We start from the raw sequence: 57,671 nt of genomic DNA on the forward strand, positions 1-57,671 counted from the left end.
ATCGGCGTCCGCACTGCTCTCCCAGTGCACGGTCACCATCCACTCGCCGTCGGCCGAGCGAGCGGTGCTGCGCGAGCGGAAACCCTTGCGCAGCGACATGTAGCTGTCCTCCACCTGTCGGTTGCGGCGCAGGAACTCCTCGTCGGAAATGCCGTCAGCCAGGTGGAACCGGATGGTCTCCACGGTCTGCATCGCAGACTCCTTCACGTGGTCAGGGGGTTCTCCTACTTTCGTCTTCGACGCCAGCCACGGCGGCGAACACGCGGTCCGGGTCGTACTGCCGCTTGACGTTCCGGAGCCGGTCCAGGCTGGCGCCGTGCGCGAGGCGCACCCGCTCGTGCTCGTCCGTGCCGAGCAGGTTCGGGTAGCCGCCGGGCAGCGCGTGCGGCGCGAGCGCGGAGGACAGCGCACGCACCCACTCGCGGTGGATGTCGCGGGGATCGTCGGCGGGCCAGCTGGCGATGATCTCCACCTGCCGGTGTTCGGTGCGCATCGCCCACGCGGTGGCCTCGGCCGGCACCCGGCAGGCGGCGCCGTGGAAGTGGTGCACCGCGACCGCCGAGTACGGCGACGACACCTCGGCGAACGCGGCGACGAGCAGGTCCGTCGCGTCGTCGGACAGCTGCCCCGGGAGCCACCGGCTGTCGGCGCAGGCCTGCCGATCGTCGGCGACGTTGCCGTCCACCAGCCCGAGGACGTCCGGCAGGGTCAGCTGTCCGATCTGGACGGCCAGCGGCTCGCCGAGCGAGGCCACCGCTCCCACGTGCGCCTCACCGTCGGCCGGGTCGCCGCACCAGATGGGCAGCAGCGCCAGCACCTGGCCCATCGGGCTGGTGAACAAGCACGCGATCACGTTCAGCTCGTCGGGGGCGGCGGCGGTCAGCTCGCGGTAGCCACGCAGCACCGAGGGCGCCGCGTCGAGCCCGAACATGACGGCACCGCCGAGCACCGTCCGGAGCGGGTGCAGCTGGTAGCAGAGCTCGGTGACCACGCCGAAGTTGCCGCCGCCGCCACGCAACGCCCAGAACAGGTCCGGGTGCTCGTCGGCCCGCGCGGTGACCGCGGTGCCGTCGGCGAGCACCACGCGCGCGGCGAGCAGGTTGTCCGATGCCAGGCCGTGTCGCCCGATCAGGTGGCCGTAGCCGCCGCCGAGGGTCAGGCCGGCGACACCCACGTGGCTGACGGTGCCGAGAACCGCGGCGAAGCCGTGTGGTGCCACCGCGGCCGACACGTCCCCGGCCCGCGCGCCGCCCCGCACGACACCGATCGCGCCGTGCGTCGTGCCGTCGCGGATCGTCACGCCGCGCATGGCGGACAGGTCGACCACGACCCCGCCGTCGCGCACGGACCGTCCGGCCCAGTCGTGCCCGCCGGCCCGCACCGACAGCGGCAGGCCGTTGTCCCGCGCGAACCGCACCGCGGTGACCACGTCACCCTCGTCCACGCAGCGCACGACGACCAGCGGTGTGCGGTCCACCCCGCGGTTCCACACCCGCCGGGCGGTGTCGTAGTCGCCGTCGCCGGCACACACGACCGGTCCCCGGACGGCCGCGCGAAGCTCGGCGGTCGGCGGTGTCGTGACGGTCATCGGTCCTCGCCTTCCTCGACGCCCGCGATCCGGAAGACCGACCGCAGCGGCACGTCGACCCAGGTGGGGCGGTTGCGGGTCTCGTAGATCACCTCGTACACCGCCTTGTCCAGCTCGTAGGCGGTGAGCAGCGCCGACTGCGCGCGCGGGTCGGTGCCGGCCGCGGTCGCGTAGCCACGCAGGAACGCGTTGCGCATCCGGTCGGTCCAGCGTGCCGCGATCCGCGCCTCCTTGCCGGTGGGCGAATGGCCGCCCGCCCTCAGCTCGTGCGCGGCGGCGTAGTCGAACGAACGGAGCATCCCGGCGACGTCGCGCAACGGCGAGTGCGGCGCGGTCCGCTCGGCCAGGCTGGCGGACGGCTCACCCTCGAAGTCGATCACCAGCCAGCGGGTCGGGGTGTGCAGTACCTGCCCGAGGTGCAGGTCACCGTGCACGCGCTGGAGCAGGGTCTGCTCTGGGCGGCTGCCGGTCACCGCGGCGAAGGCCGCACGCAGCCGTGACCGCGCCGGGCTCAGCTCGGGAACCTCCTTGACCGCGGCTTCCAACCGGGCGAGGAACCCTTCGCGGAGCCGCTGTACGTCCACAGCGGACATACGGCGGGCCCCGAGCACGGCGGCGAGACCGGTGTGCATCCCGGCCACCGCCGCACCGAGTCTGAGACATTCGCCAGCAAAATCGCCACTTTCTGCGACATGGCCTCGCTCCGCTCGGCGTTCGCGGGCCTGTTCCCGGCGTCTTCCCTCCTGCGCGCGCAGATCCCTGGGCTCCTTCGTCGCGCAGGGATCTCCGTGCTCGTCAGTCCAGACGCCGGCGGCCCGCTCAGGCCCCGTGAGCAAGTTGCGCACGTCCTGGCAGGCCAGCTCCCAGCCGTCCACCGCGTTGGACGCGAACGAGTGCAGCGTGGCCAGTGTGACCGGCGCACCCGCCAACTCGGCCTCGATGGCGCCGAGCAGCGGGGCGATGTTCGTGCTGCCGGCCTGGCTGAGCGCGCGGTGCAGCTCGAGGTCCGGGTTGATCCCGGTGACCAGGCGGCGGAAGAGCTTCATCACGTACCGGTCGGCGAACACGATCGACGTGTTGGACTGCTCGACGCCCGCCGGCCGGCTCGGCATGCCTCGGCGCGCCGCGAACGCGTGCTCGCCGCCCGGTTCCAGTCCGAACCGGATGTCGTGGCGCTCGTGGTTGCGGGCGATGAGTCGCAACAGTGCCGAGTTCAGGTCGTGGTCGGCTGGGGCGTCGTACACCGCGACGCCGTCGTCCGTGTCGATCAGCGCCGGTTCGAGCTCGGTGGGTAGAACGCGCCGGAAGCCGAGCGGCACCTGGTAGAGGTGGCACTCGTCGGCGTAGTGCACGGCGACGATGGTGAGCAGCCCGCGCGCACCGTCCTTTTCGAACTCGTCGGCGAACTCGACGGCACGCACGACCTCGATCCGGCGGATCTCCCGGCCTTTGCCGCCGTACCAACGCTGTTCGGGAAGCCACGCGGCGAGCGCGGCGGCCATCCGTTCGGTGCGCGGGAACGTGTCCGCGTTCGTCGCCGGGGTCATCGCGTGCCCCCGGCCTGCTCGATGGAGAGCCAGTAGAAACCGTGCCGTGCCATGGTGAGCCGGTATGGCTCGGTGCCGACGACGCCGAACGGCACGCCGCCGGTCAGCTCGACCAACGTGCCCCCGGCGTGGTCGGCGAGGTCGAGGTCGACCGGTTGCGGGCGAGCGGAAAGGTTGTGCACGCAGAGGATCACGTCGCCACCGTCCGGATAGGTGCGTAAGTACGCGAGCACACTGGGGTTCGACGAGCCGAGCTCGGTGAACTCGCCGAGCCCGAACGCCGGGTGCTCGCGGCGGATCCGCAACATCCGGCGGGTCCAGTGCAGCAGCGAGGAGGCGCTCTTCGTCTGCGCCTCGACGTTGACGCCCTGGTACCCGTGGGCCTGGTTCATGATCACCGGTAGGTAGAGCCGCCCGGGGTCGCACTGGGAGAAGCCGGCGTTGCGGTCCGGGGACCACTGCATGGGGGTGCGGACGGCGTCGCGGTCGCCGAGCCAGATGTTGTCGCCCATGCCGATCTCGTCGCCGTAGTACAGCACCGGTGAGCCGGGCAGGGAGAGGAGCAGTGCGGTGAAGAGCTCGACCAGTCCACGGTCGTTGTCCAGCAACGGGGCGAGGCGGCGGCGGATGCCGATGTTCGCCTTCATCCTCGGGTCTTTCGCGTACTCGGCGTACATGTAGTCGCGTTCCTCGTCGGTCACCATCTCGAGCGTCAGCTCGTCGTGGTTGCGCAGGAAGATGCCCCACTGGCAACCGTTCGGGATCCGCGGAGTCTGCGCCAGGATCTCGGAGATGGGGAACCGCGACTCGCGCCGCACGGCCATGAAGATCCGTGGCATCAACGGGAAGTGGAACGCCATGTGGCACTCGTCCCCGCCCGTCGAGGCGTCGCCGAAGTAGTGCACCACGTCCGACGGCCACTGGTTGGCCTCCGCCAGCAGCACCCGGCCCGGGTACTCGTCGTCGACGACCTTGCGGCAGCGCTTCAGGAACTCGTGCGTCTCGGGAAGGTTCTCGCAGTTCGTCCCTTCCCGTTCGAACAGGTAGGGCACCGCGTCCAGGCGGAAGCCGTCGACGCCGAGGTCCAGCCAGAACCGCAACACGTCGAGAATCGCGTCCACGACGGCCGGGTTGTCGTAGTTGAGGTCCGGCTGGTGGGAGAAGAACCGGTGCCAGTAGAACTGGCCACGCGCCGGATCATAGGTCCAGTTGGACGTCTCGGTGTCCACGAAGATGATCCGCGCGTCGCGGTAGCGCTCGTCGCCGTCGCTCCAGACGTAGAAGTCGCCATAGGGCCCGTCGGGGTCCGAGCGGGACGCCTGGAACCAGGGGTGGGCGTCCGAGGTGTGGTTGAGCACCAGGTCCGACACCACCCGCAGCCCGCGCCGGTGGGCCTCGTCGACGAGCCGCACGAAGTCGTCGACCGTGCCGAACTCGGGGAGGACGGCCTGGAAGTCGGAGATGTCGTAGCCGCCGTCGCGCAGGGGTGAGGCGTAGAACGGGGGCAGCCAGAGGCAGTCGATGCCGAGCCACTGCAGGTAGTCGAGCTTGTCGGCCAGCCCGAGGAGGTCACCGGTGCCGTCGCCGTCGGCGTCGTAGAACGCCCGCACCAGCACCTCGTAGAAAACCGCGCGCTTGAACCACTCCACGGAAGCCAGCGTGACGGCCGCGTGGCGGCCGCAGCCAGGCAATCGCGCAGACTGTTGGAACTCCCCGCGAAGGTCACGAAGTGACCTCAGATGAGTTGACTGAACCGCTGGCAGACGGGGGAATGTGCGTCATGGACGCTCCGCAGCTCGCCGCGTTCGTCGCCGTGGTCGACATCGGGAGCTTCACCCGAGCGGCGGCGCGACTGAAGGTGTCCCAGCCCACGGTGACCACGCGTGTCCAGGCACTCGAGCAGAGCGTGGGCGCCACGCTGCTGGAACGCCTGCCGCGCGGGATCAGGCTGACCCCGGCCGGCGAGGAGCTGCTGCCGTACGCCAGGGAGATCATCGCGCTGACCGAACGCGCCAGGGAGGCCGTCAGCTCCGGCGGGCAGCCACACGGCCGGGTCGAGGTCGGCACGGTCGAGAGCCTGACGAACTACCGGCTGCTGCCGCTGATCGAGTACCTGTACCTGCGCTACCCCAAGGTGCAGGTGTCGATGCGCTCGTCCGCGTGCGGCGAGACCATCGCGAAGGTACGTGAGGGCAGGCTGGACTGCGCGTTCTTCGTGGACTCCACCGGCGGCCGGGAGGACCTGGACACCAGGGTCCTGTGCCCGGAACCCCTGGTCCTCGTCGGCGGCCCAGGCAGCCAACTCACCGGCCGCGCCACCGTGTCCGACGGCGACCTGCTCCACGCCACACTGATCCGCGCGGACAACGGCGCGAACTACCACACCCGGTTCGAGCGGATCATCGGTCTGGACGTGGTGGAGGAGCGCCCGCGAATCCTGGAGCTGGACTCGATCGCCGCCGCCAAACAGAGTGTGGCCAACGGCCTCGGCGTCGCCCTGCTCCCCACCATCGCCGTGCGCCGCGAACTCGCCACCGGCGAACTGTGCCGAGTGAACTGGAAACCACCCTTCGAGGTGTACACACAGGTGGCATGGCGCCGCACCGGACGGTCCGCCGCCGTACGCGCCCTGGTGGATGCCGCCACCCAGGTCATCGAGGAACAATCCTCGGTCGCGTAACGGCGCGCGGCTACGGCCCGTCCCTCGCTGGGACGGGCCGTAGCTCTGTCTGGTGGAACGCGTTGGTTCAGATGAGCAGGATGCCGCCGTCGACGTCCAGGACCGCACCCGTGACGAAGGGGGCGGTCATCAGGAAGGTCGCCGCGCCGCCCTGGTCCGCCGGAGTGCCGACCCGGCGGGCGGGGGCGGTCCTGGCGAACTCGCTGAAGATCGCCTCGCGGTCGGCGTCGGGGACCGAGGACCACATCTCGGTGTCGGTGAGGCCGGGGCGCAGGGCGTTGACCCGCAGCGGAGCCAGTTCGACGGCGAGAGCCCTGGTCAGGGCCTCCACCGCGGCGAAGGCGACCGAGATCGTGGCCCGGCCGGCGACCGGGCGCACCGCCATGCCACCGGTGTTGAACAGGATCGACCGCTCCGCCGGCGACGCGCCGGGCCCGTCGATCATGAGCCGGGCGCCGGCACGGGCGGCCCGCCACGACCCCCACAACTTGCCGTCGACCACGCCGCGGGCATCCTCGACGTCCGTGTCGAGGAAGGCCCCGCCGCCCGATCCGGGGGTCGCGGTGATGACCAGGTGGTCGAGCCGCTCCAACTGGCCGAACAACGCGTTCACGGACTCGTCGTCGGTCAGGTCGCAGACGAAGGCCCTCGGCGGTACGGCGTCGGGGATGCCGTCGGTCACCTGTTTGACCGCGTCGTCGAGCCGATCGGCCGAGCGGGAGGTCACCACCACCGACGCGCCGAGGGCCGCCGCCGAGCGGGCGACCCCCTTCCCCATGCCGCTGCTGCCGCCGATGACGACGACGGTGGTGCCGTGCAACGACGGCGTAGCCACACTCATGTGTTTCCTTCAGCCTCAGGAGGAGTGGTTGTAGTGGTAGTCGATGTTCTCCGGGCCGCCCGCGACGAACTCGGTGACCACCTTCGGGGCGGCGTGGATGTTGACCATGCGGGCTCGCCCGGGCCCGAGGTTGCTGAAGGCGTGTGGCGTGTCGGCTGGCACGACACAGATGTCGTCGGTGCCCGCGTCGACGGTCTCGCCGTCCGCCTCGATGCGGACCGAACCCTCGACGATGATGAAGATCTCCTCGTAGGGGTGCTTGTGCCTGCGTGGGCCCAGGTCCGCCGGGACGTCGACGATGAAGGCGGACGTCGAGACGCCGTGGTCGCTTCCGTCGAACACGTACGCGCCGACCTCGCCGTTGATCACGACCGTGGACAGCGTGTTCTTCTTGATCACCTGCATGGTGGCTCCGGGCGTTCGTAGTGTTCTGCGGTCAGATGGACTTGAGGAAGCCGCCGTCGATGACGAACTCGGCGCCGTTGACGTTGTCGGCCTTGCGCGACACGAGGAAGGTCACCAAAGAGGCCACCTGGTCGACCGTGGTGTGCGTGCCCGTCGAACTACCCAGTAGTTCTGGCGCGCCGTCGATGATCTCTTCCTTCGTCTTGCCCGACTGCGCGGCGATGACGTCCGCGATGCCGCCGGAACCCGTCCAGGCGTCGGTCATCACCGGTCCACAAGAGACGGTGTTCACCCGTACACCCTGCGGACCGAACTCCTCCGACAGCGCCTTGCCGAGGTTGAGCAGGCCGGCTTTGGCCGCGGAGTAGTCGACCACCATGGGCAGCGGCTGGTGGGCGTTGGTGCTGCACAGGCTGACCACGGAGCCTCGCCGCTCGACGATGCTGGGCAGTGCGGCCCGGGTGGTGCGCACGGTGGCGAGCAGGTTCATGGTGAGCCCGTCGAGCCAGTCCTGGTCGCTGACCGAGAGAAAACCGGTCCTGGTGTGCGGGAAGCCGAGGTTGTTGACGAGGATGTCGATCCCGCCCAACTCGGCCAGGGCGAAGTCGATGAACTCGCCCGGCCCGGCCGGCTCGGCCAGGTCGACGCTCAGCACGTGTGGCGTGACCTCCTTGAGCTCGTCGGTCACCCGCCTCGCCCCGGCCGCGACCCGAACCCCTTCCGCGGTGAGAACCCTGGCGATCTCCAGGCCGATACCACGGCTCGCGCCGGTGATGACAGCGGTCTTCCCGGTGAGTCCGAACTCCATCGAGTGCCCCTTCCGGTAGCGATATGGGGGTCGACTCGACGGTAACGACGGTTCTGAGGTGCCCGCATCTCCACGTATCCAAATACCGACTACTAAGTCATATCCCAGTGGTCGGGCCGGTCGGCCGCCCTCATCTGTCGGGTTGGTTGTCCGGGTACCTGGTCAGCAGTAGGCGGGAGACGTGGACGGCCGAGGAGTCCGGGTCGTCGCGGTCGATGACGACCTCGACCGGCAGCGGGTGGGTGGGCGGGACGGTCGTCGGGCCGTGGGCACCGACGCCGGGGACGACGAGCAGGTCACCCGGGCGCAGGCTGGACAGCCGCACCTCGTGGGCCCAGCTTTCCGCGAAAGGACCCACCAGGACGGAGTCGACCAGGTCTCCGCGTGGTGTCAGCGGGGTCGCGGCGGCGAACGAGTCAGGGGCGTCGACGCCGAACTCCAGGACCACGATCTCCTTGTCGCGGAAGGGCTTGGTGTCCATGACGGCGGTGATCAGGGTGCCCGCGCTGCCGACCAGGTACCGGCCGGCCTCGAACTCCAGCCGTGGCGGGGCGGCGCCCGCCGGGACCTCGCGGTCGATGGCCGCGGTCAGCCGCTCGCGGAGGCCGGGGACCGGTGTCGAGCCGCCGAAGTGTAGTACGTCCACGCAGCCGCCGTACGTCGCGATTGTCCAGGCCAGTTCGCCTACCGCGAGCACCCACCCGTCCACATCGGACAGCTCGGACGCCTGGGCGTACAGGCCGGACAGCTGTGCGTTGGCGCCGCCGGTGAACCTGGCCGGGTCCGCGTTCACCCAGGCGGACGGCACGCCGACGGCGGTAGGGCCCCCGCCGTTGATGCGCAACAGGAAGCTCACCGACACCCCGTGCGCGGCGGCCCGGTGGTCCAGCTTCTTCACCCCGGCCGGCGAGTCCGCCACGAAACGCCGAACGCCCTTCTGCAGTGCCCAGTCGATGTCCCGGCCGCTCCGTCCTGTGTAGAGCACGTCGGCCGCTGGCCAACCGGTGGTGAGCGCGGTGTCCAGCTCCGATGGTGTGCACACCTCTGGCAACGCTCCCCCGGCCCGGATCTCTCGCAGTAGCTCGGGATGTGCGTTCGTGCCCAGCGCGTGGAAGAGGCCGCTCCTCGGCGGCAGCGCGGCTCGCAGCCGCAGGCGGTTGGCCCGGACCTCGGCGAGATCGTAGACGTAGGCCGGGGAACCCACCTTGTCCACGATGGACGCGAGGTCGGTCACGACTCGGGTTTCCGCCCGAGGAACGACAGTGTGCCGTCGGGTGCCCACATGACCCGGTCGCCGGTGCGGAAGCGGCGCGCGTTCGGGCCGCCGTACGGGTCGGGCACGAACCGTGCCGAGGTGCGCTCGTCGTCGCCGACGTAGCCGTCGGCCGGGCAGCGCCCGCCGAGCACCAGCTCACCGGGCACACCGGGCGGGGCCAGGTGACCGAAGCAGTCGATCACCTGCGCCGTCACACCGGTGATCGGCCTGCCGAGCGGCACGTGCCCGCCGGCGTCCGCCTGCGACGGCCGGTGGGTGACCGCGGTCTGGGTCTCCGGCGTGCCGTACATGATCACCAACCGGACATCAGGGTGGGCGGCCAGGAACTTCTCGACCGGCGCGTCGGCGGCGAGCGGGCCGCCGGACAGGCACAGGTGGGTCAGCGCGCCCAGATCGGCGTCGACGAGCGCCGGCAGCTCCGACGCCGGCAGGTGCAGGTGGGTCACGTCGCGCCCGTCGCCGGCCACCACGGTGCCGCCGGCCACCAGGACCGGCACGATCTCCTGGAAGGACAGCGGCTCGCGCCGCAGCACCCGCGAGTCCCGGCCCAGGTCCAGCGCCGCGACCTGCCACGCGGTGAGGTTGAACAACGGCCCCTCCCCCATGTCCACCACGGTGCCGTCGGCGGTGAACTCCACGTACCCGCCGCTGCCGGATGGCCGGTACGGCTCCTGCGGCTCGACCGGGCCGAGCAGTTCGTCCGGGGTGACCACGAGGACGCCGGGCACGGGCTCGTCGCCGATCACCAGCACGCAGTTCACGTCCGCGAGCCGCTCGGCCGGCACGTCCGCCGTGAGCGGCAGGTACCGCGCGCCGACCCGCAGCACCGCGAGCATCGCGATCACCGTCTCGGTGAGCGTGGTCGTGGCCAGCCCGACCACCTGGCGTGGGCGCACACCATGGCTACGCAGACCGGCGGCCACGGCTCGCACGATGGAGGCGAGCTGCCGGTAGCTGGTCCGGCTGCCGCCCTCCTCGATCGCGACCCGGTCCGCACAGATGTCCGCGGTGCGCCGCACCCAACCGTCCAGACCGCCGACCGGCGGCCGGCGCCAGTGGCCGTCACCACCGCGCGACGGACGGTCCGGCGCGTCGGTGAACAGGTCCGCGATCGGGCTCCTCGGCTCGGCCACCGCCCGCAGCACGGCTTCCCGCACGGACCCGGCGAACCCTTCGGCCACCGGCTCGGGCACCAGCGCGAGATCGTGCTCCAGCGCGAACATCCAGCAACCCGAGACGAGTGAGACGTCCAGGGACACTTCGGACATACCGCCCCACACGGGCAGTGTGGCGGTGAACCCCGCCCCCGCCGGCACCGCGGCGATCTCGGCCAGAACGTCGGAGAACGCCGCGTCCGCCGTGATTTCCACGTTCAGCGGCAGGGTGCCGGCCGCGTGCCGGACACCCAGCACGACGGTCGACTCGCCCGTGTGCCGGGCGACAGCCGCGGTGGTGCACGCGGCGAAGAACGCGGGCGGGGTGACCGCCAGCGTCGCACAGGCGTGGTCAACCGCGGCGGATTCCGCTTCACTGAGCGGGATCCGCCGGCGTGTCGCCACGCGGTCCGTCTCCGGTGGACGGTCGGAGTGCGGGTGACGCACCGTGGCCGGCGCCTGACTCGGCGATCCGGACCGCGGCTCCGCGTGCCGATCATCCCACTCGGTAGCCCTCGGGATGGTCATCGTCACCGATGGTATTCGCGATTACCACCACACCGTCAAGGAAACCGCGGCCGGAGGTGATCGCCGTACGCTATGGCCACATCGGTCCGGGAAAACGTTGTCCCGTCAGCCAGCCGGCAGTCGAACGGTGAAGCGGGTGTCACCGGGGATCGAGCATACGCTGATGGTGCCGCGGTGCCGAACGGTCACGATGCCGTGGGACAGATGCAGGCCGAGCCCGGTGCCCTTGCCGATGTCCTTGGTGGTGAAGAACGGCTGGAACAGGTACTCGAGCGCGTCGGCGGGCACACCGCAGCCGTCGTCGCGGATCTCCACGACCGCGTAGCCGTCCTCCAGCCGCGTGCTGACGCGCAGCACGCCCCGGCCGTTCATCGCGTCGACGGCGTTGTCGACCAGGTTCGACCACACCTGGTTCAGCTCGCTCGGGTACGCGCTGACCGGTGGCACGTCCGGCGAGTACGCGCGGCACACCCGGATCTCGGTGAGCTTGTTGGCGTGCATCGCGAGGGTCGCCTCGATGCCCTCGGTCAGGTCGACCGCGCGCTCCGGCGCCCGGTTCAGGTTCGTGTAGGACTTGGTGTCCCGCACCAGCATCGCGATGCGCCCGCTCGCCTCACCGATGTCGGCGACCAGTGCGTCCGCCTGAAGCGAGTACGCGAGCGAGCCGATCGCCGCGGGCAGCGCGCAGTTGCGCACGTGGCCGGCGAGCTCGGTGACCTCCTCGGGCTCCACGCCGTTCTCGGCGAGGATCGGGCCGAGCTGGTCGGCCTGCGGCACGCCGTGGTCGGCGAGCACGTCGGTGATCTCGTCCGCGGCGTCGACCGCGTCGAACGGATCCGGTGTGGTGGCCCGCGTCCGCACGCGGGCGGTCAACTCCTTGAGATGGGCGCACTCCTGCTCGGTGGCCAGCCGTCCCCACCCCTCCGCCGACGACGCCAGCTCGGCCACCGACTCACGCAGTTCGGTGGCCGCGCGCACGACCGCGGCGGCCGGGTTGTTCAGCTCGTGCGCCAGCCCGGCGGCGAGGGTGCCGAGCCCGTCGAGCATCGCCCGCCGGCTGGCCTGCACCTCGTAGGACTTGATGCGCCAGGCCAGGACCGGCAGCATCACCCGGCACACCTGCGGACAGCGGCCGATCATCTCCACGAACGTGTCCCGGTCGTAGGCGAGCAGCTCGGTGTGGCCGACGGCGGCCCCACGCGCGACGTACCCGCCGCCGGCGAGCATCGGCAGCTCGCCCGTGAACTGGTGCGCGGCGGTCGGCTTGTCCGGTTCCGTCCCCGGCAGTGCCGTCGCCCGCGCCGCCGCGTCCGCGGTGTGCCGGGCCACGACCTCGACCCGGTCCTCGAACGTCTTGGTGATCAGCAGCTCGCCGGACAGCAGCACGTAGAAGTGCTCCGCGAGCTGGCCGTCCTCGAACAGCGGCTCGCCGTCGGCGAGGGTCACCGGCTCGCCGACGCTGGCGAGCCAGTGCAGTTGCTCGTCGTCCAGACCGGCGAACAGCTCGATGCGCCGCAGCCGGTCGACCAGGTCCTCAGGCATAGGGCCGCAACAACAGCTCGTCGGGCCGGTCGTGGAGCTCCTGTCCCAGCCGGTAGGCGTAGGCGATGGAGGACATCGTCACGTGGTGGTGCCAGCCGCGGAACGACCTGCCCTCGAAGTGCCGGAGACCGACGTCGTCGTGCATCCGGCCAAGGTGGTCCCCCGCGCGGGCGGACAGCTTCACGAGGTCGATCAGCTGCGGCAGCCGGGCCACGTTCAGGTTGGTCAGCCAGGTGGCACGCGGCCGGCTGCGACCGACCGTCCACTGCACGAGCAGGTGCCGCGGCGGGCGGTGCCGGTGCCGGTGCACGGCGGTGCCGACGAGCCGCGGCGTCTCGACCTCACCGGGCACCGGCGACGCGACGAACCTGGTGGTCGCGGCCCGTGCCTCGGTCCTGGTCTGCCAGTTCAGCGTGCTGGCCGCCGGACGGACCGCGAGCAGTGCCAGCTCGCCGACCGACGGCACGCGGCCGCCAGGCGCCCTCGGCCGCGCAGGGCGTGCCGGCAGGTGTGGCGCGACCTGCACCAGGTAGCGCAGCCCCCGGTCTTCCAGGCCACGCAACAACAACTCCACGTCGCCCTGGTCGGAGGCGTCCACGAGCACGGGCGCCGGCGCGAGGTCCCAGCCCACGGTCATCTCGTCCACGGCGTCGAGCAGGTAGGACCAGTACGGGCGGTGCCGTTGCGCCGTCGGCACATGGGCGCGTTCGCGGCGCGGCTCGTCGGTGTCCCAGCAGCGCGGCAGCAGGAGCCGCCAGTTCACCGGACAGCTGGCCGAGTCACCGGCGAGCTGCACCGTGAGTCCCAGCTGGCAGTTCAGGATCCGGCCGGCGGACGGCGCGTACTGCTTGGCCACGCCAACCGAGCTGGCCCCGTTCTTGGGGAACACCGCCTCGGACACCACCCACGCCTTGGGCACGACCAGTCCGGTCACGTACTCCGCCAGGTTGCGACGAACCGGCTCCCACTGCCAGGTGCTCTGGTTGACGAACTGCTGCAGGCACTGGTCTGCCCGCCAGCCGACCACGTAGTCCGAGATGCGCCGGATGGACTTGCGCCCAGGAACGGTGATGAGCCCTCGGATGTAGACCTCTCCCCACCGCCGTTGGTCGGATCTGGTCAACGGGGATAACCGCTCGCGGCAGAACCCCGACAGGTCGGGTGCGACATCGGTCGTGAACATCGGGTCGAGTTCGATGGTCATCGTTGCTGTCCCCCATACTTCCGCGCGAGCGGCCGTTCCTGGCGCGGAGCGCCGCCGGCCCTCGTCGTGAACACGTCGACCATGCCCAGCTCCATCCGCTTGTGGCTCGAGTTGACGTACTTCCACCATGGGCGGTGCCGCGCGGGTTACCCAGAAGCTGGTTATGGGGGTACTGGAAGTACCAGGGTCACAAATCTCACTCTGCGTTCGATAATCAATTACCGAATGAGACGGAATGGCCCGAACGAGAAGCCTGACCGAATGCACACAGCTCAGCCCGATGGGCCGAATGGACCCACTTCATGAACTTCCTGAACTTCCTGAGAATCATCGCGGGAGTCGCGGCGACGACAAACTGTCCTAACGCCACAACTGTCTCGTGATCAGCGCCGGAGCGCAACCCGAAGTGGCCGGATGCGCGAAATTAACCGTTCTGGACGAACACTTTGTCAGTTACCCGTTGACCTGGCGATTCACCATTGTTGATCGTGGCATGAGGCTATCGAGGAGGTGGCGGCATGCCATGGAGTTTCGTCGGCAGGAGCGAGCAGCTGGACCGCATCGGTCGGGCGCTCGCCGAGGCTTGTCCCGCGCCGGTGGTGGTGCTCGGCGCGCCGGGCATGGGCCGTACGAGCTTGTTGGCCGAGGCGCTCGTGTCCGCCGACGCCGACGCCGTACTCGCCGTCGAGCCGTGTGGCACAGAACCCTATTCCGCGCTCGCCCGACTGTTACCGGAGGGGTTCGCCGCCAACGCGTCACTGCGCACCGGGATCGCCGACGCTGCGGCGACGTTGGCCGGCCAGTGGGTCGGACACCCGCCGGTGCTGGTGGTCGACGACGCGCACCATGTCGATTTCGCGAGTATGCAGGTACTTCGTGAACTACACCGCACGTACGGCGCGCCACTTCTGCTCACCGCGGCGAGCACGTGTGCGTTGCCGGCCGGGCCGGACCCGCTGGACTGCATCCGTTACGAGCCGGGCACCTGCACGATGCGGCTGCACCCGCTGTCCACCGACGAGGTGACCGTCATCCTCTCGGACGTGTTCGGTGGGCCGGTCCACCCGACCACCGCCGCGGCACTGCACGCGGCCACCGGCGGCAACCCGACCTTCCTGCGTGACCTCGTCGAGCGTGGCCGGCTGACCGAGCAGGTCGTCCGCGAGGACGAGATGTACCAGCTCAAACCCGGCCGGCCAGCTGGCGCGGTCGCCCCGCTCGGCCCGTCCTGGCCCGGCGCGACGCAGCTCACCGACGCGGTGGGACAGGCGTGGCGGGAGCTGGCCCTCGACCGCGCCGACGAGCTGTGCCTGCTGGCCTCGTGGCACGGCCTGACCGACGCGATCGCGACGACCTGGGCCGGCGTGCTGCTCCTGCGTGGTCGCCCCGCGGAGGGGCTGCGCCTGCTCGACGCACACCCGACGCCCGACCCCGACGACCCGTCCCGGTACACGATCACACGCGCGCTGCTGGTCGGCCTGGGGCTGCGCCGCGTGGCCGAGGCGGAGGCCATGCTCACCGCCGCGGCCAACGCCGACCCCCGCTACCGCGAACGGCTGCTCGCGTGCCGCGCCTGGCTCCTGGCCGCCACGGGCGCCCCCAAACAGGCCGCCGCCGCCCTGGAGACAGCCGACCCGTGCGTCGACCGCGACGCCGCCGTGTTCATCCACGCCGCGAGTGCCGCCGTCGCGCTGGCCGGTGGAAAACCGGGCCAGGTGGTGTCAAACCTGCGGCGCGCACTGGCCGCGGTCGAGGGCCGGTGCACCGGACTACCGTGGTTCCCGCCCTACCTCACCGCGTGCCTGATCGACGGCCTACTGCTCGCCGGACGCATCAACGAGGCGACAGCGGCGGCCGGGGACTTCCACGCCGGCCAACGAGGCTGCGGCTGGAACGTCGCCGTCGCGATGGACACGCTGATCACGGCCCGCCCAAGCGTCGAGCCGATACCCACCGACACGCCACAGCAGGATTCCGCCCGCCACAGCGGAATCGCAGGTAAATAGTGCGTTACAAACCATTGGTGCGCTGATTGAATCAGCCCAATATCGTGGAGGATGCCGATCTACCCGAAACGAACGGACTGACCTGTCACGCCGAAAGTTCCGGCCGCGCTCCGGGTCACCTTCCGGGCTCCGCTTTGCCAACTCGACGACGCACCCGCTTCGCGGGCCGGGCACTTCGCGCTCGGCCCGCGAATGGCGTGTTTGTGTTGTCCCAAGGGTGCCCTTGAAGACGCTGAACCTCGATCCACCGATGATCTTGTCGGAATATCGCACCTCCCGAGAGTGGTGGGCCTGGTCAGGCGCTTCGCGGGCGTCGGGCGCCGCGCGCCCGACGCGCACCCGCTGAGTCCCGAAAGACGCGTTCGGGGCATCGCCGATGTCGCGAAAGACGCGCTGATGACGTTCACTGTCCCGAAAGGGTCTTTCGGCACAGTGCCGGTGGCACAGGCACTGGGCTTCCCCCCGCCGGCTCCACAGAACCACGTGCGGGCAGCATGATCATCGGTGGATCTTGGCTGAACGTCCCGGGGGCGCTCTTCAGGGCATCCGGGAGCAGGCATGCGAAACGCCTGGTTGCCGGCGGGCGAAGCCCGTCGGCAACCAGGCGCTGTCAGGGCCCTGGGGCCAGTGCTCAGCCGGGGACGCGGCGTAGTGCGAGCATCGTGATGTCGTCGAACTGTTCCGCCGCGCCGACGTGTGTGTGCAGGGCGGTGTCGACGTCGGTGAGGAGGTCGTCGGCTGAGCGGGATGAGCGGGACAGCACGTCGAGCAGGCGGTCCATGCCGAACAGCGAGCCGTCGACGGCGCGGGCCTCGACCACGCCGTCGGTGTAGAGGAGCAGGGTGTCTCCTGGTTCCATGGCGATGTGTCCGAGCGCGTAGGCGCTGTGCGACATCATGCCGACGGCCGGGCCGGTCGGGGCGAGCAGTGTGTGGCCGCCCCGGGCGCGCATGAGTACGGCCGGGTTGTGGCCGCCGTTGATGTACAGCAACGCCCCGGACCGCGGGTCGAGCACGCCGAAGATGAGTGTCGCGAAGTAGCCCTGGCGCAGGTGGTTGCGTGCCAGGTACCGGTTCGTCGACACGACCGCCTGCACGAGTGGGCCCGCGCCGACCGACAGCAGGGGCGGCAGCGCCGAGCCCACCTCGACAGTGGTCACGACACTCATCTTGGAGTCGCCCTCGACCAGGCTCCATGCGCCCGTGTGTTCGGCCGTGTGCCGTAGGAGTGTCCGGATCAGTGCCATGAACAGTGCGGCGCCGACGCCCTTGTCGCAGACGTCGGCCACCACGAAGCCCAGCCGGCGACCGTCGACCAGTTCGAAGCCGTCGTAGAAGTCGCCGGCCACCTGCCTCGCGGGACGAAAGCGGGATGCCAGGTCCCATCCGTTCGGTGTTGGCATGTGTTCTGGCAGGAAGCCTTCCTGGATCTCGTGCGCGATGCGCAGGTCCTGTTCCATCTCCCGCATGCTGGCCTCGGCCGCCATGTCCTCCACGGCGTTGACCAGCTGGTTGCGTTGCCAGCAGGACGACATCCTGCTGCGCAGCAGGGCGGGTCGGAACGGCGGCTGCACGTAGTCGAACCCGCCGCGCACGCACGCCTCCAGCGCGTCGAGGTCTCCGTCCTCCGGGAACACGATCGCCGTCGGTGGGTGTTCCCCCAGTGAGAACCGCCTGGCCAGCATCGCCACCCGTTGCAGGCCGAGCGACGCCGACATCAGCAGCAGGTCCGGGGCGGCACCGGGATCGTGCCCCTGCGCCAGCTGTGTCTCGGTCAGTGCGCGCACCGCGAAACCGCCGTCGGCGAGGGCGGAGGTGAGTTGCGCGTCGCCGGCCGGCGTGTCAGTCACCACCAACGCGCTGGTCTTCCCCATCAATCCCCTCCATCGCCTCCGGCACGACGCCGGATCAGCAGTTTGTTGCGGTTACGACCACCCACGTACTCGTGCTCGAATCGGTCCACACTGGACAGCGCGAGGAACAGGCCGAAGCCGCCCGACGGCCCGACATCCGGGTCCGCGGTCAGCCGCGGGTCCGGATCGTGCTCGGTCGGGTCGAACTCCGGCGACCGGTCCGTGAGGCGCAGCCACACCCATTCGTCGTCAAGGCCGGCGTCGATGAGGATCTCGCCGTCTCCGTCGCCGTACCCGTGGGTGGCGACGTTGACGGCGATCTCCTCAGCGGCCAGCCGTAACCGGTAGGCCTGCGCGGAATCGAGCCCCGCCGCGGCCGCCAGCCGCCCTACCAAGGCGGAGAGGGCGGCCGACAGGTTCTCGATTCCGCGCAGGCTTACGCGGTCTGCGATCACGGTCCGACCGCGTCCTGCATCACTATGCTGCGGTCGAAACCGGTCAACCTGATCGTCTCCGCCACCTCCGGCCGGGTGCCGACCAGCACGATCTCCGTGTCACGACCCATCTTCTGGTGCGCGAACACCAGGCAGCGCAGGCCGGCCGACGACAGGTAGGTGAGGTCCTCGGCCAGCAGCACCAGCCGAGTCGGGTTCTTGTCGGCCGCGTCGATGATCAGCTCGTTGAGCTCGTGCGCCGACCGGGAGTCCACCTCGCCGACCAACCGGATCGTCACCACGCCGTCCTCGACGTGCAGCTTTCCTTGGAAACTCACGGTTCTACACTCCTTCGGTGTTGGTCGGCGAGCAGCACGACCACGGCCCGGGGTCCGATGTGGATCCGGGACTGGTCGGGCAGCCGCCACTCCGAGCCCAGGTCGGCCACGTCGCCGGGCGGTTCGGCGTTCGTGTCCGCGAACATGTGCCAGGCGAGGTGGTCCGGCAGTTCGGGCAGCTCGAGCTCGTGTCCCTCCCAGTGCGAGTTCGCCGCCACGTACACGCAGTCCTCGCGTCCGTCCACTTCGGTGTAGAACATCGCGGCGATCAGCCGGCAGAACGGCGCCCAGTCCGGCGTCCAGGCATGCACGCCGTGCCAGCTCACGTCCGGGAACAGCTGGTCGTGCGCGCTGCCGGTGACATGCCGGGTGCGGCGCAGCGCGGCGTGCGCGCGGCGGAACGCGATCACCCGGCTGGTGAAGCGCACCAGGTCGGCGTTGGCGTTCACCAGGTCCCAGTCGAACCAGGACAGGTCGCTGTCATGACAGTAGGCGTTGTTGTTGCCCCGCTGGGTACGCCCGGCCTCGTCCCCGGCGAGCAGCATCGGCACGCCGTGGCTCATCAACAACAGCAGCAGGGCGTTGCGCACCATGCGGTCGCGCAGCCCGTTCACCAACGGGTCGTCGGTCGGGCCCTCGTGCCCGCAGTTCCACGAGTTGTTGTTGTTGTCGCCGTCGGCGTTGCCCTCGCCGTTGGCGTCGTTGTGCTTCTCGTTGTAGGAGAACAGGTCCCGCAGGGTGAAGCCGTCGTGCGCGGTGACGAAGTTGACCGAGGCGATCGGCCCGCGCCGCTGGTAGAGGTCGGGTGAGCCGACTAGGCGCGCGGCCATCTCGCCGGACGTGCCCGACTCGCCCTTCAGGAACTTGCGCACGATGTCGCGGTACCGGCCGTTCCACTCCGACCAGCGGCAGTAGTCGGGGAAGCTGCCGACCTGGTAGAGGCCGCCCGCGTCCCACGCCTCGGCGATCAGCTTCGTGTTGCGCAGCACGGGGTCGTTCGCCAACGTCTCCAGCAGCGGTGGGTTGGGCAACGGCGTGCCGTCCGGGGCCCGGCCGAGGATGGCGGCCAGGTCGAACCGGAAACCGTCCACATGGTACTCGGACACCCAGTGACGCAGGCAGTCCAGCACGAACCCGCGCACCACGGGGTGGTTGCAGTTGAGCGTGTTCCCGGTGCCGCTGAAGTTGTAGTAGTAACCCTCCGGGGTCAGCATGTAGTAGACCTTGTTGTCCAGGCCCCGGAACGAGATCGTCGGTCCGAGCTCGTTGCCCTCCGCGGTGTGGTTGAACACCACGTCGAGGATCACCTCGATGCCGGCCTCGTGCAGCCGCTTGACGAGGTTCTTGAACTCGTCGGCCTGGCTGCCGTGCCGCGCGGTCGCCGCGTACGCCGCCTTGGGCGCGAAGAACCCGACCGTGCTGTAACCCCAGTAATTGCAGAGCATCTCGTCGCCGGACGGCGCGGGATGGGCGCCCTCGGTCTCGTCGAACTCGAACACCGGCATCAGCTCGACGCAGTTGACGCCGAGCTCCGCCAGGTACGGGATCTTCTCCACCAGCCCCGCATAGGTGCCCGGCCAGCGCACCCCGGACGACGGGCTGCGGGTGAACCCGCGCACGTGCGTCTCGTAGATCACGAGGTCGGCCAGCGGCAGGTTCAGCGGCCGGTCGCCGTCCCAGTCGAAGTCGGCGAGCGCCACCCTGGACCGCCACCCGTAGCTGTCCTCGCGCGGCGTGCCGAACACCTCCCGGCCGCCGAGCGCGGTGGCGTAGGGGTCGACGAGGATCTTCTCGCGGTCGAACCGGTCGCCCTGCTCCGGGCGAAACGGGCCGTCGGCGCGGAAGCCGTACTCGATCTCCTCAGCCGCCAGCCCGAACACGGTCATCGAGTACACCGTGCCCGTACGGAAAGACTCGGGGAACGGCAGCTCGGCGAACGGTTCCTCGGCGCCACGCTGGAACAGCACGAGCGTCATGTCGGTGGCGCCGGCGGAGTACACCGAGAAGTTGATCCCACCGGGGACCGGGGTCGCCCCGAATGGCAGCGGTCGGCCGGGCCGCACGTCGTGCCCGGCGATCCGCTCCGTCGGGTAGCCGTCGATCCGCGTCAGGTCACCGGCGGGTGCGGCGTTCATGCCGTCTCCTCGTTCGCTCCGTGGCGCCGGTACGCTCCGCAGGCTCCGCTCCACCGGCGCCATCCGCGGACTCCGAGCCGGCCTGACTGTTGATGATTCGCTCCGCAAGCTCCGCTCATTCGCCCACCGCTCGTTCACCCAACGCCGCCACCCCGTCCTCGACGGTGCTCGTGACCGTGAAGAAGTCGAGGAACCCGGTCGCCGCCATCACCTCGGTCACGTCCTCGGTCATGCCGGCGAGCGCCAACCGCACCCCGCTCGCGCGCACCTGCCGGTAGAGCAGCAGCAGCACCCGTAACCCGGCGCTGGACATGTATGTGGTCCGGCTCAGGTCGATCAGCACTCTGCCCTCGCCCGGTACCAGCTCACCGAGCCGCTCCCGGACGTCACTCGCGGTACTGCTGTCCAGCTCGCCGTCCAGCGCGACCACCGTGACCCCGCCTCGCATGTACTTCTCGATCTCCATCACGGCACTCCTATGCTTATGCTGCGGGGTCCACAGGGGACAGATGAGCGCGCACCGTGATGTGCGACTCGGTGTCGGGCAGCTTCACGGTCATCGCCTCGGCGTCGAACGCCGGGTAGGGCGAGCCGTCGATCTCGACCCAGTCCAACCGCACCCGGCCGGGCGGCAGTGCGTCGGGCGCGGTGCGCAGCACCCGGTCCGACTCTGGCCGCGGCTTGAACCACAGGGTCAGCGGTTCGCCGGAGATCAGCAGTCGCTGGTACACGGTGGCCAGGTAGCACAGCTCGGACGAGTGGTACATGCTCATCGAGTGGCTGCCCTTGAGCCGCTCGGTGCCGAGCAGGTACGGCATGCCGTTGGCCAGGACGTTGAAGTACACGCCGCCCTCGTCGTGGTCGAGGAAGAAGCTGTTGTAGAACGAGGACGCCTCCCTGGCGTGCTTCACGTAGTCCTGGTCGCCGGTGTTGCCGGCCAGGATGAGGTAGGCCAGGATCGCCTGTTCCTGCTGCCACCACGCCTTGCGGTCGTGCCAGACGTACCGGTAGTTCTCCTGGCCTTCCGCGAGCGTGCGCTCGACCACGTCGTACCAGCCGCCGCGCTGCCGGTCGCTGCCGACGTCCGGCATGGACCTGGCGAGGTGCTCGGCGAGCTCCACATAGCTCGCCTTGGGCCGGATCGCGTTCATCCGCATGAGGTTCCACGCGATCTTGAGGTTGTGCCCCACGACGGCGCGGTTCTCCTGCCAGCCCCACGACCGGTCCGGCGACCAGTCCGCGAAGAACCGTTCCTGGACGAACGGGCTGTCCGAGTCCGGGAAACGCGCGACGATCGTGTCGAACGTGTCCTCCAGCATGTCGGCGTGCCGCTGCTCGCCGGTGGCCAGGAACAGGTTGATCAGGTACGCGGGCGCGTGGTCCCCGACCGAGTTCCAGTTCTTGCGGGCCTTGTTGTGCCGCAACGAGTCCTGGTGCGGGCTGAGCAGCACCGGGTCGATGTGGGAGAAGTAGCCGCCGCCTTCCGGGTCGCGGAAGAACTTGTGGAACAGCCGCAGTGTCGCGTCGATGTCGGCGGCGATGCGGCGGTCACCGGTGACCCGGTAGGTCTGTGTCGGGCCGGCCAGCGCGTAGATCTGCTCGTAGGCCGGGATCGCCTCGTAGTCGTCACCGAACTCGGAGGTGAACAGCTTGCGCTCGGAGCCGTTGTTCACGTCGATCCCGTGGTACCAGTACACGACGTCCTCGTCGCGGTCGACGAAGCGCATGTGGTCACGCAGGTACTCGGTGCCGCGCTCGGCCACGTCGAGGAAGTCCTCGTCGCCGGTGAGCATGTACGCCGACGCCATCCCGTACACCAGCCGGGAGATCGTGTCGGTCTCCTGCACGTGCTGGTCGGTCTTGTCGCCGCCCAGCCGGATGATCGTGCGGTAGTCGGTGAAGTCGACCGGCGCCGAGCCGAACTGCGCGCGGCGGTAGAACCGGGCGATCTCACCGAGCTGTGCCGACCACCAGTGGGGCTCCTCGAAGTTGTAGTCGTCGTTCTTCCTGCCGAGGAACAGCAACCGCTTGGCCTCGAACGAGAACTCGCCGCGCTCCGGGTAGAACACGCCGTAGGCGTACAGGTGCCGGCCCGGGACGAGCAGCGAGGACAGCTGCGCGGTCGCGTCGACGTACGGCTGACCGAGGTTGCGCAGGAACTCCGCCGACGTGGTCGAGGTGAGCGCGAGCCGCAGCGGGCGGCCGTCGCTGGTGTTCACGTCGATGAGCTTGCGGTCGGCGTCGTAGCCGGTGACGTAGCCCGCCACGAGGTCGGAGAAAGTGAAGTCCGGGTTCATATTCAGGCTCCCCTGACGAGTTTGTCCACGAAGGACCGGCGCGCATGGGTCCTCGCCGCCACCATGTCGATCAAGGTGCGGGCGAACAGGTTGCAGTGATCGGCACTGCGGCCGGTGACGAGGTCGCCGTCCACCACCACGTCCTGGTCGGTGTAGATCGCGCCCATGTTGCGCGCGTCGCCGATCAGGTTGTTGTGGCAGGTGACCCGCCGGCCGCGGACGACCTCGGGGATCGGCGCGACGAGCCACATGCCGTGGCAGATGATCCCCTTCAGGATGTTGGGGTTGTCGAACGCGCGACGCAGCAGCCGCACCGCGGGTGGGAGCTGGTCGACGTGCTCGGTGTACCGCAGCCGGTCGGACACCATCCCGGACGGGACGATCAGCGCGTCGAGCGAGTCGAGCTCGGCGTCGTCGATCGCCTCGAGGTCACCGTCCACCGTGTACGGCAGGCGGTACTCGTGGCCGGTGAAGGTCATCGAAGGCTGACCCCACAGCCGCGTGATCAGCCGCAGCCGCACGCTTTCCTCAGCGAACCGGCGCAGGTAGTACCACAGTTCCGGCTCGACGTAGTCGCTCTCCATCAGCACGGCGATGTTCCGGCCGGCCAGCCGGCCGCCGTCGCGGAGATAGGTGTTCACGGCGGTTCCCCTCGGAAGTCAGGACGTGACCAGGTCGATCAGGAACGGACCGTCGTGGTCGAGCATCGCGCGGACGCCCGCCTCCACCTCGGCGGCCTTCTCGACCCGCAGGGCGGGCACGCTCAGCGACCGGGCCAGCTCGACGAACCCGAGCGGTGGCTCGGACAGGTCGAACGAGCTGGGGTAGCCGTGCGCCGGGATGTCCCGCTCCGCCCAGTACTGGTCGATGTTGAAGTCGAGCAGGCGGTAGCGGCTGTTGTTGCAGATGACGAACTTCGCGTTCACCCCGTACTTCGCGGCCGTCCACAGTGCCTGGATCGTGTACATGCTGCCGCCGTCGCCGGTGAACCCGACCACGGTCGACCGCGGCCGTGCCATCGCTGCCCCGATGGCGCCGGGGATGCCGACGCCCAGCGAGCCGCCTCGGGTGACGAAGTAGCTGCCCGGCACGCGGGGCGGCAGGTACTTCTGCAGTCCCGGGGACGCGGTCAGTGCCTCGTCGAACACCACGAGGTCAGGCCCCGCCTGGTCGGCGAGCTCGGCGGAGAACCGCTCGATCATCGGCGCGTCGTCGGCGAGCTCGGGGCGCCGCCACGGCTCGCCACGGTCGAAGCTCCGGTCGGGCAGCCGCGCGGCGAGGCCGGCGAGCGAGACCCTCGGGTCGGCGACCAAGCCGATGTCGACCGGGAAGTTCTTCGCGATCTCGTAGTCGTCCAGGTCGATGTGGACGACCTTCGCCCCGGCCATCGGGTTGTCGAGCAGCGGGAACACCTCGGGGAACAGGTAGGTGCCCACGACCAGCACGGCGTCCGCGTCGGCGACCGCCTGCGCGCTCACCTGGCCGAACATGTGCCCGAGATCGCGCCGCCACAGCGGGTGTGTGGTGTCCATGATCTGTTCGGACGAGTTCACGCCCCACACGGGCGCGCCGAGCCGTTCCGCCACGCGGGTGAGCTCCACCTGCGCCTCGGCCACCGCGACCCCGTCACCCGCCAGGATGACCGGGTGCTGTGCGTCGAGCAGCAGCCGTGCCGCCTCGTCGAGGTCCGCCGAGGACGGGGCCACCTCGCGGCTCGGCAGGCTCGTCGGCACCGCGGGCTCGGTGGTCTCGGCGTCCAGTATGTCCATCGGCAGCTCGACGAACACCGGCCCGCGTGGTGGTGTCATCGCCATCTTCACCGCACGCCGCAACACCCGAAGCAACGAGCCGGGGTCGGTGACCCTGGTCGCGTACTTGGTCACCGGACGGGCCATCGCCACCAGGTCGGCGGCCATCTGCCCGTCCATCGCGTCGTAGCGCACGCCGGAGCTGCCGGCGATCACGACGAGCGGCGAGTGACCACGCTTGGCCTGGTACATCATGCCGATCCCGTTGCCGAGCCCGACACCGGTGTGCAGCTGGACCAGTGCGGGGGCGGCGGCGGCCCGGCAGTACCCGTCGGCGATGCCCAACGCGACGGTCTCCTGGAGGGTCAGCACGTACCGGAAGCCCGGCAGCTCCTCCAGGATGTCGAGGAAACCCTGCTCCACGGTGCCGGGGTTGCCGAACATCGTGGTCATGTCGTCCGCCGCGAACTGCTCGAAGATCGCGACCTTGCCCGGTCGTGAGTTCATTCGCTACTCCACTACCAACCGTATCGACGCAGGCCGGATTCCAGGACCTCGACCAGCTTCTGGCCGCCGGTGAAGGAGTCCGGAGTGGACCGTGCGGTCACGAACGGGTAGTCGACGATCACCGAGACCACTCGGCCGACGTTGCCGTGGTAACGGCCGTCCGGCCCTGTCGCGTCGCGCAGGATGTACTCCAGCGGGTACGGCGGCGGGCCCATGTTGAAGTCGACACCGACGAACCCCGTGCCGTCCTTGTAGTCGTACTCCTTGCAGTGCCCGGTGACGTGCTTGCCCCAGATGATGCTCTTGCGGTCGTCCCAGTCACGCGCGAACGCCAGACAGCCGACGCCGTAGCACTCGGCCAGGATCGGCTTGTCCGCACGCACGAACGCGAGGATCAGGTCGTGCACCCTGCCGTTGTTGACGAGGTCCGCGATCGGGCCGCTGCCGCCGACGATGGTCATCGCGTCGTAGGCCTCGATGTCGGCGTCGATCTGGGTGAGGTCGCGGTAGTACGCCTCGAGCTTGCGCAGCGGGTCGGGATCGGCCAGGTACGGCCGCTCCGGGATCCACCCCTCCAGGCTCAGCGGGTTGTCCAGGCGGGCCGACTCGTCCAGCTCACGGGCGGCGACGGCTACTTCCGGAGTGGTCACCGACCGACCGAGCGGCGGGTCGATGTAGCCAGGGTCCAGGCTCGGCGGCAGTGCGACCGGCCTTTTACCGGTGGGTGTGGCGAACACCGTCTGGTAGCCAGCCTCGTCGAATGTGACCACCGGACCGAGCAGTTCCTCCCCCCAATAACCGAATTCGGAGAGGATCACCAGTATCCTTTTCGACATTTCTTCTCCTCAGCGTTCAGCACGCCAGAAAACGGTGCCGCACCAGCGAGTGAACCGGCCGCCCACCGACGAGCTCAAGAACCGGGTGGCTACTCCAACAAGTCCGCATCCTCGGTCCCGGACTACGTCAGGTGAACCACCAACTCGTGCGCCGAGCAGAGCACACTTCATGGGTTGAGAGCCGACAGGAGACACCCATGCCTTCGCAGCGCCGCCCAGCCCTGCTCGCCGTCGACGACGACCCGCACGTGCTCCGCGCAGTCCGGCGAGACCTGAACCACGCATACGCCGACCGGTACCGGATCCTCGCCGCCACCTCGGCGGCGGACGGCCTGCGGATCCTCGACCGGCTCGAAGAGCGACGCGAGGAGCCCGCGCTGCTGCTCGTGGACCAGCGGATGCCGGAGATGAACGGCATCGAGTTCATGGCCGAGTCGCTGCCCCGGTTCCCCGACGCGCGCCGGGTGCTGCTGACCGGTTACGCGGACACCGCCGTGGCGATCGACGGGATCAACCAGGTGCACCTGCACCACTACCTGGTCAAGCCGTGGGAGCCGCCGACCGAGCGCCTCTACCCCGTGCTCGACGAGCTGCTCGAGGAGTGGCAGGCCAGCTACCAGCCGCCCTACGAAGGGCTCCAGGTCATCGGGCACCGGTTCTCGCCGGCCACCCACCAGGTGCGCGACTTCCTCACCAGGCTGCTGCAGCCGTTCCGGTTCGTCGACGTGTCCGTGCAGCCCGAACTCGCCGGCGACGACGAGCTGCCGGTCGTGGAGCTGCCGGACGGTACCCGGCTGTCGCGGCCAAGCAACACCGACCTGATGGCCGCACTCGGGCTGCGGATCGAGGTGTCCCGGCCGCACTACGACGTGGTGATCGTGGGCGGCGGGCCGACCGGGCTCGCCGCCGCCGTCTACGGCGCGTCCGAGGGACTGTCCACTTTGCTCGTCGACGAGAACGTCCCCGGCGGGCAGGCCGGCACGTCCAGCCGGATCGAGAACTACCTCGGCTTCCCGGCCGGGGTGAGCGGTGCCGAGCTGACCAAACGCGCGGTCGCGCAGGCCCGCCGGTTCGGCGCGGAGCTGCTCGCGCCGATGGCCGCGATCTCGCTGCGCAAGGCGGGCCGCGCGCACCTCATCGGGCTGTCCGACGGCAGGGAGATCAGCGCCGGCAGCGTGTTGTTGGCGACCGGCCTGTCCTACCACCGGCTGGACGCGCCCAACGCGGAACGCTTCGAGGGCGCCGGAATCTACTACGGGTCGACCAACTCGGAGTCCGCGCTGTGCGCCGACCGGCACGTGCTGGTCGTGGGTGGCGCGAACTCCGCCGGGCAGGCGGCACTGCACTTCGCCAAGAACGCCACGCGGGTCACGATGATCGTGCGGGCCAACGCGCTCGGCGCCCGCATGTCGCAGTACCTCGTCGACGAGATCGAGCGCACACCCAACATCGAGGTGCGCACGAACACCCGGCTCCTTGCCGTGGACGGGGAGACGCACCTGGAGCGCGTCACCTTGCTGGACGGGGATTCCGGCGTGCACACCACGTTGCCGGTGGAGTACGTGTTCAGCTTCATCGGCGCCAGGCCGCACACGGACTGGCTGTCCGGTGTGGTGCACCGCGACGACAACGGTTTCCTCATCACCGGCCCGACGCTGCGCACGGTGCCGGAGGTCGGCTGGGACCTGTCGCGCGAGCCGATGCTGTTGGAGACGAGCGTGCCCGGCGTGTTCGCGGCGGGAGACGTGCGTGCCCAGTCGGTGAAGCGAATCGCCTCCGGTGTCGGTGAGGGAGCACTCGCCGTGTCGCTCGTCCACCAGTACGTGGCCGGCGCCTGATGAACTTCACGGAATAACGCCAAGCGCCCGTCCCGGCCTTGTTGTCGGGTTCGACATCGTGACGTAATCGGCTGTGCCGGCTCCGCGGCGCCGAAACAGAAATCCGAGAGGAACGGCTGGCGATGGGCACTGAGCGTACTCGGCAGGTAGTACGGAAATGTTTCTCCGATCTCGAGACCGGTGATCTGGAGGGCGTGCTTTCCGCGCTGTCACCGGATGTCGAATTCGACCTGCCGGTCGACGAGTGGAACCGAGTGATCCCCTATCTCGGCCGGCACGTGGGTGTGGCGGGCGTCCGGGACATGTTCGGCGAATGGGTGGGAACCGCCGAACTGCACGAGTTCGGCGTGCGGGAGCTGGTCGCCGACGGCGACACCGCGTTCGTGGTGGTCTACTCGCGCGCCGCACACGCCAGGACCGGGGCGGAGTTCGCCGTCGAGTACACCCACCGGCTGGTGGTGGACGACGACGGGCGGATCGCGAGCTGGAAGTGCTCGTTCGACCCGAACAGCGCGGTGGCCGCGTTCAACGCCGACCGCGAGGAGCGGCTGGTCGCCGCGACCTGGGCCGGTGACACGGCGCAGGTCAGCGAGCTCATCGGGTTCGGCGGCAACGTCAACCACCGTGACCCGGGCTCCGGCCTGACCCCGGTGATGATCGCCGCAGGACGGGCGGACGCCGCCACGGTCCGGGTGCTGGTCGACGCGGGCGCCGATGTGTTCACAGTGGACAGTCAGGCCGGAGCGACCGCACTGCACAAGGCATGTCAGGGTGGCAACCTCGAGGTGGTCCAGACGTTGGTGGAGGCGGGCGCGTTCGTCGACGCCATGTCGACGACGACCGGGCACACCCCGCTGATGGACGCCCTCTGGTTCAAGTTCCCGGAGATCGCCAAGTACCTGCTCGACAGCGGCGCCGGGCTCAACCTGTCCACGCACTACGGCTTCTCGCTGCAGGAGCACTTCGCCTACGAGCTCAACGTCAACACCATCGGCAAGGACCGGCTGCTGCTCGCCGAGCAGTACCTCAACGCGCGCAAGGCAAGCGACGCGCAGCAGATCGAGGACCAGAAGCTCATGGCGGCCGTCAACGCGGGTGATGTCGCGGAGGCACGCAGGCTGATCCTCGACGGCGCGCGGATCGACGAGCGGTTCCCGATCGTCAACGGCTTCAACGACGCGCACACCCCGCTGCTGGTGGCCTCCCGTGACGGGCACACCGAGATCGCCAGACTCCTGCTGGAGGCCGGCGCCGACGTGAACGCCACCGAGCCGACGTTCGGCGCGGTGCCGCTGCACAAGGCCGTCTACAACGGACACGCCGACCTGACCCGGCTCATCTCAACGTGGCCGGGCGTCGACCTGAACTTCCAGGGCGCCACCAACGGCTACACCCCGCTGCACGACTCGCTGTGGCACGGGTACGAGGAATGCGCCGGGATCATGCTCGACGCCGGCGCCTCGCTCGACCTCGTCGGGCACGACGGCAAGACCCCGCTCGACCTCGCGACCGAGGTGTTCGGCGCGGACCACCCGCTGACCGAACGGATCCGTGTCAACAGCAAGAAGGGCTGAACCGATGTTGTTCTACGTCCAGATGAAATGGAACCACGAGGGCCGGATCTCGCTCGACGAGCTGTGGGAGGTCGAGCAGGAGGAGGCCGTGCACGCGCAGGAGACCCTGGATTCCGGGTTCTGCGTCGGCATCTGGAAGGTCGCCGCGCAGAAGCGCGTGATCGCGATCATCGACTCACCGGACGCCGAGGAACTGGACCGCACCGCACTCGGCCGGCTCCCGATGCGGGAATACCTGGAGTTCGAGGAGGTCTGGCCGCTGCGCGACTACCTCGGCTTCGCCGACGACGTGAAGAAGCGCTACAAGGTCTGATACTTCGAGAGTGGGATGGCCAATGATTCACCAGCTCATCTTCGCCGCGCCTAAGCCGGGCATGACCGAGCAGGAGTTCCAGCGGTACTGGGTGGAGGTGCACGCGGTCAACTACGCGAGCAAGATCCGGCAGATCCGCAAGTACCTCATCGACACGAGAATCCCGTTCGAGGGTGCGGACGAACCACCAAAGTGGAGCGGGGTCGCCGAGATCTGGCTGGCCAACGACGAGGAGCAGCTGGCCTCCCTGCAGAGCGAGGAGTTCCTGCAGGGCGCCCGACTCGACGAGCCGAACTGGGCGGCGTTCTGGCAGACCGTCGTACTGGACACCGACGCACACGAGCTGCGCGCCGGCCCGGAGCTCACCGCCGACCCAACCTGGGTCAAGCTGATCGTCCTGGTCAAGCGTCGGGAAGGGTTGCCCCTGCAGGACTTCCGCGACCGCAGCCTGAACGAGCACGCCGAGACCATGCTCGCCGTACCGGGCCTGCGCCGCTACCTGCAGTGCCACACCCGCGACGGCTACTACGGCATCGGCGAGGCCGTACTGGACGCGGCATACCAGCTGTGGTTCGACGACGTGGACGCCATGCGAGCCGCACTGGAGTCCCCGGAGTTCAAGGACGCCGAAGCGGACCTGAAGACCTTCGTCGAACCGCGCTACATCCACCGCATGGCAACCGAAGAGCACTGGATCATCGGCCCACAGCCACGGTAAGCCCCGGCCGCTCAGTGGAGCGGCCGTACCCGTGGAGCGGCCGTGCCGGCCCCCGCTTGTGGTGGCCACGTGTTGAAGGACGCCTTCCTCGCTCCCACCGAGAGGAAGGCGTCCTTCATCGCACCCGGCCACTCACCGATGATCTCGTCGAGTCTTCGCGCTTGCGAGGGTGGCGCCGGTCAAGCCCGCGGGTGCCTTGGAAGGCGAAGTTGCCGTGCGGCGCGGCCAGCATGATCATCGGTGGATCTGGGTCGAGCGTCCCGAAGGGCACCCATGGGACACCAACTGCGAGGGTCGGGCCCGCCCGGGATGCCCTGAGTACCCTCGGGACGTTCAGCCTGAATCCGCTGATGATCTTGCTACCCCGCGAAGGCTCGTGAACAACGCGGGAGCGAGCTTCGCCCGCTCCGCGGGCCGGGCGCGCAGCGCCGGCCCGGAAGCCCAGCGCAAGCGACGAGTCCGCGCCCCGAAAGACGCTTTCCAGTCGTTGAACGTCATCAGCGCGTCTTTCGAGACATCGGCGATGCCCCGGCCCCCGCAGCGGGGCCGCCCGCTCACTCGGCCACGCGTGTCCTTCCGGGCATCACCTTCACGTCGTTGATCGTTTCCGGTGATCAGGTTGAGATGTGGTCATCGGTAACGGTTTCTGGGGCTTCGCGACTCAGGGTGCGAATGCGGCGGCCCGGTCGAAGGAGTAGGGACGTGGTGGGCTTCTTGCTCGGGGTGGTTCGTTGGATCGTGGTTCCGGCCGTCATGTTGATCGGTCTGGTGCTGGCGTTGGTCATCGCGCGTAATGCCGCGAAGGAGTCGGTGGCGCGGGTCGGGGCGTGGGCTGGACTGCTGGCGGGGCTCGTCGCCGGCTCGGCTTTCGCGATCACGCAGGCCGCCGCCGGGGCGCAGGAGCAGGCGACGGGGTTCCGGTTCAACGTGCTGTCGGTGGTCCTGGGTCTGGTGATCGGGTTCGGGCTGCCCTACCTGTTCCTCATGCTCGCCAAGGAGCCGCGGCTGGTGGGGCTCGGCACGCTGGTCCTGTCGTCCGCCAGTTCGCTCGGCCTGCTCAACTACCTGTTCTCTGGCGCGGTGCGCGACTTCATCATGCTGATGTCGATGAGCATGCTGTTCGGCCTGCTCATCTTCTTCGTGGTGAACCCGCACCGGTTCCCGGAGCTGAAGGTGCCGCTCGTCAGGGCGACGAACCCGCGCTAGGCAGCCCGCTCTGGCGCACCAGTGCCACGATCCCGCCGAGGAGCAGCACCGCCGCGGGGGCCAGCAAGCTCATCGTGCCGAACGGGAACACCACCATCGCGACCAGCACCACACCGGCCACGGCCGCGAGTAGTCGGCTGCGCTCGAACCGGGCCAGGGCGAGCAGACCGAAGGTGATGATCACCGGTTCGATGAGTCCCGGCGACCAGGCGCCCAGCACCAAGCCGACGCCGATCACCAGGCTCACCACGCTGATCATCGCCGCCGCGCGTCGCCACGGGCCGGGCCGGAGGTACGCCCATGCCCCGGCCAGCGCGCCGAGGCCCAGGAGCGGTAGCCCGACCGACGTGAGCAGGCTCGCCGGGTCCGGCGTCGTGCCGGCCATCCCGGCGGCGAAATACGCGACCGGCACGCTGAGGACACCAACAACCGCCAGCGTCACGTACGTGCGCACCGAGCCGCCCGCCCGCCGGGCACGCCAGCCGTACCAGGCCGCCGTCGCGACCAGCGTCGCGATGACCAGCAGGGCCCACGACGTGTCCCGCACCGGGAACTGACTCTGGTCGAAGACCACCATGATGGCGGTATAGCTCTGCTGCACGCTTTCGAACTCCTGCGTCGGCTCGTAGGCGAACCAGCCGAAGTCCTCTCGAACCTGCACACTGTCCCAGCCGAGCAGCACGAGCAGGCCAAAACCCAACAACACCAACGGAAACCAGTAGCCGTACCGGCCCCCGACCGCGGCTTGATCACCCATTCGGACGAGGCTACCGCACCATGGGGCGACGACACCGGCCGCCGGTCATCCCTTGCCAGGCGGGCAGGTCCACCGGGCCAGACCACCGGTGGCGTCCCGAATCGCGCGGGCGGTCCGGATGTTCCATTCCGGGTCGAGCGCGGTGAGGTAGGTGCCCTGGTAGTCGAAGACGACCTCGCGGTCCGAAAGCTGGAACAGGCCCCAGTTCCGCGATCCGTCGGCATGGGTCATCACCCACAACGGGTCGAGGTCGGTGAGGCACCGCACCAGGGCGGCGACACGGTCGGCATCCTCGGGGAAGACTTCACGCAGCCGGCGCTCGACCTGGTCGGTCGACCAGGTTTCGATCCTCGTGGCACCCGTTCGAAGGGCGCGGAGCGTTCGCTCGTCCATGACGCCGGTGGTCACCAGCCCGGCGTGGAGCTGGAAGATGCTCACCTTCATCTTGGTGTACGGCCCGTACACACCGTCCACGGGCATCGTCAGCCCGGCTCGGACCAGCAACGACTGGACCGTCACCACGCAGTCGCCCGTGTCTCCCATCCTCAACACGGCCGTGCATCGACCCTCGGCCGGCGGGGAGGCCGCCCGCAGACCGGGTGTCGACGTGGTGAGGCCGACCAGCAGGAAGCACGCGAGCAGCGCGACGGCGATCCCGCGTCGTGATTGGCGCCTCGCCGGCTCGTGATAGCCCTGCTCGGGGATGGCGTGGTGCGGCGCGGTCGCGAGCCGGTGCCGTGCCGCGAGCCAGCCCTCGACCTCCTCCGGCCCTCGGCCGCAGGCCCGCAGGAAAGCGCTGACCACAGCCGCTCGAGGCAGCGTCGTCCGAGTGAGGGCGGACGACAGCGTCGCGATCGGCAGCACGTCCCCGTTCGCCTCGGCCTTCCTGGCGAGCTGCCGGTAGGTCAGCCCTGACTCGCCTTTCACCGACCTCAGCTGCTCGACGAACTCCTGGCTCGTGCGTGCTCGGGCAGGTCGCCAGCTCGCGAGCACCACCGTCATCTCGTCCGGCGGAACGGCGCGGGCCCGCAGGCACGCGGTCACGAAGGCGTCGACGAACTCTGGCCGTGGCCGAGTGCGACGCCGCAGCACGTCCGACGTCGCGGCGACGGGCAGTGCGTCGCCCACCTCGCCGTCTCCCCTGGTAACAGTCCCGCCCAGTGCCCGCAGCCGCCGCGGGCCCGGCCGGCCCGCCCACCGGTGCAACCGCTCCAGTGCCCCGAAGAGATCAGCCGAGTCCGACGGAAAATACGGCAACTCCCCCATGGAGACCGAGTTTATAGCTCGGGCAAGGCCGCCGACGCCGACGACGGTAGACCGCGGTCGCTACTCGCACACCGCCGTCTCGACCGCCTCCCGCAGGTCGGCCGGGTCACCGTTGCCCTGCCTCCCGTTGGCCACGGCGAACGCCGAGCGGCCGTCCCGCGTGGCCGCGGTGAACGTGTCGAAGCCCAGGATGTTGCCACCATGTCCCCAGGCCACTCCGCCGCACGGGAGTGGGTACTCGCGGATCCCGAGCCCGTAGTCCCCACCCTGCGCGGGGACCGTCGTGCGCATCTCGGCCAGCAGGTCGCGGCGCAGCACCTTGCCGGACAGCAGCGCACGCACGAACGTGGTCAGGTCGGGACCGGTGGAGATCAGCGATCCGGCGGCGCCGGGGAGGCTGGGCTCCAGTTCGGTGATGTCGGTGAGCGGCTGGCCAGGGAACGCGAAGTAGCCACGCGGGTGTGGCCCCGGGATCGACTTGTCGCCCGGCCGTGGGTAGCTGGTCTGGTGCAGGCCGAGCGGCTGGATGAGACGGTCGGTGATCTCCGTGCCGATGTCGTTGCCCGTCACGGCTTCCACCAGCATGCCGAGCACGACGTAGCCGGTGTTCGAGTACGCCCAGTCGGTGCCGGGCGCGAACAGCGGTGGGTGGCTCAACCCGAGCGCGACCAGTTCCTCCGGCCGCCACGGGTGGTTGTTCGCGTTCGGGTCGGCCAGCACGTCCTCGACGTAGTCGGCCATGCCGCTGGTGTGCCGCAACAGCTGCCGCACGGTGATCGCGTCGCCGTCGTAGCCGTTGCCCTGGACCAGCCCCGGCAGGTACCGCTCGATCGGCGCGTCCAGCGACACCTTGTGCTCGCCCACCAGTTGCAGCACCACGGCGGCGACGAACATCTTGGTGTTGCTGGCCACCCGCACCCGGTCCCACGGGCGGATCGGCCGGTCGGCGCCCAGCTCGCCCGTGCCACTGTGGACAGTCCACCGCGAACGCCGGTCCTGCGCGTACACCATGGCGCCGGGCACTCCCGCCGCGACGTATTCATCCACAATGGACTGAACCTCGGTGTGCGCCGGCCGCGCGGCGGCCGGTGCCGCGGTCACGCAGACCGCACCCACCGCGAGCGCGACCGAGCCGGCCACCAGCCGCGTGGATTTCCTTGCCATCATCGAGAACCCCCTGTTCGGACGAACTTCGACGCTACGGGCAAGATCCGGCACGCGACCATCCGGCGAACCCCAGAAGCCGTACTACGGCTGGCCCTACCCCGGCTCAGGCCCGTGCACCGCCGTCGACCTTGAGGACAGCGCCGGTCACGTAGGAGGCACGGTCGCTGAGCAGCCACGCTGCGGCCTGGGCGATCTCGTCCGGGTCGGCCATCCGACGCAGTGGCGTCAGCGTCGTGAGTCGCTCAACGAGACCAGGCGAATTCTCCTGCCAGGTACGGATCATCTCGGTCGCCGTGCCCCCTGGGGCGATCGCGTTGACGCGGATGCCTTCCGGGCCGTAGGTGACGGCGGCGGACTCGGTCAGGCTGTTGAGCGCCCGCTTCATCGCGCCGTAGGCGGGCAGTTCGGGGTTGGCCATGAGGCTGCCGATGCTGGAGTTGTTGACGATCGCACCCGTGCCGGCCGTGGCCCGGATGGCGGCGATCTCGGCGGACATGGCCAGCCACTGCCCCTTGAGGTTCACCGCGTAGACCTGGTCGAAGTCGGCCTCCGCCATCTGGTCCAGCGGGCCGGGTCGCTGGATCGTCGCGCCGTTGTTGAATGCCACGTCGAGCCGGCCGAACCGGTCCACGGCGCGGTCGACAGCGGCACGCACGCTGGCCCCGTCAGCCAGATCGCACACCACGTAGTCGGCGGTGCCACCAGCAGCGCGAACCTCCTCGGTCACGGCCTTCAGCTGGTCCTCCGTGCGGGCCGCGAGCAGCACCCGGGCGCCCTCCCTGGCGAACAATCGCGCGGCCGCGGCGCCGATACCGCGCCCGGCGCCGGTGATGAAGGCGACCTTGCCGGCCAGCAGGCCGCCCGCCTCACTTGTACGGTCGTCCGTATTGTTTGTGGCCGTCGTGTTGTCCATGACCTCGAGGCTGCCCTCGGCCGACGAGCGCAACCAGACATTGGCGGTACCTGGCTAGCCGCGGCGGAAGCCGGACAATGGTGGTGTGGACAGGAACGAACTGGCAGCTTTCCTGCGCAGCAGGCGTGAGCGGATCACCCCGGCTGACGTGGGCCTTCCCGCCGGGACACGTCGCCGCACGCCGGGGCTGCGCCGCGACGAGGTGGCGCAGCTGACGTTCATCTCGACCGAGTACTACACCCGGCTGGAGCAGGGCCGCGCCCCACGTCCGTCGCGGGAGGTGTTGGCCGGTCTCGCCAGAGCACTGCGCCTGTCGGACGCCGAGCGTGACCACCTCCACCACCTCGCCGGGGCGCCACCGGGGCCGCCGCCCGGGCCATCGCGCGAGGTTCGGCAGAGCATCCTCGACCTGCTCCAGCGGCTGCCGCAGGCGGCCGCGATCGTGACGTCCGCGCTGCTCGAGGTGATCGCCTGGAACGACCTCGCGGCGGCACTCATGGAGGACTTCTCGGCCGTGCCGCGCCGCGACCGCAACCTCGTGCGCCGCGTCTTCCTCGGGCCACACCCGGGAGGTCGCAGGCTGTTCGGGGTCTCGGACGCGGACGAGTTCGCCAGCACCTCGACCCGGCGCCTGCGTGCCACCGCCGCCCGCTACCCCGACGATCCCGAGCTGACCGAACTGGTGGCCGAACTCCGCGCCGGGAGCGAGGAGTTCGCGCGGCTGTGGGACTCCCACGACGTCGCCGGCCAGCACCCGATGCGCAAGTCCTTCCAGCACCCGCTGGTCGGTCTGGTGACCGTGAACTGCGACGTCCTCGACATCACCGACCGGGACCAGCAGGTCGTGATCTACACGGCCGACCCCGGCTCGCCGTCGGAGGAGGCGCTGCGGCTGCTGTCGGTCATCGGCACACAGCGGATGACCCCGACCCGCTGAGTCATTTCGAGAACGCGCCGACCCACAGGGACACGACAGCGCCGAGGAACAGGAGCGCCACGGCGACGGTCGCGCCGGAGGCGCCGGAGGCGCCGGCCAGGACGGCCGCGATCGCCATCCCACCGATGACGACGGCGGCCACGGCACCGAACCGGACCAGCTTCTTCGGGCCTTCTTCGAGCAGGTGGGTCGAGCCGGTGGCCATCGCCCACAGCCCGAACCCGAAGGCGATCGCCATCAGCTGTCCCGGCCCGTTGATCTGGCCGTACACGGCACAGGCCACCGCCGCGGCGAGGAACGCCGCGAAGGTGTAGGTGGCCAGTTTGGCGTCGCGGCTCAGCAGGTTGCGGTCACGGCCGAGCAGCAGCACGCAGTTCATCAGCGGCTCGAGCGTCCAGCTCAGGAGCGCCAGCGCCGCCACCACGATGATCAGGACCTGCGCCCACAGCTGGTCCTCGGCCGGCCGCAGTACTCGCGTGAGGACGAGCGGCGCCACCAGCACCGCGATACGGGCGACCTTGGGCAGGGAGTCCAGCCACAGGCTGAACCGCAGCAGCCAGCCGTACAGGGGGTTTCGTGTCTTGAGCGCGAGGGACAGCCCGTCGCGGCTGTGTACGTCGGTGGGGTCCAGTCGGAGCGCGGCACGGTGGGCGCGCACGGCGGATCTGCCACCGCCCCTGTGCAGGGCGATCACCCCGCGGATGCGGTGTGCCTCCGCGTTCTCCGGGTCGAGGCGCAGCGCTTCGTCCACCGCGGCGTCCGCCTCGTCGTACCTGGCCAGCTGGCACAGAACGGCCGCACGCACCGTCGCGGCCGTCGAGTTCGCCGGGTCCAGCGCGGTGGCCCGCTCGACGCTCGCCAACGCGTCCTGGTACAGCTCCTGTGCCACCAGGACACCCGCTTCCTGCAGGTGCAACCCGGCGGCCTCCGGCGCGAGTGCGAGCCCTCGCCGGACCGCGGTGAGTGCTTCGGGGAACCGCTTGAGCCCGATCAGTGCCGCGGTGCGAACGGAGTACGCCGGCACGAGCTCCGGGTCGGACGCGAGTGCGGAACGGCTGGTGTCCTCGGCCGCTTCGTGCTGGTCCTGCTCCAGCAACGCCTCCGCGAGCAGCGTGAGCAGGGGCGCGCTGTCGGGTTCCGCCGCCAGTGCCTCACGTATGTGCTTCTCGGCTTCCTTGGCCCGGCCGAGGTCGAGCAACGCCCTGCCGCGCTGCGTGGCCGTCCGCACAACCTCGTTCATCGACCCCAACCTCCGCCGCCCCAGTTCGGGCATACCGTAGGGGCGCCGAGATAGTTGGTCAACAAAGTAAAGACAGTCGGGTACCGTGCGGCCCGTGACGCATGATCCGGTGATCGACGCGCTGCTCGACACGCTCGCCGCCAACCCCGACAACCACCCGGTACGGCTGCACGTCGCGCAGTTGCTACTCGACGCGGGCCGGTCGGCGGAGGCACTCACCCACGCGATCACCGTGCTCGCCGCCGAACCGGACAACATCACCGCGCTCCGGCTCGCGGCGGCCGCCGCCCGCGCGGAAGGCGACGAGACCAAGGCGGTCTCCTACACCAGGCTGGCGGACGCGCTCGACTCCCCGCCTCCGATGCGTGCCCCCGCGGTCCCCGACACGGCGGACGAGCTTTTCCAGCAGTGGACGGACACCGAGGCGGTCGCCGAGTTCGGCAGCATCGGCGCCGCCGGGGTAACCCTCGCCGACGTCGGTGGTCTCGAGGACGTCAAGAAGCGGTTGCACCTGTCGTTCCTGTCGCCGCTGCGCAATCCCGAGCTACGCCTGCGGTTCGGCAAGTCGCTGCGCGGCGGGCTGCTGCTGTGGGGCCCACCCGGGTGCGGCAAGACGCTCGTCGCACGCGCGCTGGCCGGCGAGTTGGGCGCGAGCTTCTACGAGATCGGGCTGAGCGACGTCCTGGACATGTGGATCGGCAGCAGCGAACGCAACCTGCGTGCCATATTCGACGTCGCCCGCCGCAACCGGCCGTGCCTGCTGTTCTTCGACGAGATGGACGCGCTCGGCCAGAAACGGTCACACCTGCGGGGCGGCGGTTCGGCCATGCGTGGCGTGGTGAACCAGATGCTGGCCGAGCTCGACGGCGCCAGCACCGACAACGAGGGCGTGTTCGTGCTGGCCGCCAGCAACCACCCATGGGACATCGACTCGGCGCTGTTACGCCCGGGCCGCTTCGACCGGACGGTGTTCGTGCCGCCACCGGACCCCGCGGCACGCGAGGCGATCCTCGGCTTCCACTTACGCGGCAAGCCCACCGAACGGCTCAACCTCGCCAAGATCGCCAAAGCCACCGAGGGCCTGTCCGGCGCCGACCTCGCACTCCTCTGCGAACAGAGCACCGAGACGGCGATGGAGCAGTCGATGACCTCCGGCAAGATCCAGCCGATCAACCAGCAACACCTGGAGAACGCCGCCCGCACGGTCCGCCCGAGCATCGGCGACTGGCTGGAGACCGCCCGCAACTACGCCCTCTACGGCAACGAGTCCGGCACCTACGACGAACTCGCCGCGTACCTGAAGAAACGCCGCCGCTAGCCTGCCGGCTGCCCTCGAGGCCGCGATCCGGGCGGCGCCCACAGCGGTGAAGGGAGCCTTCCTCACGTTGGCGTGGACGCCTTTGTCGCATGGGCCGCCACACCGTGGGGCGTCGGACCTGGAGTCGCCGATGATCCCGCTGGCACAGGCCGTGAGCCCCGCGCAGCGGGCTTCGCCCGCCCGCGTGCCCCGGCTTGCGGCGGATGTCCTGAAAGACGCGCTCATGTCGCTGAACGCCCCGAACGCGTCTTTCACGACACCAGCCACAACCCCGAACGCACCCTTTCCCGGCCCTGCACACCCGCTACCCGCGAAGCGCGCCCGACCAGACCACACCCCCCGCGCAGCACGAAGAACTCGGCGTCCTGAAAAGACACCCCCGAGACACGGGGCCGCAGCGGGCTTCGCCCGCGCAGGCGGGGCGCGGCCGCCAATGGCACGCCCGCGCCCCAGACGATGCCCTGAAAGACGCGCTCATGTCACTGAACGCCCCGAACGCGTCTTTCAGGACACCGGCCCCCGCGGCGGGCATCAGTTCTCGCCGGTGGAGTCGGAGCGGGTTTCTCCGTTGTCGCTGCCGTTGGGGGTGGTGTCGGCAAGTACCTGCCAGCCGTTCGTGGGTCGTCGGGCGGTGGGGAGGAGCACGGCCGGCCAGACGTACCGCTTCCGAGGGGGCTTCTTGGTGTTGTCGGTGGTGGGTGGGCGGGAGGGCACGTCCTCCCAGGCTTCGGCCTGGTGGTCGAACGCCTCGGCCGCCGTGCACACGGCCGCGAGCAGCCACCACGGTAGGTCGGTGCTCTCCGTGAGACCGCGCCACGCCGCCGCGACCGCGCGCGAGGTACTCGCGACGTCCGTCTCCGCCGCATTCTCGTACGCGCGGTAGGCGTGTTCCCATGCCGCGATCGGATCCTTGTCGACCAATGCCTGATCATTCCTTCGGATCGTGCCGCCACGCCACAGTCGCTCGACCGCGACGACGATGATCGACACTGGCGAAACGACGCCGTGCGCGTCTTCACCCACTGCGGGTGAATGTGACCCGGACGGCAGGTTCCGGTGTTGATGCCGCGCGCTGCCGACTGGCACGCTATCGCCTGGAATGTGACGAATTTGTAGCCAAGACTCAATGATTGGGCGGCACATAATGCTTCCGGTCGACTCGGCGGGTGACCCGGATCTACGCGATCCCAGCATCGCCGGCGTGCACGACTACTGGCTCGGCGGCAGATACCACAGCGACGCGGATCGGGACTTCGCCGACCGCACCGCGATCGTCGCGCCGCAGATCCCCTACCTGGTCCGGACACAACGCGCGCTGCTCGGCCGCATGGTCCGCTACCTGGCAGGCAGGGGCATCCGACAGTTCCTCGACCTCGGCTCCGGCGTCCCCAGCGTCGGCCACGTCCACGAGGTCGCCCAGGCCATCGACCCCACCGCCCGCGTCGTCTACGTCGACACCGACCCCGACGTCGTCGCCTACAGCAAGGACCTGCTGGCCCTCAACGACAACGTCGCACTCGTCGACGCCGACGTCCGCGACCCCAGACAGGTACTCGACGCCCCCGAAACCCGCCGCCTGCTCGACCTCGACCAACCGACCGCGGTACTGCTCATCGCCACCCTGCAACACATCCCCGACACCGACGACCCCGCCCACATGGTCACCGCCTACCGCGACGCCCTCAGCCCCGGCAGCTACCTCGCCCTCTCCCACTACGGACCCGACGAGTACCTGGTATCAGGCCAGAAGCTGTTCGAACGAATGCACCTTGGCGAAAAGCTCGAGGTGACCGTCCGCGACCCCGAGTCCCTCAGGGTCCTCTTCGCCGGACTCGACCTCGTCTCCCCCGGCATCGTGCCCGTCGTGTCGTGGCGCCCCGACCCCGACGACGACATCGGCAACAACCCCGAGCGCCACCCCATCCACGCCGGCCTCGGCCGCAAACCCTGAGGTCACGCGACCAGCGGGGTGACGGTCAACGCCACCATGCCGACGGCCACCGGTGGCATGGCCCGCCGTTGGATGCGCCGCGAGGTCGGGGCGACCGTGCCGTAGAGGAACGCCCCTTGCAGAACCACCAGGGGCAGTGCCCAGGCCGGCCCGAACCGCCACCACAGTCCCCAGCCGGTGACGGCCAACCCCACGATCACGGCCGCGACGGACACGGCGACGGCACCCGCGAAACCGTGACGCACAGCAGGAGTGCGCAAGCCGGTCCTGATGTCGGCCACCCGGTCGGGCACCGACCACAACGTCGCCCGCCCGACCGCGAGCACCCACAGGCCCGCGACGATCGTCCAGGTCGACGCGTCGAGCTGTGAGCGGATCGTCCAGTAGGACAACAGGAACGGCAGAACCGACAGCGAGACGCAGTACACCGCCGCGCCGATGAGCCCGCGTCGCTTCAGCCGCACGGGTTCGACGTTGTAGAGCACCTGGAGCACGACTATTCCGGCCGCGGTCACCAGGATCGCCGCGGAGGCCACCCATACGGCCACGAGACCGGCGAGCAGCATCCCGCCTGCCGCTTCCGCCGCGGCCCACCGGACGACCCGGTCACGACCGAACCGCCGGGTGGCGCCGACCAGGTGACCCCGCTCCCCGTGCTGTTCGTCGTTGCGGACGTCGGCCGCGGTGTTGAGCGCCAGTGCCGCGACGATCAGCATCAGGTTCGCGGCAATCGCCCCCAGCACCGGAAGGTCCAGCAGCTGCCCGGCGTCGCCGACCGCGAAGCAGGCGCCCACGCTCGCGTAGCACACGTAGTTGACCGAGAACGGGAACTCCAGCCGGTGGACGGCCATGGCGTCCCGCATGGACGCGCTGCGGGCCGTCAGCGGCACGTGAGCACCCGCATCCGCAACGTCGAGGCCGGTGCCATGACGTTGCCGCGCATCCGTGGGCCACCGGCGCGGGGGTTGACACATCGCCACTCGCGGCGGCGCAGCACGCCCGCGACGATCATCCGGATCTCCAGCTGCGCGAGCTGGCTGCCCAGGCAGTACCGGGTGCCCCCGCCGAACGGGAAGTAGTGGTGCGCGGGCGGCCGGCCGCCGAGAAACCGGCTCGGGTCGAACCGCTTCGGGTGACCGAACACGTCCGGATCGTGGTGGGCGAGGTAGATGGCGGGGGTGAGCTTGGTGCCGGCGGCCATCATCCGGCCGCACACCTCGCCGTCCTCGGTGAGCACGCGGTGTTCGGCGAGCGAGGCCGGCGGGGTCAGCCGAAGGGTCTCGGAGACCGCGGCGGCCAACAGCGGCACCCGCGCCGGATCCGAGCCGTCCGCGTCCGTGGCGGCGATCTCCTCGCGGATCTCGTTGCGCACCTTGGGGTTTCTGTCCAGCCAGTACAGCGCCCACGCCGCGCCTGCCGCGGTGGTCTCGTGGCCGGCGAACATCAGGGAGATGGCCGCGTCCCGCAGTTCGGTGTCGCCGATTCCGCCAAGCGGCCCGTCACCGTCGAGCATGCGGGCCGCGAGCGTGCGTGGCCGCAGGTCCGGGTTCACCTTCGCGGCACGCACCAACATCCGGTCGAGTTCGGCGCCCGGCCGGGGAATGCCGCCCAGCAGGTACCGGTAGACCAGGGTGCGGTGGCGGGCGCCGAACGCCCTCTCTGTCCACTGTGTGACCGCGGTGAGCAGGTCGTCCTCGCAGTGGCCGAACAGGATACGGGCGATCACGCGGAGGGCGATCGCCCGCGTCCACGGCAGCAGCTCGACCACGGTTCCCGGTGTCAGGCGGTCGATCGCCGCGTGCACCGCGTCGGCGACGGCCTCCTTCTGTTCCGTGAGCTTTCTGCCGCGCAGCGATGGGCCGAGCGCGTGACGGTAGGCGGTGTGCCGTTCCCCCTCCGCCCACAGCAGCGACGACTCGCCGAACAGCGGGGTCAGGCTCTGCCCGCCGGGATGGCGCAGCCGGGCGTCCGACCGGAAGATCCAGTCGATCATCTCTGGTTGCCACACCAACAGTTTCGGCATCGGCCGGTCCCGGAGTTCGAGCACGCCGTCGGACGTGCCCACATGCGACTCCAGGAACGGCAGGGTGCGGAGGTTCATCCGAAGCTCCTGCCACCGCATCAATGCTCCTTCCCCGTTGCCCGGCCGACGTTCGGCCGGGCGAGGTGTTCGACGACCCGTGGGTTGGCCTCGGCCAGGCAGAGCGCGGCGAGCCGCTCCGCGCGTACGATCCGGAACGGCGTGTAGAGATCCTTGTCGTGCCACATCGGGATGTGCGGCTGGTCCACACGCGACAGTGTCGGGTGGGCCCTCGCGATCGCGCGGTCGACGGCGCCGTCGGCGTCCGTGACCCGAACGCGGGACAGGATCTGCACCGCGTAGGCGGTCTCCTCTCCCGTGCCCGCCCAGCATCCCCATGATCCGTCCACGCGCTGGGTGTCGAGCACCCACAGCACGGCCTTCCGCAGCGCCCCGACGGCCCGGTCACCGCCGTGTTCGCACAACGCCAGTACGGCGCACGCCGTGGCGTAGTAGGGCGAGGCGTGCCACTTGTCCCGCCAGCTCCCGTCGGGCTCCTGGCACCCGCACAACCAGTCGGTGAGCCGCGCCATCGCGTGCTCGTAACGGGAACGACCCGGCAGCTCTGCCGTGAGGCAGGAGCCGAACGCCTGCAGGACATGGGCGTTCGTGCTGCTCGACGGCGTGCGCTCGTCGGGGAAGCACGCGAAGTGCCCGTCGCTTTCCTCATAGGACCACAGGCAGTCGGGTGAGCGTGGGCTGCCCAACCGGGCCAGCGCGGTCACCGCGGCGGCCGTGTCGTCCGCGTCCGGGGGCAACCCGGCTCCACCGGCGACACCGTGCTCGCCGAACGCCGCGTGCAGACCACGCGCGAACTCACGGGAATCCGGTGGGGTCAGGCCCACACCGGCCAATGTGGACAGCACCCAGGCGCGCTCGAAGACCGGCAGCGGCGCCGCCGTGGGCACCGGCCCGCCGCCACGCGCCTGCACGTCGTCCAGGTACCGCACCGAGGAATGCCGGCCGGCGCGTACTTCGGCGTCGCCCAACCAGACGGCCGTGGCCGCGGGTGAGCAGCCGACGACACCCGCGACGGGTTCGACGAACCGCGCACCCCGCACCGCGTCACCGAAGACCTCGACGGTGTGCGCCAGTTTCATCGGCAACGCCTGCCCCTCGACGACCGCGCCACGCAGCACACCGAGCAGCCCGTCATCCATGCCGGCGGGACATGCCAGCCGCCTGCCCCGCCACGCGGCCATTTCGGGTACGTCCGCGTCGAGATGCGCGTTTATTTCACCAACGAGTCCGGGAACGACAAGCTCGACCGCGACCGTGTCCGGCAGCGGGATATTTCCGCGCGTTTCAAACCATTCGAAGAGCGAATTCAACCCACGCTCGACGGCACGCACCAAGTCGTCCCGGGAAATCGTCGACACGGTCCGCTGTCGAATAGTCGACAGCAATGCCTCGGTGGCACTCAACGTGGGCACGATCCGGTATTCCGGCGGCGGCCCCCAACTGTCGTTGCCCCGTAGTTCATCGACAAGGAAGCGTACTCGGCGAGCGTGTCCGCCCAGCGAGGGCGCGTGCCGGACCAGTCGTCCGGTCTCGTAGACCGACAGCGAAAAATCGCCGAACGTGTCCGCCGACATTTCCGACGCCAATGCCGCAGCGGTTTCCACGCGCAATCTCGAACGGTTGACCTGTGACACCGCACGCCCTCGAGGTCACAATCGGCAGGGGAAATCCCAGGATACCATTCAAGTGGTATTGATCACTTCTGCGATCAGGAGGGATCGGCATGAGCGACTCGGCACAAGTGCAACTTCCCAGCGTGGCCGGGGTATACGACTACTACCTAGGTGGCACCGCACACCGGGCGATCGACCGCCGTTTCGGTGACCAGGTACTGACCATGTTCCCCCTGGTTCGGCCCATCGCCAGAGCGAACCGGTCGTTCCTCCGGCGCGCCGTGCGGCACCTCGTGCGGTGCGGCGTCCGGCAGTTCGTCGACATCGGTGCCGGCATGCCAGGAGAAGGCAGCACGCACACGATCGCCGACACACCCGCCCCCGGTGCCAGCAGGGTGGCCTACGTAGACAACGACGCCGGCGCGGTCGCCCATGCCCGCTCTCTCATCGCGGAGTCCGGTGACCCGGCCAGGCACGCGATCGTCCACGCGGACCTTCGAGATCCCGACGAGCTGTGGCGTCACGTCGGCGACACCGGGATCATCGACCTCACCGAACCCGTCGGCCTGCTCATGATCGCCGTGCTGCACCTGCGACAGTCCGACGAGAACGGGACCGACGTGGGAGCGCGAGCCGTCGCCCGCTACCGCGAACTGCTGCCCGCGCGCTCGTACCTGGCCATCTCGCACGCCACCAAGGAAGACGTGCCGGACGAGGTCAAAGCCACGCTGGCCGGCGCCGGCGCGATGTACGGCGGCAACGGAAGCCGGACCGTGTGGCGAACTCGCCGCGAGGTGACCGAACTCTTCGGCGAGTTCGAACTCGTCGCGCCGGGCGTCACGTGGGCTCCGCTGTGGGGCGATGAGGAGTCGGCCAACGCGTCGAGCTTCACCACACCCAACGAGTCCGGCATCCTGGCGGGTGTCGCACGCAAATCCTGATCACGGCGTTTGCCGGGGCAACGTGGACAGCGATCTGTCAGTTGTCTTCATTCCCGGTGGGTGAATTCCGGACCCCTTGGACATTGCCGTTGCGAAAGTTCCGCACGACCGGCCGAAAGATCGTCTACTGGCACCTTTTCGGGTGACATGTCGCGTTGAACGCACACAAATTTCCAGATTGTTTTAGCGTGTGCTGCCGTGCCCCCGGAGCAGAACCAGAGAATCCGTCCCATGTCGGACGCGAAGATCGAGATTCCCCGCCTGGCGCCGGGTGCGATCAGACGCCGCCATGCCGAGAGTCTCCTGCCCCGTTTCGGCGACGACGGCGCCGACGCGCTCGGCACGCTGGTGTGCGCGCCTCCAGGGTTCGGTAAGACCACCGTGCTGTCGCGTTGGGCTCGCGAGCACGGCACGGGTTCGGTGGCGTGGCTGGACGTGGACTCCGCCGACGATCCCGCGCTGCTGTGCGCGGGAATGCTCGCCGCGGTGACGCGTACCGTGACGATGGGGCGAAGAAACCCGTTGCCTGACCTGCGTGTCGGCGCGGACACGATCGTCGCGCACCTCGTGGACCTGGTGGACATCGTGGAGCGGCACGAGAAACCGGTGTGGCTGGTGCTCGACGGTCTCGACCGGTTCCGCCATCCCGACGCGCTGCAGATCCCGGAGCTGCTCGTCCGGCGAGCACGGCGACGGCTCCGGCTCGTGCTGTCCACCAGGCACTACCCCGCCACCGGCCTGCGCTACCTACGCATGGCCGGGCTGCTCCGCGAGATCCGCGCCGGCGACCTCGCCTTCACCGCCGAGGAGACCACCCAGCTGCTGGCCAACCACGACGTCCAACTGGGTGACGACGACCTGGGCAGGCTGATGGCGGTCACCGAAGGGTGGCCCGCCGCCGTTGGCATGGCCGCGGCGGCACTTGCCGCCGCCGCGGACCAACGCTCCACATTGGACGAACTGGTCGGGGATCGCCTCACACACCACTGTGCGGCGGCAGGGTCGCCGCCTCGTCCGGGGTGCTGACGGGCCTGCGCCGGTGCTGTTCCTGGTGGGCAGGGAACATGGCCACGAAGTACTCGGACCAGCCACCCATACGCACGCGGACCAGGTCGTACTTCTCCGGGTCCTGACAGGCGGCGGTGAAGGTCTCCGGATCGGCACAGGTGATCGTGAGCAGGTTGGACCCCGCGCCGGCGGCGAAGGCCATGATGACCTCGGTGAGCTCGGCGACCGGGAACGTCTCCCGGATGTTGAAGTCGGTCGGCGCCACGTTCCACATGGCCGCGCTGCCCTCCCCGGCGAACCCGGCCAGTGTGCTCAGGAACGGCGCCTCCCGGTGGTTCACGGGCTGGTCGACGTAGCCGGGGCTCGGGCTCAGGTCCGAGGCGATGGCCTGCCCGAGCAGCCGGCCGTCGGCCGAGGCCCCGCACATCGCGCCGAACTCGACGTAGTTCTCGAACGTGCCCGTGCCCGGCTGGATCTGCAGGCCGAACGGGTGCTCCTCGGTGCCGCACCGCTGCGCGAGCGCCACCATCTTCCGCGCGGTCGGCGCGGCCGGGTCCGTGTAGACCTCAACGGCGGTACGCGCGACCCGCTGCAGGATGGCGTCGCCGAACGCGTCGAGCTCGACGTTCCCTCGGCCGTACTTGGGCAGGCCCATCGCGACCGCACGCAGCCGGCGGAAGCGGTCCGCCCGCGCGGCGATCCTGGCCGGCCCGGCGAGCGTGCTGACGAACGGCTCGTTCATCGACTCGCCCCAGTTGCAGATCAACGCCTCGACCAGCTCGGGCAGCGACGTGACCGCGGTCTTCTCGTCGAAGACCATGTGCCGGATCGCCCACAGCGAGTCGATGGTGTTGGCCAGCGCGGTGAAGCACGGGCCGACCACGTTGTACCGGGCGCCGCCCGCGTAGAAGTCCAGGCCCTTGTCAACGCAGTCGTCGATGAAACACGACAGCAGCGGCGACGGGCACACCGCGCTCATCTGGCCGAACACGCCGAGCAGCTGGTCGGTCTGCCGGGCGAACATCCACTTGAGGTGTGTGAAGAACAGGTCCTCCAGCCGTTCGTAGGAGGTGATCTCGGTCGGCGCCTCCGACGTGAACGAGATCCGCTGGCCGCGGAAGTACATGGGACCCGCGCTGGCCCACGACTTGCCTTGGTTGAGCGCGGCCTCCAGCGGCTGGAGCGTGATCACCCCGCCGAGGGTGAACCAGTTGCTCCCGACGAACTGTGGCTCGTAGCAGCCGTCACAGGCGTAGTCGCGGGCGGCGACCAGGTCTACCTCGGTGCGCCACCGAGGACCGGCCTCGACCGAGACGGGGAGCGGGCAACCCTCGCCGATGCCGACGCCGCTGGCCTGTAGGCCGGGGATGACCTTCTCGTCGTTCAGCAGGATCGGGTGCGCGCCGCCGGACAGCAGCGCGAGCGCCGCCTCGTGCGCGTACTCCTCCGGCATGTCCGAGCGGGTACGCAGCGACAGACAGGGAGCGTTGAGCGGCAGCCGCCTGGCGGCCCGCAGGCAGAACATCGTGACGTCGTTGTACGCCGGCGTGCCGGCGCCGGGGCCGTCGTCGGCGACCGTGCCGCCCACGGTCACCTGCTGGATCCACTGGTTGTTGGAGCCGCCCTGCGGGTAGTTGCCGCTCATCCCGCCCATGGCCAGGTTGCCCCACGGCTGGTGGTCCGCCAGGTTCATCCGGTTGGGCTGGACCTTCTCGCCGAGCTTGATCCAGAAGCAGTCGATGATCTCCTGCGCCCGGTCCGGATCGAGCCGGCCTGCCTCCACGTCACGCTGGTAGAACGGGTACAGCAGCTGGTCAAGGCGGCCGATGGACGTCGGCTCGCCGATCAGGTGCAGGCAGGAGTGCAGGGTGAAGACCAGCTGCGCGGCCTCCAGCATGGTGGCCGGCGCGTCGCTGGCCAACCGGTCCATCCGCACGGCAATCGCCAGCAGGTTGTCCCGCTCCGCCCGCTGGGCCGGGCCGAGGTTCGCGGCAAGTTCCTTCGCCAGCCTGGCGAAGGAGTGGCAATGGTCGGCCACACCCTCCAGGGCGAGCAGCACGCCCCGGTAGAACGACGCCTTCTCCGGGTCGGCGCCTTTCTCCGCCAGCTTCGTCGAAACCTTCTCGGCCAGGCCACCGATCCCCAGCTCCAGCGCGCGCTGGAAGCCGGGCACCACGTGGCCGACGCCGGACGCCGCGCTCAGCCCGAGGAAGAAGTTGGACATGCGCTCGTCCTCGCGGGTGTAGTCGATGACGAAGCGCCCCTGGCCGAGGCCGAGGGTGGGCATCCCGCCGACGATCAGCTCCTCAGGGGAGACACTGTAGGTGTCCGCACCGTTGAGCCAGTTCTCGCCGTCGAGGCTGCGCCGCCGGCCACGGAAGCCGTACTCGGTCCCGGCGAACACCTCACCGAGGCCGATCCTGATCGCCCACCCCATGCGCTCCACCACCGGCAGCGCCATGATCCGCATCACCTCGGCGTCGTCGAAACGGCGGCGCAGGTAGTACTCGAGGTCTCCCAGTTCCTGCTGGGTGCCGTCGAAGTACCAGTTGTCCTGCCAGCGGGAGAACGTGGTGGCGAGCAGCCCGAGCACTCGACGCGAGGGCGGGAGGTACTTCTCCCGGTCGGCACCGGTCATCGTGGCCATCCGGAACAGGTAGTCCTGGTGGTTGTAGGACATGTAGCCGTTGGCCGAGCGCTGGTCGAAGTGCCGGTCGAGCCGGTCCCAGTTGACGCCGGGGAAGCGAGTCCAGTCGGTGTCGCCGAGCGTGCCGACCGGCAGCGCGGTCATGCCCAGCTCGTCCTGGCTGGGGATGTAGAAGAAACCGCCGAGGTTGGCGCGCACATTGGACAGCAGCCGGTCGGACACGAACCCCCGCTCACCGCCGATCTGCTGGTCCATGATCGTCTCCAGCACCTGGACGCTTCGGCTGAACGCGGCGAAGTAGATGCCGGCCTCGTCCCCCAGGCTCGCCCCCTTCGCCACGAGCTCGGCGTCCCGGATCGCGCTGGACCGGCCGAAGGGCAGGCTCATCCGCAGCACCGGCGTGGTGTTGCCCTGCTCGTCCTGCACGCGTGCCCGCTTGATGTGGCTGCGGTCCTCACGGGACGGCACGAGAATGTCCTCTGTGGTGCGTCCGACCATGTCCTCGATGCCCTGCGGGGACAGGTCGAGCACGTGCTCCCAGTTGATCGTGAACCGCTGAGCGAGCACATAGGACGCACCGGCGTGGTCGGGGTCCTCCGCGCCGACCAGCACGTGCCGCTGCAGGGTCACCGGGTCGGTCGGGTTGTTGAGGTTCTCGGAGAACCGGCAGCCGACCACCTTGCCGCCGCGCTTGTCCGGCCGCTGCGACTTCGTCGCGGCCTCCTGGTACTCGGTGCGCCGCGGGTCGACGCAGTTCTCCTGCTCCACCAGCAAGGTGACCACGTACTCGAAGACCGCGCGGCAGTGTTCCTCCACATCGGACTTGATGTGGAACCACAGATCCCCCGCCGAGTCCTCGAACGTGCCGGCGGAACGCTCGAACACGGTCGAGGAGAGCGGCTCGTCCGCCGACGCGGGGAACAGCGGGTACATCCCGACGGGTAGGTCGGTGCCGTCCTCCGCGCACCACTGCGCCCACCGGCGGAACCCCACCCCGACCACCGCCGTGGTGTTGCTGCTGCCGTGCCAGTCGTGGATGCGCCTGCGTACCGCGGCCGACACCCGGCACAGCACGTCACGGGTCAGCGGCGCGCCCGCGGCTCCCGCCCAGAACGTGGCGAACAGGGCGTACGGCGCCGGATAGACCAGGCCGCGCTGCACATGTTCCCAGATGTCGTGGCTGCGCTCGTCCGCCCCGGCGACGGACATGGCGTCGCCGCTGAGCGCGGAGACCGCGAACTGGCGATCGACGATCGAGTCGGTCATGGTTTCCTCCCGGCCAGCAACGAAAAAAGCAAGGTGCCGACAGCGGTCGGCGCACGGTCCAGAATGGTCGAGAACGATCACCACGACAGCGCCGGGACAGCAATGCACCCATTCGTGTGCTGGTCGCGCTTGACAACCACGCAGCCACCATTGTGTCGCGTAATCACTCGACCGGGGAATTGCCTTTGCTTGTTCGCTCCGAACGCGGGCACGCAGCCGTCGCGGCGGGTAGGTGATTCGCGCCAACAGGTGCACTGCTCGGGTGAAAATATCCTTGCGTCGCTTGACATCCGCCTCTTCGCCCTAGTGTCCGCGACTGTCTCATTGTGTCGGGGAGAGTTGGAGACTCGTTGATGGAGAATCGAAGAGAGCCCCGTGCCTTCCGCCGGACCCTCAGTCCGGGGCACGGTGTGAGACGGGTCAAGGGGATCGCAAGCCTCGTCACAGCCGCGGGTATCGTGCTCGCGTTCGTGACGCCGGCTGCCGCCATGACCGATGAGGTGCCACCCGACACCACGCCGACAGCGAGTGCCGCGTCGGAACCTGTCACGGACACGGCGACCGAGTCCGCGACGGAGTCCATTTCGGACACAACGGTCGACGCCGAGGCCAGCGCCGACCCGGCCACCACCGAGTCCGCCACCGACTCGAGCACGGACGTCGAGGTCGCCGAGCCGGCCACGGCGGAAGGCAAGCCGGAAACCGAGGAAACGCCTGCCGAAGGCCAGGGTGCGGCCGGGGCAGAGGAAACGCTGGCCGCGGAACCGGGTGCGCTGGAGAGCCAGGCAGCGCCCGTCGAGGTCGCGCGGGAGGAAGCGGCCGCGCAGGCCGCCTCGGACCTCAGCATCACGCAGTACGCACCGGAAGCCGCCGCCGCGGGGGCGCCGATCACGTGGACGCTGACCGTCCACAATGACGGTCCGGGTGCCGCGCACTACACGGTGACCGACCCGATCCCGGCCGGGGTGACCGGGGTCGCGAGCCCCACCGCGGGATGCTCGGTCGCCGGCAACAACGTCACGTGTACCGGCGGTCCGCTCGCGGAAGGCGCGGACGCCGTCGTGACGATCACCGGCACGACCCCGAACCCGTTCGACTTCCCACTGGTCAACACCGCCACGGTCGCGACGAGCCAGGGCGGTCCCGACACGGACACGAGCAACAACTCCAGCGAGTGGGTGACCACCACCGCGGCGCCGGACCCGCAGCTCGGGCTCGTCGCGCAGGCGAACGTGGTCGACGACAACGGCAACGGCGTCGGCGACGTCGGCGAGCTCATCGAGTACACCGTCCAGGTCAGCAACACCGGCAACGTCACGCTGTTCGACCTGGTGGTCGAGCACGACGGCGAGCCGATCGACTGTGATCGGACCGTGCTGTCGCTCGACCAGAGCACGACCTGCGACGCGCCCAACCACGAGATCACGGACGCGGACCTCACCGCGGGCGAGGTCGCGACCACGACCACCGGTTCCGCCAGGGCACCGTCCGGCGCCACCGTGACCGACGAGTCACACACGAACGTGCCGATCTTCGAGCCGCGCCCGCAGCTCGCCCTGGTCAAGGCCGGCATCCTGGACGACACGAACGACAACGACCTCGCCGACCTCGGCGAGGAGATCGACTACACCTTCACCGTCACCAACATCGGCAACGTGCCGCTGACCGCGCTGTCGGTCGTGGACGCGGCGGTCGGCGGGGTGACCTGCCCGCAAACCTCGATGGCGCCCAACGCGATCGTGGTCTGCACGAGCGACGCGCCACACATCACCACCGAGGACGACATCGAGGACGGTGAGGTCGTCAACTCGGCGTTCGCACGGGCCACCGCGCCGGGTGGAGGCCCGGTCGTCTCGCCGGTGTCGACGGAGAACACGCCGACGGTCACCGACGTCCCGGGCATCGCGCTGGACAAGAGGGCCGAGCTCCTCGACGAGAACGGCAACGACCTCGGCGACCTCGGCGAGCGGATCCGCTGGACCTTCCTGGTGGTCAACAACGGCAGCGTCCGGCTGACCAACGTGACCATCAACGACCCGGAGGCCGGTGGGGTGACCTGCCAGGTGACCACGCTGGAGGTGCAGCAGGCGACCACGTGTGTTGCGACGACGCTGCACGTGGTGAACGAGGCGGACATCCTCGCGGGCCGGGTGGACAACACCGCCGTCGCGCGGGGACTCACCGACCCGGGCGGGGCTCCGGTGCTCTCGGATCCCGACTCGACGGTCACCCCGACCGTGGCGCCCGCGCCCAGCATCGCCCTGGACAAGCGGGCCGAGCTCAACGACGAGAACGAGAACGACCTGGCCGACGCTGGCGAGACGATCGACTACTCGTTCGTCGTCACCAACACCGGCAACCTGACGCTGACCGGCGTCACGGTGACCGACCCGAAGGCCGGGACGGTGACGTGTCCGACGACGACCCTCGCACCGGGAGCGTCGACCACCTGCACCGCGGCGCCGTACACGGTGACCGACGCCGACATCGACGCCGGCATCGTCCGCAACACCGCGGTCGCGAGCGGTCAGCCGCCGCGCGGGCCGCGTGTCGAGTCTCCTCCGGACACCGAAGAGGTGCCGGTCGCGGACCCGAGCATGACCCTGGACAAGCGGGCCCAGCTCAACGACGAGAACAACAACGACCTGGCCGACGCCGGTGAGACGATCACCTACACGTTCCAGGTCACCAACACGGGCAACGTGCCGCTCGCCGACATCACGGTGAACGACCCGAAGGCGGGAACGGTGACGTGTCCGTCGACGACCCTCGCACCGGGAGCATCGACCACCTGCGTCGCGGCGCCGTACACGGTGACCGACGCCGACATCGACGCCGGCATCGTCCGCAACGTCGCCACGGCCAGCGGACAACCGCCGGGCACCGACCCGCCGATCGTCACACCGCCCGACCGGGAGGAAGTCCCGGTCGCGGACCCGGACATCACGTTGGACAAGCGGTCGGTTCTCAACGACGAGAACGACAACGACCTCGCCGACGCCGGTGAGACCATCGCCTACACGTTCCTGGTCACCAACACCGGCAACGTGCCGCTGACCGGCGTCACGGTGAACGACCCGAAGGTCGGGCCGGTGACCTGCCCGACGACGACCCTCGCGCCAGGAGCGTCGACCACCTGCGTCGCGCAGCCGTACACGGTGACCGACGCCGACATCGACGCCGGCATCGTCCGCAACGTCGCCACGGCCAGCGGACAACCGCCGGGCACCGACCCGCCGATCGTCACACCACCCGACCAAGAGGATGTTCCGGTCGCGGACCCGGACATCACGCTGGACAAGCGGGCCCAGCTCAACGACGAGAACGACAACGACCTCGCCGACGCGGGTGAGACCATCGCGTACTCGTTCGTGGTCACAAACACCGGCAACGTCACGCTCACCGACATCCAGGTGAACGACCCGAAGGCCGGCGCGGTGACGTGTCCGTCGACGACTCTCGCACCGGGAGCGTCGACCACCTGCACCGCGGCGCCGTACACGGTGACCGACGCCGACATCGACGCCGGAGTGGTACGTAACGTCGCCACGGCCAGTGGACAACCGCCGGGCACCGACCCGCCGATCGTCACACCACCGGACGAGGAGGAAGTCCCGATCGCGGACCCGAGTATCACGCTGGACAAGCGGGCCCAACTCAACGACATGGACAACGACGGTTTCGGCAGCCTGAACGAGACGATCACCTACACGTTCCTGGTCACCAACACCGGCAACGTCCCGCTCACGGACGTCAAGGTCGACGACCCGAAGGTCGGGCCGGTGACCTGTCCGACGACGACGCTCGCACCGGGAGCATCGACCACCTGTACCGCACCGCTCTACACGGTCACCCAGGCGGACGTCGACGCAGGCGAGGTCCACAACATCGCGATCGCGACCGGTCAGCCACCGGGGACCGACCCGCCGATCAGCAGCCCGCCGGACGAGGAGATCGTGGAGACTATCGCGTCCGACAATCCGCCGAACGTGGGTGAAGCCCCGGGCATCGGGCTGACCAAGCACGCCGCACTGCACGACCAGGACGGTGACGGCAAGGCCGACGCCGGCGAGACGATCACGTACACCTTCCACGTGACCAACACCGGTGACACGGTCCTGGAGGACATCACGGTCGACGACCCGAAGGTCGGCCTGGTCACCTGCCCGTCGACGACGCTGCAGGTGGGTGCGGAGATGACCTGCACCGCGGCGCTGTACACCGTCACCAACGCCGACATCGACGCGGGCAGGGTGCACAACGTGGCGACTGCCAGCGGCTTGCCGCCGGGACAGAACGAGCCGGTCAAGTCACCGCCGTCGTCGGCCACCGTGCCGGTCGACGACGACCAGGCAGGCGGCGGTGGAGCCAGCCTGGCCGGTGACAGCCTCGCGTACTCGGGAGCGGGTTCTCTCGGCCTGCTCCTCGGCTGGGCAATGCTGTTCCTCGCGGGCGGTGCCGTGCTGTTCGTCGTAACCCGTCGTCCACGCGACGACTGACGGAACAGTTTCCGACCCGGCGGCCGTGGGACCTCGGTTCCACGGCCGCCGGGCCATTTCGATTGAGCTGACGATGAAACGGAAACTGGGCGCGCTGCTCGCCGTGACCACCGCGGTGCTCGCGTGCACGTCGCCGCAACCCACGTCGACACGCCGAGACGACCGGAACACCCAGTCGTTGGTCGACTTTCTCGACCAGACAGTTCGAACCAAACGGTTCCGTGGCGCGGTCGAGGTACGGCGAGGCGAGGACGTGGTGCTGCGCCGTGGTTTCGACCGCGCCGACTGGGCAGGCGGGACACCGAACGGACCGGACACCCGGTTCCTGATCGCCTCACTGACAAAGCAGTTCACGAGCCTTGCCGTGCTGATTCTGCAGGAGCGCGGCAAGCTGCGAGTCAGCGACGCGGTGTGTGCCCACCTGCCGGACTGCCCACCGGACTGGCAACCCATCACGATCGAGCACCTGCTCACCCACACCTCGGGGTTGTACAACTACAACGACGATCAGGACGCGTTCCAGGAACGCTTCGCCGGCATGCCGCCAACCCCCGCACAGCTGATCCAGACCTTCGCCGCCCGGCCGCTGGAGTACACCCCTGGCTCGCGGTTCGAATACACCAACTCCGGATACGTGCTACTGGGGCACCTGATCGAAAAGGTCACCGGCGAACGCTACGGCGACTTTCTGCGTCGCGAAATCCTCGACCCGCTCGGCATGTCCAACAGCGGCTACGACCCAGGCACGGACCACGCACTGACCTACGAGGACTGGACCACTCCTGCCCCCCACCTCGACGAGGCGACCCTCTTCTCCGCAGGCGGCATGTACTCGACGGTGACCGATCTCGGCCGCTGGCAACAATTCCTGCTCACCGGCAGACCGGCGATCGGCGGACGAGGGTCGGTCGCCGATCTGCTGCGTCCCAGAGTCGCGCTGACCTCACTCGAGTGGTACTGCTACGGCCTCTTCGCCCAAGGCACCAGGTCCGCCGTCGAAAGCTACTGGCACGACGGTCGTGACCTGGGCATCTCCACGTACCTGGAGTTCAACCCCACCACGGAAGTCTCGGTCACCGTACTCGCCAACATCGACACCGACTCGATCAACATCGGCCGCAACATCGTCTCACTCCTGGATAATGACTAGCGGGATCTGACTGTTCGAAGACGCACTGGGGGATGTGGGGGAATGGAAAGCTGGTTACGACGGACGCCGCTGGTCGCGGTGGCGGTCGCGGTTCTCGCTGGGTGCACCACCAGTGGCGACGCGACGCGGGTTCTCGGTGACCTCGCCACGATCCAACCGTGCGGTCTCACCGACCCGGAGGTGTTCGCCGAGTTCGGGTCCGCCGAGTTCGGCCCGCCGGAATCACTGGACTACTGCACGGTCGTCGTCAAGCCTGGTGCCTCCGAAACGGACTCCCTTACGAGGAAGGCCGCCGAGGAGGTCACCATCATGGTCGGCGAGCTGGCCCGGCCCAGCGCCGACCCGTTCCTGCCGACCGACAAGCTCGAGGACGTCAACGACTCGATCTACACCACCAAGCCCGACGACGTCGGTGTTTCCTGCTGGCAGACCTTGGTGTTCGCCGAGGAGGATCTCGCGCTCAGTGTCCGCAGCCGCATGGGCCCGACGGCCAAACCGGTCCCCACCTGCGACATGGTCACCGCCGGCATGGCCAAGGTCGTGGAGGTGATCCTGGCCGGGAAGGTCGAACACCGCTCGCCGGCGAAGAACTCGCTGATCGCACTCGATCCGTGTGACCTCGTCTCCGACGAGACGGTCACCGCGTTACCGGGCTTCGCCGAGGCGCGGCGCGTGGACAAACCCAACCGCCACCAGTGCTACTGGCGCACTCCGGGGATGGACGGGCCGGGCGTCAAGGTGACCTTCGGCGTCGCCAAGCCGCCGGAACCCTCGAACGACTTCGACGGTAACTCCGACCCGATCGCCGGCCGGCCGTCGATCACCACCGACACCGGCGGCTTCTGCACCGTCGAGACCGGGCACATCCCGTTCGAGGAGGTCATGGGAACGACCGGCCTCGTCGAGACCGTGGCGGTCGACACCGACGTGCCTTCCGGGCGGGGCGACGACGAGAACGACCAGGCCGATTCGCCGGCCTGCGAGGGAGCGCTCGCGATCGCCAGGGCTCTATGGCCGCGCCTGCCCAGCGCCTGACCCGGGGTCCACGCCAGCAGGCCCGCGTTCATGCGCGAGGTGGCTCAGGGTTTACCCGCCTGGACGGCCCGCCGATGCGTCAGCGGGTCCCGACGACGGTGTTCCTGCCCTGTTGCTTGGCCTGGTACACGTGGTCGTCGGCGACACGGAGGCAGTCCTGGAGCGTGGTGCCGTGGTGCGGGTAGGTCGCGGCGCCGATCGAGGCCGTGACGTCGGTGATCACCGTGTGGCGGCCGTGGTTGTCGACGGTGGGGACGCGCAACGACGAGATTTCGGTGCGGATGCGTTCCGCGGTGGTCATCGTGTCGATGATGTCGGTGTCGGGCAGGAGCACCGTGAACTCCTCGCCGCCGAAGCGGCCACCGAGATCGGACTGGCGTAGCTGGGACCGCAGGCACGCCCCGACCGCGGCGAGGACGTCGTCGCCGGCTGGGTGACCGTAGGTGTCGTTGAGCCGCTTGAAGTAGTCCAGGTCGACCATGAGCAC

46 protein-coding genes (2 of these 46 cut by a window edge) are annotated in these 57,671 nt (G+C 69.4%); 15 read left to right on the forward strand and 31 right to left on the reverse strand.

The annotated features are described in order from the left end of the window. The 4 genes in view from VF106_RS21580 to treS are tightly spaced (at most 19 nt apart) and all read right to left on the reverse strand, a layout consistent with a single transcriptional unit that may run on beyond the window. A protein-coding gene (locus tag VF106_RS21580; protein ID WP_330841583.1) for a hypothetical protein crosses the window boundary here: on the reverse strand, positions 1-192 show its 5' portion. Its footprint begins 105 nt before the window's first position; 192 of the gene's 297 nt are visible here — the first part of the coding sequence; the start codon lies at positions 190-192; its stop codon lies beyond the left edge, outside the window. A 19-nt stretch (positions 193-211) separates the two neighbouring features. Further along, positions 212-1,588, reverse strand: a complete 1,377-nt coding sequence (locus tag VF106_RS21585; RefSeq protein ID WP_330841584.1) for an FAD-binding oxidoreductase — start codon at positions 1,586-1,588, stop codon at positions 212-214. Further along, the gene (locus VF106_RS21590; RefSeq protein WP_330841585.1) at positions 1,585-3,135 is read right to left on the reverse strand and encodes a maltokinase N-terminal cap-like domain-containing protein; all 1,551 of its coding nucleotides are present in this window, start codon (positions 3,133-3,135) and stop codon (positions 1,585-1,587) included. Before VF106_RS21590 ends, VF106_RS21585 begins: the two co-directional genes overlap by 4 nt. Continuing rightward, positions 3,132-4,784, reverse strand: coding sequence for a maltose alpha-D-glucosyltransferase (gene treS / locus VF106_RS21595; RefSeq protein WP_414639039.1), 1,653 nt, complete (start codon positions 4,782-4,784; stop codon positions 3,132-3,134). Before treS ends, VF106_RS21590 begins: the two co-directional genes overlap by 4 nt. A 131-nt stretch (positions 4,785-4,915) precedes the next feature. On the opposite strand from treS, the gene VF106_RS21600 reads away from it, so the two are divergent. Next, complete coding sequence (locus VF106_RS21600; protein WP_330841587.1) at positions 4,916-5,815, forward strand: LysR family transcriptional regulator; 900 nt, start codon at positions 4,916-4,918, stop codon at positions 5,813-5,815. A 67-nt stretch (positions 5,816-5,882) separates the two neighbouring features. On the opposite strand, the gene VF106_RS21605 is transcribed toward VF106_RS21600, so the two are convergent. From VF106_RS21605 to VF106_RS21635, 7 genes are all read right to left on the reverse strand, one after another. Continuing rightward, positions 5,883-6,656, reverse strand: coding sequence for an SDR family oxidoreductase (locus VF106_RS21605; RefSeq protein ID WP_330841588.1), 774 nt, complete (start codon positions 6,654-6,656; stop codon positions 5,883-5,885). Positions 6,657-6,671: 15 nt separating this feature from the next. Beyond that, positions 6,672-7,061: a cupin domain-containing protein gene (locus VF106_RS21610; RefSeq protein ID WP_330841589.1), complete on the reverse strand. Its 390-nt coding sequence runs from the start codon at positions 7,059-7,061 to the stop codon at positions 6,672-6,674. Positions 7,062-7,092: 31 nt separating this feature from the next. Continuing rightward, the gene (locus VF106_RS21615) at positions 7,093-7,869 is read right to left on the reverse strand and encodes an SDR family NAD(P)-dependent oxidoreductase (RefSeq protein ID WP_330841590.1); all 777 of its coding nucleotides are present in this window, start codon (positions 7,867-7,869) and stop codon (positions 7,093-7,095) included. 130 nt (positions 7,870-7,999) lie between these two features. Beyond that, on the reverse strand, positions 8,000-9,103 hold the full coding sequence (locus VF106_RS21620) for a type III PLP-dependent enzyme domain-containing protein (RefSeq protein ID WP_330841591.1): 1,104 nt from the start codon (positions 9,101-9,103) through the stop codon (positions 8,000-8,002). Then, entirely contained in the window at positions 9,100-10,827 is a 1,728-nt protein-coding gene (locus tag VF106_RS21625; protein WP_330841592.1) for an AMP-binding protein, read from the reverse strand. Before VF106_RS21625 ends, VF106_RS21620 begins: the two co-directional genes overlap by 4 nt. A gap of 105 nt (positions 10,828-10,932) precedes the next feature. Further along, the gene (locus VF106_RS21630; RefSeq protein WP_330841593.1) at positions 10,933-12,369 is read right to left on the reverse strand and encodes an ATP-binding protein; all 1,437 of its coding nucleotides are present in this window, start codon (positions 12,367-12,369) and stop codon (positions 10,933-10,935) included. Further along, the gene (locus VF106_RS21635) at positions 12,362-13,573 is read right to left on the reverse strand and encodes an IS701 family transposase (RefSeq protein ID WP_330841594.1); all 1,212 of its coding nucleotides are present in this window, start codon (positions 13,571-13,573) and stop codon (positions 12,362-12,364) included. Before VF106_RS21635 ends, VF106_RS21630 begins: the two co-directional genes overlap by 8 nt. A gap of 518 nt (positions 13,574-14,091) precedes the next feature. Between VF106_RS21635 and VF106_RS21640 the strand changes: the two genes are divergently transcribed. Beyond that, positions 14,092-15,579 carry an AAA family ATPase gene (locus tag VF106_RS21640; protein WP_330841595.1) on the forward strand — a complete coding sequence of 496 codons (1,488 nt, stop codon included), beginning with the start codon at positions 14,092-14,094 and terminating at the stop codon, positions 15,577-15,579. A gap of 631 nt (positions 15,580-16,210) precedes the next feature. Here the strand turns inward: VF106_RS21640 and VF106_RS21645 are convergent. From VF106_RS21645 to VF106_RS21685, 9 genes are all read right to left on the reverse strand, one after another. Then, positions 16,211-17,452 carry a PP2C family protein-serine/threonine phosphatase gene (locus VF106_RS21645; protein WP_330841596.1) on the reverse strand — a complete coding sequence of 414 codons (1,242 nt, stop codon included), beginning with the start codon at positions 17,450-17,452 and terminating at the stop codon, positions 16,211-16,213. After that, positions 17,452-17,886, reverse strand: coding sequence for an ATP-binding protein (locus VF106_RS21650; RefSeq protein WP_330841597.1), 435 nt, complete (start codon positions 17,884-17,886; stop codon positions 17,452-17,454). Before VF106_RS21650 ends, VF106_RS21645 begins: the two co-directional genes overlap by 1 nt. Beyond that, positions 17,883-18,203 carry an anti-sigma factor antagonist gene (locus VF106_RS21655; protein ID WP_330841598.1) on the reverse strand — a complete coding sequence of 107 codons (321 nt, stop codon included), beginning with the start codon at positions 18,201-18,203 and terminating at the stop codon, positions 17,883-17,885. The genes VF106_RS21650 and VF106_RS21655 overlap by 4 nt, the downstream gene beginning before the upstream one ends. After that, positions 18,200-20,338 (reverse strand): glycogen debranching protein GlgX, encoded by a 2,139-nt coding sequence (gene glgX, locus VF106_RS21660; protein WP_330841599.1) that lies wholly within the window; start codon positions 20,336-20,338, stop codon positions 18,200-18,202. Before glgX ends, VF106_RS21655 begins: the two co-directional genes overlap by 4 nt. 115 nt (positions 20,339-20,453) lie before the next feature. Then, positions 20,454-20,804, reverse strand: a complete 351-nt coding sequence (locus VF106_RS21665) for an STAS domain-containing protein (protein WP_330841600.1) — start codon at positions 20,802-20,804, stop codon at positions 20,454-20,456. Positions 20,805-20,820: 16 nt separating this feature from the next. Beyond that, on the reverse strand, positions 20,821-22,635 hold the full coding sequence (locus VF106_RS21670; protein WP_330841601.1) for an AGE family epimerase/isomerase: 1,815 nt from the start codon (positions 22,633-22,635) through the stop codon (positions 20,821-20,823). 2 nt (positions 22,636-22,637) lie between these two features. After that, positions 22,638-23,276 (reverse strand): DJ-1/PfpI family protein, encoded by a 639-nt coding sequence (locus VF106_RS21675; protein WP_330841602.1) that lies wholly within the window; start codon positions 23,274-23,276, stop codon positions 22,638-22,640. A gap of 18 nt (positions 23,277-23,294) precedes the next feature. Beyond that, positions 23,295-24,890, reverse strand: coding sequence for a thiamine pyrophosphate-binding protein (locus tag VF106_RS21680; RefSeq protein WP_330841603.1), 1,596 nt, complete (start codon positions 24,888-24,890; stop codon positions 23,295-23,297). An 11-nt stretch (positions 24,891-24,901) separates the two neighbouring features. Next, positions 24,902-25,726 (reverse strand): type 1 glutamine amidotransferase domain-containing protein, encoded by an 825-nt coding sequence (locus VF106_RS21685; RefSeq protein WP_330841604.1) that lies wholly within the window; start codon positions 25,724-25,726, stop codon positions 24,902-24,904. Between the two features lie 197 nt (positions 25,727-25,923). Between VF106_RS21685 and VF106_RS21690 the strand changes: the two genes are divergently transcribed. The 5 genes from VF106_RS21690 (at position 25,924) to VF106_RS21710 (ending at position 31,375) form a co-directional block, all read left to right on the forward strand. Then, entirely contained in the window at positions 25,924-27,564 is a 1,641-nt protein-coding gene (locus tag VF106_RS21690; protein WP_330841605.1) for an NAD(P)/FAD-dependent oxidoreductase, read from the forward strand. A 122-nt stretch (positions 27,565-27,686) separates the two neighbouring features. Then, complete coding sequence (locus tag VF106_RS21695; protein ID WP_330841606.1) at positions 27,687-29,138, forward strand: ankyrin repeat domain-containing protein; 1,452 nt, start codon at positions 27,687-27,689, stop codon at positions 29,136-29,138. Between the two features lie 4 nt (positions 29,139-29,142). Then, a complete protein-coding gene (locus tag VF106_RS21700) occupies positions 29,143-29,451 on the forward strand; it encodes a muconolactone Delta-isomerase (RefSeq protein WP_330841607.1) in 309 nt (102 codons plus the stop codon). Positions 29,452-29,473: 22 nt separating this feature from the next. Beyond that, positions 29,474-30,169 carry an EthD domain-containing protein gene (locus VF106_RS21705; protein WP_330841608.1) on the forward strand — a complete coding sequence of 232 codons (696 nt, stop codon included), beginning with the start codon at positions 29,474-29,476 and terminating at the stop codon, positions 30,167-30,169. Between the two features lie 702 nt (positions 30,170-30,871). Beyond that, on the forward strand, positions 30,872-31,375 hold the full coding sequence (locus VF106_RS21710) for a hypothetical protein (protein WP_330841609.1): 504 nt from the start codon (positions 30,872-30,874) through the stop codon (positions 31,373-31,375). Here VF106_RS21710 and VF106_RS21715 read toward each other — a convergent pair. The 4 genes from VF106_RS21715 to VF106_RS21730 all read right to left on the reverse strand — a co-directional run bounded on the left by VF106_RS21715 (position 31,353) and on the right by VF106_RS21730 (position 35,478). Continuing rightward, positions 31,353-32,132: a hypothetical protein gene (locus VF106_RS21715; protein WP_330841610.1), complete on the reverse strand. Its 780-nt coding sequence runs from the start codon at positions 32,130-32,132 to the stop codon at positions 31,353-31,355. The genes VF106_RS21710 and VF106_RS21715 overlap by 23 nt on opposite strands. A gap of 45 nt (positions 32,133-32,177) precedes the next feature. Then, positions 32,178-33,398 (reverse strand): peptidoglycan-binding domain-containing protein, encoded by a 1,221-nt coding sequence (locus VF106_RS21720; protein ID WP_330841611.1) that lies wholly within the window; start codon positions 33,396-33,398, stop codon positions 32,178-32,180. Positions 33,399-33,458: 60 nt separating this feature from the next. After that, the gene (locus VF106_RS21725) at positions 33,459-34,565 is read right to left on the reverse strand and encodes a serine hydrolase domain-containing protein (protein ID WP_330841612.1); all 1,107 of its coding nucleotides are present in this window, start codon (positions 34,563-34,565) and stop codon (positions 33,459-33,461) included. A gap of 103 nt (positions 34,566-34,668) precedes the next feature. Then, positions 34,669-35,478: an SDR family NAD(P)-dependent oxidoreductase gene (locus VF106_RS21730; RefSeq protein ID WP_330841613.1), complete on the reverse strand. Its 810-nt coding sequence runs from the start codon at positions 35,476-35,478 to the stop codon at positions 34,669-34,671. A gap of 85 nt (positions 35,479-35,563) precedes the next feature. Between VF106_RS21730 and VF106_RS21735 the strand changes: the two genes are divergently transcribed. Beyond that, positions 35,564-36,415 carry a helix-turn-helix transcriptional regulator gene (locus VF106_RS21735; protein ID WP_330841614.1) on the forward strand — a complete coding sequence of 284 codons (852 nt, stop codon included), beginning with the start codon at positions 35,564-35,566 and terminating at the stop codon, positions 36,413-36,415. Between the two features lies 1 nt (position 36,416). Here the strand turns inward: VF106_RS21735 and VF106_RS21740 are convergent, their stop codons facing one another. Further along, positions 36,417-37,655 (reverse strand): tetratricopeptide repeat protein, encoded by a 1,239-nt coding sequence (locus VF106_RS21740; protein WP_330841615.1) that lies wholly within the window; start codon positions 37,653-37,655, stop codon positions 36,417-36,419. A 94-nt stretch (positions 37,656-37,749) separates the two neighbouring features. Here VF106_RS21740 and VF106_RS21745 point away from each other — a divergent pair, with 94 nt between their 5' ends. Beyond that, positions 37,750-38,973, forward strand: coding sequence for an AAA family ATPase (locus VF106_RS21745; protein WP_330841616.1), 1,224 nt, complete (start codon positions 37,750-37,752; stop codon positions 38,971-38,973). A gap of 531 nt (positions 38,974-39,504) precedes the next feature. Here VF106_RS21745 and VF106_RS21750 read toward each other — a convergent pair. Next, positions 39,505-39,963, reverse strand: a complete 459-nt coding sequence (locus VF106_RS21750) for a hypothetical protein (RefSeq protein WP_330841617.1) — start codon at positions 39,961-39,963, stop codon at positions 39,505-39,507. 154 nt (positions 39,964-40,117) lie between these two features. Between VF106_RS21750 and VF106_RS21755 the strand changes: the two genes are divergently transcribed. Beyond that, positions 40,118-40,924: an SAM-dependent methyltransferase gene (locus VF106_RS21755; protein WP_330841618.1), complete on the forward strand. Its 807-nt coding sequence runs from the start codon at positions 40,118-40,120 to the stop codon at positions 40,922-40,924. 2 nt (positions 40,925-40,926) lie between these two features. Here VF106_RS21755 and VF106_RS21760 read toward each other — a convergent pair whose 3' ends face one another. The 3 genes from VF106_RS21760 to VF106_RS21770 are packed head-to-tail and all read right to left on the reverse strand — an operon-like array spanning position 40,927 to position 44,206. Then, entirely contained in the window at positions 40,927-41,814 is an 888-nt protein-coding gene (locus VF106_RS21760; RefSeq protein ID WP_330841619.1) for a UbiA family prenyltransferase, read from the reverse strand. Next, positions 41,805-43,046, reverse strand: a complete 1,242-nt coding sequence (locus tag VF106_RS21765) for a cytochrome P450 (RefSeq protein WP_330841620.1) — start codon at positions 43,044-43,046, stop codon at positions 41,805-41,807. Before VF106_RS21765 ends, VF106_RS21760 begins: the two co-directional genes overlap by 10 nt. Continuing rightward, positions 43,046-44,206 carry a prenyltransferase/squalene oxidase repeat-containing protein gene (locus VF106_RS21770; RefSeq protein WP_330841621.1) on the reverse strand — a complete coding sequence of 387 codons (1,161 nt, stop codon included), beginning with the start codon at positions 44,204-44,206 and terminating at the stop codon, positions 43,046-43,048. Before VF106_RS21770 ends, VF106_RS21765 begins: the two co-directional genes overlap by 1 nt. A 542-nt stretch (positions 44,207-44,748) precedes the next feature. On the opposite strand from VF106_RS21770, the gene VF106_RS21775 reads away from it, so the two are divergent. Beyond that, positions 44,749-45,579 carry an SAM-dependent methyltransferase gene (locus VF106_RS21775; RefSeq protein WP_330841622.1) on the forward strand — a complete coding sequence of 277 codons (831 nt, stop codon included), beginning with the start codon at positions 44,749-44,751 and terminating at the stop codon, positions 45,577-45,579. 231 nt (positions 45,580-45,810) lie between these two features. Next, complete coding sequence (locus VF106_RS21780; protein ID WP_330841623.1) at positions 45,811-46,605, forward strand: MalT transcriptional regulator family protein; 795 nt, start codon at positions 45,811-45,813, stop codon at positions 46,603-46,605. Here the strand turns inward: VF106_RS21780 and VF106_RS21785 are convergent. Next, positions 46,556-50,500: a Dyp-type peroxidase gene (locus VF106_RS21785; protein ID WP_330841624.1), complete on the reverse strand. Its 3,945-nt coding sequence runs from the start codon at positions 50,498-50,500 to the stop codon at positions 46,556-46,558. The genes VF106_RS21780 and VF106_RS21785 overlap by 50 nt on opposite strands. Positions 50,501-50,910: 410 nt before the next feature. Here VF106_RS21785 and VF106_RS21790 point away from each other — a divergent pair, with 410 nt between their 5' ends. The 3 genes from VF106_RS21790 (at position 50,911) to VF106_RS21800 (ending at position 57,184) form a co-directional block, all read left to right on the forward strand. After that, positions 50,911-54,999 (forward strand): CLIPPER-2 domain-containing protein, encoded by a 4,089-nt coding sequence (locus VF106_RS21790; RefSeq protein WP_330841625.1) that lies wholly within the window; start codon positions 50,911-50,913, stop codon positions 54,997-54,999. A gap of 73 nt (positions 55,000-55,072) precedes the next feature. Then, positions 55,073-56,149: a serine hydrolase domain-containing protein gene (locus tag VF106_RS21795; protein ID WP_330841626.1), complete on the forward strand. Its 1,077-nt coding sequence runs from the start codon at positions 55,073-55,075 to the stop codon at positions 56,147-56,149. 42 nt (positions 56,150-56,191) lie between these two features. Further along, positions 56,192-57,184, forward strand: coding sequence for a DUF3558 family protein (locus VF106_RS21800; protein ID WP_330841627.1), 993 nt, complete (start codon positions 56,192-56,194; stop codon positions 57,182-57,184). Between the two features lie 79 nt (positions 57,185-57,263). On the opposite strand, the gene VF106_RS21805 is transcribed toward VF106_RS21800, so the two are convergent. Then, positions 57,264-57,671 carry the 3' portion of a sensor domain-containing diguanylate cyclase gene (locus VF106_RS21805; protein ID WP_330841628.1) on the reverse strand. It continues 765 nt past the right edge of the window, so 408 of the gene's 1,173 nt are visible here — the last part of the coding sequence; the start codon falls outside the window, past its right edge; the stop codon is at positions 57,264-57,266.

Origin of the sequence: Actinophytocola sp. (assembly GCF_036378875.1) — a bacterium.
GTDB lineage: Bacteria > Actinomycetota > Actinomycetes > Mycobacteriales > Pseudonocardiaceae > Actinophytocola.

What these genes read in the sequence shown, in the direction of transcription:
- VF106_RS21585 (WP_330841584.1), bottom strand. Translation starts at nt 1,588, where the DNA reads ATGACCGTCACGACACCGCCGACCGCCGAGCTTCGCGCGGCCGTCCGG.
- VF106_RS21590 (WP_330841585.1), bottom strand. Translation starts at nt 3,135, where the DNA reads ATGACCCCGGCGACGAACGCGGACACGTTCCCGCGCACCGAACGGATG.
- VF106_RS21600 (WP_330841587.1), top strand. Translation starts at nt 4,916, where the DNA reads ATGGACGCTCCGCAGCTCGCCGCGTTCGTCGCCGTGGTCGACATCGGG.
- VF106_RS21605 (WP_330841588.1), bottom strand. Translation starts at nt 6,656, where the DNA reads ATGAGTGTGGCTACGCCGTCGTTGCACGGCACCACCGTCGTCGTCATC.
- VF106_RS21610 (WP_330841589.1), bottom strand. Translation starts at nt 7,061, where the DNA reads ATGCAGGTGATCAAGAAGAACACGCTGTCCACGGTCGTGATCAACGGC.
- VF106_RS21615 (WP_330841590.1), bottom strand. Translation starts at nt 7,869, where the DNA reads ATGGAGTTCGGACTCACCGGGAAGACCGCTGTCATCACCGGCGCGAGC.
- VF106_RS21625 (WP_330841592.1), bottom strand. Translation starts at nt 10,827, where the DNA reads ATGACCATCCCGAGGGCTACCGAGTGGGATGATCGGCACGCGGAGCCG.
- VF106_RS21630 (WP_330841593.1), bottom strand. Translation starts at nt 12,369, where the DNA reads ATGCCTGAGGACCTGGTCGACCGGCTGCGGCGCATCGAGCTGTTCGCC.
- VF106_RS21635 (WP_330841594.1), bottom strand. Translation starts at nt 13,573, where the DNA reads ATGACCATCGAACTCGACCCGATGTTCACGACCGATGTCGCACCCGAC.
- VF106_RS21640 (WP_330841595.1), top strand. Translation starts at nt 14,092, where the DNA reads ATGCCATGGAGTTTCGTCGGCAGGAGCGAGCAGCTGGACCGCATCGGT.
- VF106_RS21645 (WP_330841596.1), bottom strand. Translation starts at nt 17,452, where the DNA reads ATGGGGAAGACCAGCGCGTTGGTGGTGACTGACACGCCGGCCGGCGAC.
- glgX (WP_330841599.1), bottom strand. Translation starts at nt 20,338, where the DNA reads ATGAACGCCGCACCCGCCGGTGACCTGACGCGGATCGACGGCTACCCG.
- VF106_RS21665 (WP_330841600.1), bottom strand. Translation starts at nt 20,804, where the DNA reads ATGGAGATCGAGAAGTACATGCGAGGCGGGGTCACGGTGGTCGCGCTG.
- VF106_RS21670 (WP_330841601.1), bottom strand. Translation starts at nt 22,635, where the DNA reads ATGAACCCGGACTTCACTTTCTCCGACCTCGTGGCGGGCTACGTCACC.
- VF106_RS21680 (WP_330841603.1), bottom strand. Translation starts at nt 24,890, where the DNA reads ATGAACTCACGACCGGGCAAGGTCGCGATCTTCGAGCAGTTCGCGGCG.
- VF106_RS21685 (WP_330841604.1), bottom strand. Translation starts at nt 25,726, where the DNA reads ATGTCGAAAAGGATACTGGTGATCCTCTCCGAATTCGGTTATTGGGGG.
- VF106_RS21690 (WP_330841605.1), top strand. Translation starts at nt 25,924, where the DNA reads ATGCCTTCGCAGCGCCGCCCAGCCCTGCTCGCCGTCGACGACGACCCG.
- VF106_RS21695 (WP_330841606.1), top strand. Translation starts at nt 27,687, where the DNA reads ATGGGCACTGAGCGTACTCGGCAGGTAGTACGGAAATGTTTCTCCGAT.
- VF106_RS21700 (WP_330841607.1), top strand. Translation starts at nt 29,143, where the DNA reads ATGTTGTTCTACGTCCAGATGAAATGGAACCACGAGGGCCGGATCTCG.
- VF106_RS21705 (WP_330841608.1), top strand. Translation starts at nt 29,474, where the DNA reads ATGATTCACCAGCTCATCTTCGCCGCGCCTAAGCCGGGCATGACCGAG.
- VF106_RS21715 (WP_330841610.1), bottom strand. Translation starts at nt 32,132, where the DNA reads ATGGGTGATCAAGCCGCGGTCGGGGGCCGGTACGGCTACTGGTTTCCG.
- VF106_RS21720 (WP_330841611.1), bottom strand. Translation starts at nt 33,398, where the DNA reads ATGGGGGAGTTGCCGTATTTTCCGTCGGACTCGGCTGATCTCTTCGGG.
- VF106_RS21725 (WP_330841612.1), bottom strand. Translation starts at nt 34,565, where the DNA reads ATGATGGCAAGGAAATCCACGCGGCTGGTGGCCGGCTCGGTCGCGCTC.
- VF106_RS21730 (WP_330841613.1), bottom strand. Translation starts at nt 35,478, where the DNA reads ATGGACAACACGACGGCCACAAACAATACGGACGACCGTACAAGTGAG.
- VF106_RS21740 (WP_330841615.1), bottom strand. Translation starts at nt 37,655, where the DNA reads ATGAACGAGGTTGTGCGGACGGCCACGCAGCGCGGCAGGGCGTTGCTC.
- VF106_RS21755 (WP_330841618.1), top strand. Translation starts at nt 40,118, where the DNA reads ATGCTTCCGGTCGACTCGGCGGGTGACCCGGATCTACGCGATCCCAGC.
- VF106_RS21765 (WP_330841620.1), bottom strand. Translation starts at nt 43,046, where the DNA reads ATGCGGTGGCAGGAGCTTCGGATGAACCTCCGCACCCTGCCGTTCCTG.
- VF106_RS21770 (WP_330841621.1), bottom strand. Translation starts at nt 44,206, where the DNA reads ATGGCCGCGTGGCGGGGCAGGCGGCTGGCATGTCCCGCCGGCATGGAT.
- VF106_RS21775 (WP_330841622.1), top strand. Translation starts at nt 44,749, where the DNA reads ATGAGCGACTCGGCACAAGTGCAACTTCCCAGCGTGGCCGGGGTATAC.
- VF106_RS21780 (WP_330841623.1), top strand. Translation starts at nt 45,811, where the DNA reads ATGTCGGACGCGAAGATCGAGATTCCCCGCCTGGCGCCGGGTGCGATC.
- VF106_RS21785 (WP_330841624.1), bottom strand. Translation starts at nt 50,500, where the DNA reads ATGACCGACTCGATCGTCGATCGCCAGTTCGCGGTCTCCGCGCTCAGC.
- VF106_RS21795 (WP_330841626.1), top strand. Translation starts at nt 55,073, where the DNA reads ATGAAACGGAAACTGGGCGCGCTGCTCGCCGTGACCACCGCGGTGCTC.
- VF106_RS21800 (WP_330841627.1), top strand. Translation starts at nt 56,192, where the DNA reads ATGGAAAGCTGGTTACGACGGACGCCGCTGGTCGCGGTGGCGGTCGCG.